Here is a 47,100-nt window from a genome sequence, read left to right as displayed (position 1 = left end):
TCCGTCTGGTTCGGATCGTCCGGGATGACGAAGCCGTAGCCCTTGCCCGCGTCGAACCACTTAACACGCCCGGTGATGCGCAGCGCGATCGCTTGCGCCTCCACCTCATCCAATTCCAAAGCCGCCATCTGCCCCTCGGCCCACTACTTGGCCAAGTATAACACTGTTCTTGTAACTTGAGGGTCGTCAATGGGATTTTGGCGAGAGCAGTAAGGCGCAGGCCCTATGGCGGCGCGGCGCGTGGCAGTCCCTAGGGGAGTCGAACCCCTCTTTTCAGGTTGAAAACCTGACGTCCTAACCGATAGACGAAGGGACCGCGGCGTCGCGAAGGGCGGCTCTATAGACCGCCTTGCCCGGGCCGCGCAAGGCCGCCGCCGGGCGGGTCAGGCGAGCGCGGCGAGCACCTGTGGGACGAGGACGTCGAGGTCTGCTGGACGGCTCGTATCCACGCGGATCAGGACGCCCACGCCGAGCGGGGATTCATAGAGCGCCGCACGGGCCGGTTGCCGTCCTTGCAGACGTAGGTGAGGTCGAGGCGCTCGGCGAGCGCTCTGGCCAGCGTCGACTTCCCCGCGGCCGGATAGCCCGACATCACCACGATGCGCCCCATCCCGCCTCCGCGAGCTGATCGAGGGTTTCGTGACAGTCAGACTGTCATCCGCTCAGCGAGGCTGTCAAAGCCGCCGGGGATCGGCGACGTCCTCGATCTCGAGCTGGACGCTCTCGCGGCCCTGCCAGTCGTCGGGCTTGAGGCGTCCCACCACGTGCACCGCGCCGCCCTCCTGCAGCAGCCGGCGGCCGGCTTCGGTCTCCTCCACGCGCCAGGCGACGGCCTTCACGCGGCCGCCGGAACCGTCGGCCAGGGTGCAGCGGACATGGCCGCCCCTGAGCGCCGCCGGCCGCTCGATGCGCGCGTTGGCGCAGGCGAACAGCGGCTCGGGATTGCCCGGCCCGAACGGCGCCAGGCGCTGGAAGTCAGCCCAGAGCGCCCGGTCGCAGGCCCGGGCGGTCACCAACGCGTCGATGTCCAGACCATCCTCGGCGGCGGCGAGACCGGCCTCATCCGCCAGGCGCTCGCAGAGGAAGGCGCGAAGCTCAGGGATGGCGTCGGGGCGGACCGACAGCCCCGCGGCCATGGCGTGGCCGCCGCCGGCCAGCAGCAGGCCCTCCTCGAACGCCGCCTGCACCGCGCGGCCGAGGTTGACGCCCGGCTGCGAGCGGCCCGAGCCCTTGCCGACGTTGGCGGCGCGATCGATGCCCACGACGAGCGCCGGCTTGCGGTAGCGCTCGCGCAGGCGGCCGGCGACGATGCCGATCACGCCCGGATGCCAGCCGTCCGCGGCGACCAGCAGGCACGGTGCGTCTGCGGCCTGGTTGGACTCCTGCTCGACCATGCGGACGGCGGCCGCGAGCACGTCGGCCTCCACCTCCTTGCGCGAGGCGTTGAGCGCATCGAGCTCGGCGGCGAGGCGGGTGGCGGCCTCCGGATCGTCAGTGGAGAGCAGGCGCGCGCCCAGGTCCGAGCGGCCGATCCGTCCGCCGGCGTTGATCCGCGGCCCGAGGATGAACCCCGCATGGAACACCGAGGCCGGCCCCTTGCCGTTCGCCACATCCATGAGCGCCTTCAGCCCCGGATTGCGCCAAGCGGACATCACCTTCAGCCCCTGGGCCGCGAGCGCGCGGTTGAAGCCGGTGAGGTCGGTGACGTCGCAGATGGCGCCCATGGCGGCGAGGTCGAGCCACTGCCGCAGGTCCGGCTCGGCCCGCTCGCCGAACAGGCCGCGCCGGCGCGCCTCGCGGTTCAGCGCCGCCATCAGCACGAAGGTGACGCCCGCCGCCGCCAGGTTGCCCTGCCCCGAGACGCAGTCGGGCCGGTTCGGATTCACCAGGGCGGCCACTCGCGGGATCTCGCCGCCGCGCATCAGGTGATGATCGATCACCACCACGTCGAGCCCGATCTCGGCGGCGCAGGCCAGCGCGTCGTGCGCGGCGGCCCCGCAGTCCACGGTCACCACCAGCTCCGCGCCCTCGGCCTTCAGCCGGCGGAAGGCGGCCGGCGATGGGCCGTAGCCCTCCGCGACGCGGTCCGGCACGTAGATCGGCAGCTCCGCGCCCAACGCCCGGAACCAGCGGACCAGCTGGGCGGCGGAGGTGGCCCCGTCGACGTCGTAGTCGGCGAAGACCACCATCGGCCGTTTCCGCTCGAGCGCGTCGACCAGTATCTCGGCCGCGCGCTCCATGTCGGCGAAGGCGGAGGGATCGGGGAACAGCGCCCGCAGCGTCGGAGTGAGGTAGCTTTCGCCGGCGGCTTCGCTGACGCCTCGGGCGGCGATCGCGCGCGCCAGGGGCTCGGAGAGGCCGAGGCCGAGCTGGTGGCGCCGGACGAGCTCGGGGTCGGCCGGCCGCTCGCGCCACAGCCGCCCGGACAGCGAGCGGGTGACCCCGAGATAGCCCAGCTGTCCGCCGCCGTCCGCCATGCCCGCTCCCGACCCCGGCTGCACTATCGGCCCGCGACGCGCGAGTCGCCAGCGCCCAGCCTCTAAGCCGCAGGTGCGTCAGGTGCGGACGCAGACCATCACACCGCCCGCTTCATGCGCACTTCGCGGACGGTGCGGGTGGCGGAGTTCATCACCAGGGTATGGGTGTGCACGAAGCCGGCCTCGAAGCGGACGCCGTCAAGCAGCGCGCCCTTGGTCACGCCGGTGGCCGCGAAGATGGCGTCGGCGCGGACCATCTCGTGCAGGTCGTACTTCTTGTCGAGGTCGCTGATGCCGACCCGGGCGGCCCTGGCCCGCTCGTCGGCGTTGCGGAACACCAGGCGGCCCTGGAACTGTCCGCCGACGCACTTCAGCGCGGCGCAGGCGAGCACCCCTTCGGGCGCCCCGCCCTGCCCCACGTACATGTCGACGCCGGTGGTCGGATCGGCGGTGTTGATCACGCCGGCGACATCGCCGTCGGTGATCAGGTGAATGCGGGCGCCCACGGCGCGCAGGCTGGCGATGATCTCGGCGTGGCGCGGCCGGTCGAGCACGCAGACCGTGACCTCCGAAGCCTCGACGCCCTTGGCCTTGGCGATCGCCTTGACGTTGTCGGCGGGGCTGCGGTCAAGGTCGATGACGCCCTTCGGAAAGCCCGGACCGCAGGCGATCTTGTCCATATAGGTGTCGGGTGCGTTGAGCAGGGTGCCTTTGGGCGCCCAGGCCATCACCGCCAGCGCGTTGGCCATGGCCTTGGCGGTGAGCGTGGTGCCCTCCAGCGGATCGAGGGCGATGTCGATCTTCATCTTGCCGGTGCGCTTGCCGACCTTCTCGCCGATGTAGAGCATCGGCGCCTCGTCGCGCTCGCCCTCGCCGATGACGATCTCGCCGTCGATGTCCAGGCCGTTGAGCGCGGTGCGCATGGCGTCGACGGCGGCCTGGTCGGCGGCCTTCTCGTCGCCGCGGCCCGCCAGCTTCCAGGCGGCGATGGCGGCGATCTCGGTCACGCGGACCGCGTCCAGCACGAGGCTGCGATCGAGGACCTGGCTGCGTTCGAGAACTTCACTCATCCTACGCGTCTCCTCGAGCGCCATCCGGGCGCGGTGTGGGCTTCCCGTGGCTCAGATGCGCGCGATGCGCAACAGCCGCGGCCGGTCGATCACCGCCGGCAGGCCCGCGATCCGCCCGATGGCCGCCTTCAGCACCGACTCGGCCACCGCATGGGTGGTGAGCACGATGGGCACACCGCCCGCATCCTCCACAGGCTTCTGCAGGAAGCTCTCGATACTAACTCCCGCCTCGGCCAAGGTTTCCGAGACCGCGGCGATCACGCCGGGCTCGTCCTTGACCAGGAAGCGCAGGTAGGCGCGGCCGACGCTCTTCGAGGGATCCACCGGCGTGAACGGCGCAAGCGTCCGTGCCGGCGCCTGGAACACCGGCCGGACCGCCCCGGTCGCCACGTCGGCGATGTCGGCGGCGACGGCGGCGGCGGTGGGGCCCGCGCCTGCGCCCGGCCCCTGCAGGAAGATCCGGCCGATGCGGGCGCCCTCGATGAACAGCGCGTTCAGCGCCCCCCCGGCCTGCGCCAGCGGATGGTTCAGCGGGGCCAGCGACGGATGCACCCGGACCAGCACGCCGTCCGGCGAGCGGTCGGCGGAGGCCACCAGCTTGATGCGATAGCCAAGGTCGCGCGCGAGCCGGATGTCCAGGAGGTCGACCTGATCGATCCCCTCGATTTCGGCGGCGGCGAAATTGGGTGCGCAGCCGAAGGCGAGCGCCGCCAGGATGGAGATCTTGTGGGCCGCATCGAAACCGCCCACGTCCATGGTCGGATCGGCCTCGGCGTAGCCCAGCCGCTGGGCCTCGCCCAGCACCTCGGCGAACGAGCGGCCGGTCGCCTCCATCTCGGTCAGGATGTAGTTGCAGGTGCCGTTGAGGATGCCGGCGACCGACTTGATCTCGTCGCCGACCATGGCCTCGCGCAGCATCTTGACCGCCGGCGTGCCGCCCATCACCGCGGCCTCGAACAGCAGCGGCGCGCCCGCTTCCTCGGCGAGCGCCGCGAGCTCGGCGCCGTGCTCGGCGATCAGCGCCTTGTTGGCGGTGACCACGGGCTTGCCGGCCCGGAGCGCCGCCTCGACCGCCGCCTTGGCGGGCCCGTCAGAGCCGCCGATCAATTCGACGAACAGGTCGATCGCGGGCGAGGTGGCGAGCGCCACCGGATCGTCGAACCACGGCAGGTTGGCGATGTCGAACGGCCTGGGCCGCGAGCGCGAGCGCGCCGAGACGCCGCCGATCGCCACGCGCCCGCCGGCCGGCGCGAACTGCGGCCGCTCGGAGAGCAGATTGAGCAGCCCCGCGCCCACGGTCCCCAGCCCCGCGATCCCGATGCGCCAGGTCTTGGCGGCCGCCTTCGCCATCACTGCGCGGCCAGGGCGTTGTGGGCGCGGCCGAGGATCTCGTCGGCGTTGGCGAGGAAGCGCTTCACGTTGCGCGCCGCCTGACGGATGCGCTGCTCGTTCTCGACCAGGCCGATGCGCACGTAGCCTTCGCCGTATTCGCCGAACCCGGAGCCCGGGGCGACCGCCACGCCGGCTTCTTCCACCAGCAGCTTGGAGAACAGCATCGAGCCCGCCGCGCGGAACGGCTCGGGCAGCGGCGCCCAGGCGAACATCGAGGCCGGCGGGGCGGGAATGTCCCAGCCGGCGCGGCGCATCGAGTCGACCAGGCAGTCGCGGCGACGCCGGTAGGTGGCGCGGATCTCCGCGACGCAATCCTGCGGGCCGTTGAGCGCCGCAGCGGCGGCCACCTGGATCGGGGTGTAGGCGCCGTAATCGAGGTAGGATTTCACCCGGGCCAGGGCCGCGCACATCCGCTCGTTGCCGACCACCATGCCCACCCGCCAGCCCGCCATGGCGTAGGTCTTGGAGAGCGAGTTGACCTCCACGGCGATGTCGCGCGCGCCCTCCACCTGCAGGATCGAGGGCGGCGGATTGTCCTCGAAGTAGATCTCCGAATAGGCGACGTCGGAGAGCACCAGCATGTCGTGCTTCTTCGCGAGCGCGACGACCTCCTTGTAGAAGTCGAGGTCGACCCATTGGGCGGTGGGGTTCGAGGGATAGCTCACCACCAGCACGCTGGGCGGCGGCGCCGAATGCTTGACGGCGCGGGCGACGCCGGAAAGGTACGCCTCGGGCGAGAGCGCCGGCACGTGGCGGATCACCCCGCCGGCCATGATGAAGCCGTAGGCGTGGATCGGATAGGCAGGGTTCGGGCAGACGATGACGTCGCCCGGCGCGGTCAGCGCCTGGGCGAGGTTGGCGAAGCCCTCCTTCGAGCCGAGGGTGGCGACGACCTCGGTCTCCGGGTTCAACGCCACGCCGAACCGACGGGCGTAGTAGCCGGCCATCGCCTTCCGTAGCCCGAGGATTCCCTTGGAGGCGGAGTAGCGGCCGGCCTTCGGATCGCGGGCGGTCTCGATCAGCTTGTCGACGATATGCTTCGGCGTCGGCATGTCGGGATTGCCCATGCCGAAGTCGATGATGTCCACGCCGTCGGCGCGCAGACGCGCCTTGATGCGGTTCACCTCCTCGAACACGTAGGGCGGGAGGCGTCGGATGCGGTGGAATTCCGGAGTCATCGGAGAAAGCTCTAGCGCCGCATGTATTGAGGGCCCGTTGCGGCTGATGGGAGCTGAGGCGAGGCATGGATAGCCCGCGGACCCGGGGCAGCCAAGCCGAGAGCGAAATATCTTGCCTCCGCAGGCCCTAGCGACGGGGCGGCGGAGGCGGTGTAGCTCGCGCCCGCGCCGAGCGGGCGAAGGCGCCGGTGTCGTCCGAGGCCGTCGGCGCGGGTTCGGACCCGGCGGCGGCGCGGGCCTGCGCGGCGAAGGCGTCGGTGCCGGTGAGCGACCATGTGTCGGGCGCGGTCGCGGCTTCCAGATCCGCGGCGGCCTGCTCGATCGTCTTCGCGGCCTGGCCGTATTGACCCGGCGGGCGTACGTCCTTGGGCGAGGCGGGAATGTCGGAAAACGTCGGATAGGCGCGGTTGACGCTCGCCACCCTGGCCACCTCCGCCGCGACCGGCGAGTCGGGATCGACCTTGGCGTCGGCGAACGGATTGCCGACGCAGCCGCTGATCACGGCGCAGGCGCCCGCACAGCCGGACAGCCGCAGCGCCAGCCGCGCACAGCCGCGAATCGCAAAATGGCGAGCGAGGGCATACATTTCGGCCACGGTCTTATGCGATGATCGCCGCCGTTGAAAGGGCGCGCGCCGTCGCTCCCTTGCGAAAGGCGCGTGATGAGCGAGCAGACCTCAGGGCCGCAGAACCCCGCTCCCCTCCGGCGCGACAAGGATGATCCGGCCGCCGCGCCGAAAGCTGCGGCCCGGGCGGAGGCGCCGAGCTTCACGCCCGAGCAGCGCACCCAGATCGAGACGCTTTCGATCAACCTGGCGCGGGCGGCGATGACCGCCCAGGGCGCGATCGCCGAGATGGCGCTGAAGAACGCCGAACGGCCGGCGGCGCTGACCCCTGATCCCTTCCACGTCGCCCCGGCGCTCACCGAGGTGATGGGCCGCCTCGCGGCTCAGCCGGACAAGCTGATGCGCGCCCAGGCCGACCTGTACAGCCGCTACCTCGATCTGTGGCAGACGGCGGCGCGGCGGATGTCGGGCGAGGCGCCGCAGCCGGCGGCCAGCCCGGCCCGTGGCGACAAGCGCTTCGCGAGCCCCGACTGGAGCGACAACCCGATCTTCGACGTCATCAAGCAGTCCTACCTGATCACCTCCGGTTGGCTGAACGAGCTCGTCGCGGGGGTCGAGGGCGTCGAGCCGATGACCAAGCGGCGCGTGGAATTCTTCACGAAGATGCTCACTGACGCGCTCTCGCCCTCGAACTTCCTGATGTCGAATCCGGAAGCCCTGAAGGCGCTGGCCGACAGCGGCGGCGAGAGCCTGGTGAAGGGCATGGAGAACTTCGCCGCCGACCTGGAGCGCGGCGGCGGCCAGCTCGCCATCGCCCAGACCGACTACCAGATGTTCCGGATCGGCGAGAACGTCGCCACCGCGCCCGGCAAGGTCGTGTTCCGGAACGAACTCATCGAGTTGATCCAGTATTCTCCCACAACGGATCAGGTGTGCGAGATCCCGCTGGTGATCTTCCCGCCGTGGATCAACAAGTTCTACATACTGGACCTCAGGCCCGAGAACTCGATGATCCGCTGGCTGGCGGCCCAGGGCTTCACCGTCTTCGTGGCGTCGTGGGTGAACCCCGACCCGCGGCTCGCGGAGAAGACCTTCGAGGACTACATGCGCGACGGCATCTATGCCGGCGTCGCCGCGGCCATGGACCAGTGCGGCGTCAAGCAGGTCAACACGGTCGGCTACTGCATCGGCGGCACCCTGCTCTCGGCGACGCTGGCCCACATGGCGGCCAAGGGCGTGGCGCCGATCGGCTCGGCGACCTTCTTCGCGGCGCAGCAGGACTTCTCCGAGGCCGGCGACCTCCTGCTGTTCACCAGCGAGGACTGGCTGGCCGACCTCGAGAAGAAGATGGACGAAGGCGGCGGCGTGCTCTCGGGCCAGACCATGGCCGACACCTTCAACGCCCTTCGCGCCAACGACCTGATCTGGTCGTTCTTCGTGAACAACTACCTGCTGGGCAAGGAGCCCAAGCCGTTCGACCTGCTGTTCTGGAACTCCGACCAGACGCGGATGCCCCGGACGCTGCACCTCTTCTACCTGCGGAAGTTCTACGGCGAGAACGCCCTGGCGAGCGGCGAGCTGGAACTCGACGGGGTGAAGCTGGACCTGAAGTCGGTGAAGACGCCGATCTATGTGCAGTCCTCGAAGGAGGACCACATCGCCCCGGCGCGATCGGTCTACAAGGGCGCCCAGCTGTTCGGCGGCCCGGTCACCTTCACGCTGGCGGGCTCGGGCCACATCGCCGGCGTCATCAACGCCCCGGCGGCCAACAAATACCAGCACTGGACGAACGAGGCCCTGCCGCCCACGCTCGAGGCATGGCAGGCGGGCGCGACGGAGCACGCCGGTTCCTGGTGGCCGCACTGGGCCGCATGGCTGAAGCAGCGTTCCGGCGATCTCGTGCCGGCCCGCGACCCCTCCGGCGGCAGGCTCGCGCCGCTCGGCGATGCGCCAGGCGAGTACGTGAAGGTGAAGAGCTAGGGCAGCTCCAGGCCGACCTGCGCCAGCAGATGGCGGCGGGTCGCCTCCTCGAAGACGCTCGGCCACTGCGCTCCGACACGTTCGGCCAGGCGGCGGGCGCGCGGCAGGAAGACCGCGGCGATCTCCTGGTTGGCGACGAAAAGGCGGTCGCGGTCGGCGCCGGCCGGAGCGAGGCCCTCCAGCGCCGCCCTCTGCTCGAGAGTCAGGAACGGATTGCGCCGCAGCGCGCCGCCGCGCTCGGCCGGCCCGACGCCGTTCTCCTCCAGCATCAAATCCACCGTCAGCCGGCGCAGGATCTCCAGGCCGGAGAGGGCGAGGATCCACTCCTGGCGCCCGACCGCGACCGGCAGCAGCCCCGCCACCCGGAGGAACTCGTTGATCAGCGGCAGGACGCTCTCGGCCGTGGCGCGATAGGGTTGCGGCTCACGCGAAGGCGGGGCCCGGCGGCCCCGGTTGAACAGCGGCTGCAGCTTCGCAGAATCGTAGCGCGCGAGATCGCCCGCCTCGACGAAGCTCAGGTCGAAGCGCCGCCAGTCGGTGGTGACGACGTTCACGATCCGACAGCCGTAGAGCGGGTTGACCAACGCCGGCTCGGCGATCGCCGAGAGATCGGCGGCATAGCGGAGGCCGACCTCCGCGGCAGAACGGTCGGCGACCAGGATCAGCACGTCGACGTCGCTGAAGGCGTCGCCCTCACCGCGTCCGAGGCTGCCGGCCAGCCACGCCGCCTCGATCTCGGCGTCGCGCGCGAGGACGGCGGTGATCGCATCGGTCAACGCCTGCTGGTCCGCCGTGAGCGCCAAGGCCGCCTCCCGGTCCGAGCCTACCGCAGCGGTCCAAAGCCAGCTACCGGGCTCGGGTTACTAACGTTTAATGCGTACTACCTTGCATAGACCACTACCTTGCGGTACCGAAATGGCAGGCAAGGAGGCGCGCGGCCGTGCCCGAGGGCATCGAGATCCAGCTGAAGAAAGGGGTCCTGGACCTGTGCGTCCTGGCGCTGCTCTCCGATCATGACAGCTACGCCTACGAGATCGCCCAGCGCCTAGCCGACCTGATCGGCATGGGCGAAGGGACCATCTATCCGCTGATGCGCCGGCTGCAGACCGAGGGCCTGGTCGAGACCTATCTCCAGGAGAGCCCCGCCGGGCCGTCGCGCAAATACTACCGGCTCACCCAAGCCGGGCGGGCGAGCTTCGCCTCGCAGAAGGCGGCCTGGGCGTCCTTCGCCCGCGCCGTCGAGACCATTGTTGGAGGGGCTGCATGACACGTCAGGCCTTCATGGCCCGGCTCCGGGAGGGTCTGCGCGGGCTGCCCGCCCAGACCCAAGCCGAGATCCTGGCCGACTACGAGACGCATTTCGCGGAGGCCGGGAACGCGGGCCGTCCCGAAGCCGAGGTCGCCGACGCGCTGGGCGATCCCGACCGGCTGGCGCGGGAACTGCGCGCCGAGGCCGGCCTGAAGCGCTGGGAGGAGGCGCGCACCCCCTCCTCCGCCGGCGCGGCGGTGTTCGCGGTGCTGGGCCTCGGCGCGCTCGACCTGATCTTCCTGCTGCCGATCCTGATGGGCGTCGCCGGGGTGATCATCGGCATCGGGGTCGCGGTGGTCGCGGTGTTCCTCGCGGGCGTGGCGGTGTTCGCCGCCGGCCCGTTCGTGGGCGTCCCGGGCGGCGCGGGCGCAGCCCTGCTGGGCGGCCTGGGCGTGATGGCCGCGGCCGCCTCGGCGGGCGCGGTGCTGACCATCGTCACCATCGGCCTCGTCAACCTGCTCGTCTGGTACGGCCGCCTGCACTACCGGCTGCTCAAGCCGGCGCTGGAGCCGCAAGCGCAAGGGAGCGTCGCATGATCCGGGTCCTGTCCATGATCGCCCTCGCCGGCTTCTTCCTGTCGGTGGTCTGTCTCTCGGCCGCGGTCGCGCTGGGCGGCCCGGACCTCATCACCTCCGCCGCCTGGGGCTGGTCGGACCGCGGCGTGAACGTCCACTGGACCCATACCGGCCCCTACACCGGACCCGAGACCACCCGCGAGCTCCCCTGGAAGGGCGGCGAGACCCTGGTCGTGCAGATTCCGGCCGACGTGACCTTCACCCAGGCCGACGGTCCGCCGCGGCTGGTGGTGCGCGGACCCAAGGAGGCGCTCGACGGCCTGGTGCTCGACCAATCCATGATCGCGCCGAGGGACATCGGCGACGGCCAGGACGGGCGCACCGTCTATGACGACGCGGCGATCACGATCGAGCTCACCGCGCCGAAGGTGACCACCTTCCAGGCTTACGACTCCGGCAAGCTGGAGATCCGCAACTATCACCAGGACCGACTGCATATCGGCACGTTCGGGAGTCGCGACGTGACGGTCGAGGGCGCCGCCAGGCGGCTCGACCTGATCATGAACGGCGCCGACCAGGTGGACCTGTCGCATCTGGCGCTCGACGAGGCGGCGGTGAACCTGCAGGGCTCGGGCCAGGCGACGCTCGCGCCGAAGAGCTGGGCCAAGCTCGACGTCTCGGGCTCCGGCGAGTTGACCCTGACCCGCAAGCCGAAGCAGCTTCAGACCAATGTGACGGGCTCAGGCCGCATCATCCTGCCGGAGGCGGACGCGGGCGCCTCGGAAACGGACTCCGGGAAGCCGAGCTAGGCCGGGACGAATTTCAGGGCCACGCCGTTGTTGCAGTAGCGCAGACCCGTGGGCTTGGGGCCGTCGTTGAAGATGTGCCCCTGGTGACCCAGGCACTGGGCGCAGTGGTACTCGGTGCGCGTCTCGATGGCGAGCAGGTGGTCCACCTTGGTGCCGAAGGAGCCCGGGATCGCGGTGTAGAAGCTCGGCCAGCCGGTGCCGCTCTCGAACTTCCACGCCGACTTGAAGAGCGGAAGCCCGCAGCCCAGGCAGACGAAGGTCCCCTTGCGGTGCTCGCCGAGCAGCGGACTGGAGCCCGCCCGCTCGGTGTCCTCATGCCGCAGCACCTCGTAGGACTCCGGCGGAAGCCGCTTTTTCCAGTCGGAGTCGGTGAGCTTGCGCCACGGAGACTTCGCGAAGCGGTCGGCCGCAACCGCCAGGCGCGGGACGGCCAGGAACAGGGTGGTGGCCAGGAGGAAATCCCGGCGGGCAAAGGGCATGGTCATGACCCCTGATACGTACGCAGCCGAGGCCCGGATGCAAGGCCTTCAGGCGACCGCTTGATCGTCTTGCGATCGATTCTCGGCGAACAGCCGGGCAATCGCGGTCATCAGGGTGTCGGGCGTGAAGGGCTTGGCCAGGAAGTCGGTCATGCCGGCGGCCAGGCACGCTTCGCGATCGCTCATCCGCGCGTTGGCGGTCATCGCCAGGATCGGCGCCCCTGCGGAGGGCCCGCCCCCGGCCCGGATGCGCCGCGTGGCCTCCAGCCCATCCATCTCCGGCATCTGCACGTCCATCAGGATCAAGTCGAAGCCGCCTGCCTCCGCCGCCTCGACCGCCTCCAGGCCGTTGACGACCGACGTCACCTCCAGGCCCATCTGCTCCAGGATGGTGCGTGCGAGCAGCGTGTTGATCTCGTTGTCTTCCGCCAGCAGCACTCGACCGGCCGCGGACTCTGCGGCGGGCTCGGCGATCGCGATCTCCTCGGTCGGCTCGTCCGCGGGCGCATCCGACAGCAGGCGGCCCAGACAACCGAGCAGCATCTTCAGCCGCACCGGCTTGGTGACGAAGGCGTCGACGCCCGGCCGCACCGCCCCTTCGCTCGGCTCGCCGATCGAGGAGGCGATGACGATCTTGAGGTGGTCGTCCGGACAGGCGGCTCGGATCTCGGCGACAGCGGTCTCGCCGGACATCTCCGGCATCATCTGATCCATCAGCACGAGCCGGAACGGCGCGCCGCCGGCGTGGGCCTGCCGCACCGCGGCGATGGCCGCCGACCCGCTCTGCGCCTCCGCCACGATCGCGCCCTCGTCCTCCAGCTGCCGGCGAAAGATGCGGCGGTTGAGCTCGATGTCGTCGACCACCAGGATGCGCGCGCCGCGCAGGTGGGCCGCCCGCGGCCGCAGCAGGCTGGTTCCGGTCTCCAGCTCGAGCTCGAACCAGAAGACCGCGCCCCCGGCGTCGCTGTCGCGCACGCCGATCTCGCCGCCCATCAGCCCCACCAGCTGCCGGCAGATCGAAAGCCCCAGGCCGGTGCCGCCGTACTTGCGGGTGATCGAGCCGTCGGCCTGCTCGAACTTATGGAAGAGCTTGGCCTTGGCCTTGTCGCTCAGGCCGATGCCGGTGTCCTCGACCTCGATGCGCACACGCACCGGGCCATCGCCCTGCCGCAGCGCGCTGACCTCGACCGCGATGTGGCCCTCGTCGGTGAACTTCACGGCGTTGGAGAGCAGGTTGAGCAGCACCTGCCGCACGCGGGTGGGGTCGCCGCGGAAGGCGCCGCGGGCGGCCTCGTCCACATAGGCGGCGAGCTCGATCCCCTTCTCGCTGGCCCGAGGCGACAGCAACTCGACGGCGTCCTCGACGACCTCGGTGAGGCTGAAGTCGATCGCCTCCAGATCGACCTTGCCCGCCTCGAGCTTCGAGATCTCCAGGATGTCGTTGATGATGCCCATCAGGGCGTCGGCCGAGACGCGTACGGATTCGGCGTACTTGCGCTGCTCGGGCGTGAGCGAGGTGCGCAGCAGGAGCCCGTTCATCCCGATCACGCCGTTCATCGGCGTGCGGATCTCATGGCTCATGTTGGCGAGGAACTCGCTCTTGGCCTGGTTGGCGGCCTCAGCGGCCTTGCGCGCCTCCACGAGCGCCAGCTCCGCCTGCTTGCGCGCGGTGATATCGGAGAGCACGCCGAAGTTGACCTCCGGCTGGCCGTCGGCGTCCACACGCCGGGCCGAAGCGGAGGAAACCCACACTTCGCGGTCGGGCAAATTCAGGCGGTACTCGGAGACGAACGGCGTTTCGCCGCCGGGGTGGGCCGCGAACTCGGCGAGGACCCGCTCGCGATCGTCGGGATGCACATTGGCCCACGGATCGGCGCGGAAGTCGCTGAACCCGACGGTGCTTGCGCCGCGGGTCACGTCGGCCCCGCTCAGGCCCCACATCTCCTCGGTGCGGTAGTCCATCTCCCAGACCTGGATGCCGGCCAGCCGGATCGCCGACTCCAGGCGGCGCTGCAGGCGCTGGGCCTCGTAGGATCCGGCCTCCTGCTCAGCCGATTCCCGCAACATCGAGAACACGCCGGCGACCGCGCCCTCGCCATCGCGCCACGGCGCCATGACGATGTCCGCGGTCATCACCGAACCGTCGAAACGGCGGATTCGCACCTTGTCGCCGCTCATGGTGTCGCCCGCGAGGACCGCGTCGAACATCGGCTTCCAGAACACCGCCTTGGGATCGAGGTCGTAGAGCCGGCGGCCGACCGCCTCGTCGGCGGCCATCCGCATCTCGAACTCCCAGCGCTCGTTGACGTGGACGATCGTGAGGTCGCGGTCATAGACGACCATGGCGACGGGCGCGCTGCGGGCCACCGCGCCGAGCGTCTCCAGGACCGCCGCCCGGACGGTCTCAGGATCAACACCTCGCTTCTCGGTTCCGCTCTTGCGACCGGACTTGGCCATGACCCCGCCCCGCTTCTCCCCAGGCTGGACCATGTCGCAAATCGGTTAACAGGGTATTGGACCACCCAATTTGTGCGGCGCTTTCAGCCGCTTAGCCGCCACGACTCGCCGCCGCTCAGGCCGCCGCTCGGCGCGGCTTCAGAGGCCGGCGCTCTCCTCGAGCCCGAGCATCAGGTTGAGGTTCTGGACGCAGGCGCCCGAGGCGCCCTTGCCCAGGTTGTCGAGCAGCGCCACCAGCCTCGCCTGACCGCGCTGGCGGTTGCCGAACACGAAGAGCCGCATACGGTTCTCACCGTTCAGCGCCTCCGGATCGAGACCGGGCACATAGCCTGCCGCTCCGGCCCGGGCCGCAGCGAGTTCGGCGCATTCCGCCTCGGAGGCGACCTCGATGAACCGCTCGCCCTCGTACCAGGCGGCGAGCGCGCGGCGCAGGTCCTCCGGGTCCGGCCCGCCCGGCAGCGCCCAAAGCTGCAGCGGAACCTCGACGATCATCCCCTGGGCGTAGCGGCCGACCGATGGCGCGAACAGCGGCGGATGCTCCAGGCCGGTGCGCAGCTGCATCTCCGGCACGTGCTTGTGCGCCAGCGTCAGGCCGTAAGTCCGGTAGACGTCGGACGCGCCGACGGGCGGCTCAGCCTCCATCTCGGCGATCAGCGCCTTGCCGCCGCCGGTGTAGCCGGAGATCGCGTTGCAGGTGAGCGGCCAGTCCGGCGGGATCAATCCCGCCTCGACCAGCGGCCGAACCAGCGCGATGAATCCCGTCGAGTAGCAGCCGGGATTGCTCACCCGCTTGGAGGCGGCGATCGCCTCGCGCTGCCCCCTGCAGAGCTCGGGGAAGCCGAACACCCAGTCCGGCGCGACCCGGTGGGCCGTCGAGGGGTCCACCACGCGCACGCTGTTGGAGGTGATCAGGTCCACCGCCTGGCGCGCCGCCTCGTCCGGCAGGCAGAGCACGACGGCGTCGACGCCGTTAAGCAGCTCGGCCCGGGCCTCGGCGTCCTTCCGCCGGGCCGGATCGATCGACACCAGCTCCAGGTCGGGCCGGCCCGCCAGGCGCTGGCGGATCTGCAGGCCTGTGGTTCCGGCTTCGCCATCGATGAAGACTGTGTGGGGCATCGCGAAATTCCAGTCCGAACAGAGAAGGGGCGCTGCGGTCTCCCGAAGCGCCCCCGGACCCGTACGCGAGATCGCTCGCGCGGCTCAGCGCTTCGAGAACTGGAAGCTGCGTCGGGCCTTGGCCTTGCCGTACTTCTTGCGCTCCACGACGCGCGGGTCGCGGGTCAGAAGGCCATGCGGCTTGAGGACCGCGCGCAGCGCGGGCTCGTAGTAGGTCAGCGCCTTGGAGATGCCGTGGCGCACCGCGCCGGCCTGGCCGGAGAGCCCGGAGCCCTCCACCGTGGCGATGACGTCGAACTGGCCGGCGCGATCGGCGAGCTGCAGCGGCTGGGCGATCATCATCCGCAGCACCGGGCGCGCGAAGTAGACCTCCTGGTCGCGGCCGTTGATGGTGATCTTGCCCTTGCCCGGCTTGATCCACACGCGGGCGATGGCGTTCTTGCGCTTGCCGGTGGCGTAGGCGCGGCCCTGGGCGTCGATCTTCGGCTCGCGGACGACCTCTTCGGCCTGCGTGCCCATGCCCTTCAGGGCGTCGAAGCCGGTGGCTTCCGTGGCGGGGGTTTCCGACATCGCTCTTATGCGCTCCGCACGTTCTTGGCGTTCAGCTCGGCGAACGCGATGGTCTCGGGGTTCTGGGCGGCGTGGGGATGCTCGGCGCCGCGGTAGATCCGCAGGTGGGTCATCTGCTTGCGGGCCAGCGGGCTTTCCTTGGGCAGCATGCGCTCGACGGCCTTCTCCAGCACCCGCTCGGGATGCTTGCCGCCGAGGATCTGGCCGGCGGTGCGCTGCTTCACCCCGCCCGGGTGGCCGGTGTGCCAGTAGAACACCTTGTCGGTCAGCTTCTTGCCGGTGAGCTTCACCTTCTCGGCGTTGACGATCACGACCATGTCGCCGCAATCCACGTGCGGGGTGTAGTCGGGCCGGTGCTTGCCGCGAAGGCGATTGGCGACGAACGACGCCAGGCGGCCGACCACGGCGTCCTGGGCGTCGATCACGATCCACTTCTTCTCGACCTCGGCGGGCTTCAGCGAAGCCGTGGTCTTCATCATGGGAACCGGTCCGTGGGCTAGGGTCGGGACGCGACGCCGCCCCGAGATGAGCGGCGCATATGCCGATCCCCGGCGCGACTGTCAACTCGCGATCTACACGCGAGCGTCAGTGCATTGTTTTCACTGATCGTTTTCTAGGGCGGTATTATTTTACCGCCATCTCGTCCTTCAGGTAGTTGGCGCTGAGCGTCTGCTTCTCCCGGGCGAGCGGAAGCAGCGTCGGATAGAACTGCACGAAGGTGGTGTCCACCGCCGCGTGGGCCTCGTGGCAGGCGATGCAGCCGGCGTTCGCGGGGATCATCTTGGCGGGCGCCTCCCCCGCTTCCTCGAAGCCGAAGAACGCCCAGCCGCCGGTCGCCTTGAAGCGCGCCTCGTCCTTCACGTGGACCTCCCGCGCCAAAACCTCGGCCTGGAACTGGCCGCGCTTGTTGATCGAGCCCTTCTGGATCGCGCGGCGCGCCTCGAGGATCATCACCGTCTTGTCGGGCCAGTGGCCGGTGCGCTGGAAAGCCTGATAGGCGCCGCGGTTCACGAACACGTTGTCCAGCACGTGCAGGTCGGGATCGCCGCCCTTGTCGACGTAGGACATGTCCATGCCTGTCGAGAGGTAGACCCAGGTGCGGTAGTCGTTGGGGAACTCCAGACGCCCGTCGGGCGTGAAGCGCGGCGCCTCGCCTGGCGCGGCCGCCCGCGACGCCGCCCCCAATCCGAGGACCACAGCCGCCGCACCGGCGATGAGCGTTCCCAATCCCAACCGCATGGCCCCCTCCTGGCGGATTGCGGGGCAATTTGCCGCGGCGCCCGTTGCGGCTGCAATGACGGTTTTCCCTCGTTTCTGGACGGTTCAGACCCGCCGCACCCGCCAGGCGAAGGCGACCGCGAGCGAGAAGGTGATCGCCGCCATGAGCTGATGGGCGACGCCGAGCGCGATCGGCACCGCGGTCACCAGGGTCGCGATCCCGAGCAGGACCTGCAGCAGCACCGCGGCCGCGACCGCCAACCCCAGGCGCTTCGCGTCCGGGGCGAGATCGCCTGCGCGCCACGCCGCCCCGCCAAGCGCGAGCGCGGCGATCAGCGCGATGTAGGCGACCAGACGATGGTGCGACTGCACCGCACCCTGGCTGTGGGCGAGCGTCGCCCAGAGACTCGGGCCGGCATAGGGGTGCGGCCAGAGGCGACCGGCGAACAGCGGCCAGTCGTTGAACACCAGTCCCGCGTGGTTGCCGGCCACCAGCGCGCCGAGCAGGACCTGGAAATAGAGCAGACCCGCAAAGGCGAGCGCGCGGCCGCCCCAGGGGCTCGGCAGGGTCTGCCGCGCCAGGCCGGCCGCGGCGTCGAGCGCGGTCCAGACCAGGGCCGCCAGCAAGACGAAGGCGAGCCCAAGATGGAGCATCAGCCGCTCGGGCGCGACATAAACCCGGTTCTGCAGGCCGCTGGACACCATCCACCAGCCGACCGCGCCCTGCAGGCCGCCCAGCAGGAAGATCGCCGCGAGCCGCCACATCAGCCGGCCGGACAGCTGGCGCCGGATCGCGAACCACAGGAACGGGACCAGGAACACCACGCCAAGCAGGCGGCCGAGCAGCCGGTGCGACCACTCCCACCAGTAGATGAACCTGAACTGGTCGAGGCTCATGCCGCGGTTCAGCAGCTGGTACTGCGGGATGTGCCGGTAGCGGGCGAACTCGGCCTGCCAGGCGGCCTGATCGAGCGGCGGGATCACGCCGGTGACCGGGGCCCACTCGGTGATCGACAGCCCCGAGCCGGTGAGCCGCGTCGCGCCGCCCAGGATCACCATGCCGGTGACCACCGCCGCCACCACGATCAGCCAGACGGCCACCGCGCGCGAGCGGTCAGAGCGCAGGAACGAGGTCATGGATCGCCCGCTAGCGCCAATCGGCGCCTGCGTCCATGCTTCCGCCCCGTCGCCGGGATCGCTAAGAGCGGACGATGAGCGCCCGCCTGCGCAAACTGATCGGCATGCTCGCGATCCTGGCCTTCCTCGCCGCCTACGTGGTCGCGGTGGCGACGCTGGGCGACCGGGTGCCGAGGATCTGGTGGGCGCAGGTCATCTACTTCGGCGTCGCCGGCGTCATCTGGGGCGTGCCGCTGTTCCCGCTGATCGCTTGGATGAACCGGGGGCGGTGACGTCCGCAATTAAGCGCTTGCGGGGGCGGCCGAAGCCGTTAGAAGAGCGCCCTCGCCGCAGGGCCTCGGAGCGTAGCGCAGTCTGGTAGCGCACTTGACTGGGGGTCAAGGGGTCGCAGGTTCAAATCCTGTCGCTCCGACCATCGGCCCGGCGGCGGCGCCTGTTCCGACTCAGGCCCCGAGCTTTACCGGAATCGCGAGCGCACCGTCGCCGAGGCCGAGCGCCTGGGCGAGGTCGGCGTCCCAGCCGTAGGCGTCCTTGGCGAACCGCACCTCGCCGTCGTCGACGTAGGCGGTGAGATAGAGCAGCCGCACCGGCACGTCGGCGTCCAGGCTCACCGAGGCGGTTTCCCCGGAGGCCAGGCGGTCGTCGAACTGATCGGCGGCGCCGAACTGCTCGGCCACCAGGTGCGCGAAGCCCACCGCGTCCTCGACCCGCACGCAGCCGTGGCTCAGGTGCCGGTCGGCGCGCTCGAAGGCGGCCTGCTCGGGCGTGTCGTGCAGGTAGATGTCCTGGTCGTCATCGAGATCGAACTTCACCGCGCCCAGCGACGAGTCGGGTCCCGCCTCCTGGATGACGCGGCCGTCGACGATCCGCATGTCGTGGCGGGCGAGGTAGCGGCGGCCCTTCGGCAGGATCTCCTTGGCGGCGATCTTCTGCGGCACGATCCACGGCGGATTGACGACGATGCGGCGGAAGCTGGCCTGCAGCAGCGGCGTCTCGTGGCCGCGGGCGCCGGCCACCACCTTGCGGCTGTCCAGCACCGCCCCGTCCACGAGGAACCACAGCCGGGCGGCGGCGACGTTGACGTCGATGCGCGTAGGGGGCGGACTGCGGTCGAGCCAGCGCAGCCGTTCGAGGTTGAGCGCCAGGGTGCGGGCGCGGGCCCGCAGGCCGGCGTTGCCGGGGTGCGCGCGGCTCGCCACCCGAGCCCCCAGATAGGCTTGCGACAGGGCGCGGTAGGTCTCGTCATGGGGCGGCAGGGACGCGAGCCACGCGCCGAGCCGGCGCTCCGCCAGCGCCGCGTGAAGCTCGCCGGCCAGGTCGCCGCGGTTGGTCTGCAGACTGAAGGTCTCGTGGACGCGCTTCGGATCGACCACGCCGAACGCGAGCGCGCGGGCGTACGCCAGCGCCACGGCGGTGAGCCGGCCGGGATCGCCCGGCCCGGCGGCATCGAGCGCATGGGCCAGCACGGAGGCGTCGAGTCCTTGGGCGTGGGCGCTGCGGAGCGAGGCCTCGAGCGCAGCGGTCGCCTCGGGCGTCCAGGCATCGGCTTGCTCGACGGCCGCCGCGGATTGGCCCGCCTGGGCGTGCTGGGCCAGGGCGGGCCGGGCGAACGCGGCCAACAGCACGCTCGCCGCAAGACTTACGCCTAAGCTATGGTCACGCCTCGATTTTCCCGCAACCCTTCGCATTGCGGGCGGGAAACTCCCGTCGCGCCCGTCGGATGCATGGCGCGGGATGACTTGGGCGTGATTTCTTCGCCGGTGGCGCTAAAGCCGCACGCTCGCCGTCCGGCCGCCGCGGATGGTGACCCGGCGCATCAGCGCCATCTCGCGCCCAGCCACGCCGGCCGGCGGCCGGGCGACGGTGATCACGAACCAGGAGCCATCCGGCAAGCCGGTGAAGGTGAAACGCCCCGCGGCGTCGCAGGTCGTGCGGTGGACGAAGTCCGAGTAGTCCTGGCTGCGCTCGGGCGGCGTGCGGCCCCGCACCTCTTCGGCCGGCTCGGCGGCGGATTGGTCGGAGCGGTAGAGGATCATCATCCGCGCGCGGACCCAGGGCGTCTCAGGCGTCAGCACCACGGGCGCCGAGGCGCAGCTGTAGGGCACGCCGGCGACGCGGTAGGTGAGCTGGCCCTGGATCGCGCCGCCCCCGGCCGCGCGCGACCAGGCGAAGTCCGCCGTCCGGAACTCCACCGTGCCGCGCGGGAGCGCCGCCACGGGTGGGGCGACGCCGCCTCCCCCGCTTTCGCTGGCGCAGGCGCTCACCAGCACAAAGGCCCCAAGAACTGCAGCTTGTCGTACGTACATGGCGTCCCCCTCAAGCTTGATCACAGTCGCATAGCCGCAGCGGCCGGGAAAGCGCCCGGCGCCTCCTAGCCGCCGCGGAACAGCCGACGGCGCACGGCGCCTTCGGTCCAATGATCCTCCTGGGCCTGCTGCAGCCGGATCGCCGCCTTGGCGGCCGCCTGCACCTCCTCCAGCTGGGCGCCTGGGCCGATATCCCGGGCGAGCACGTCGAGCCGCCCCGCCAGCACGCGGCTTCGCTGCGCCTGCTCGCCGAGCGACAGCGTCGCCTCCAACGCCAGGCCGGCCGCTCCGATCGCCGGGACGATGGCGCCGGCGACCGTGACGAGGCCGCCCAGCCAATGCGGCGCCTCCGCGCCCAGGATGCTCATCCCGAACGCGGCCGCCACATAGACCAGGAGCCCGCTCAGGAGGATGGCGAGGCTCGCGTTCTCCACCTGATGCACGCGATGGGCGATGCGCCCGTTGATGACCGATTGCCCGCGGTGGTAGTGCGCCTGACCCGCGATCAGCTCGTCGACCGCCCAAGCGCCCCAGGCGCCGACCCGTTCGGCCCCAAAGGCCCCGTTCGGCAGTCCCGCAAGCCGCCGGACGTGGCGCGCCGGCTTGACGCTGGAGAGCCCGATGCCGTGCGGCACGGTGCTGACGCCGATCGCCCAGGCGACGCGCTCGCGCCGCAGGTCTTCCGCCAGGCGGCGGGCGTGGCCCCAGCGCTCGTTGCGCCGACCGCGCTCGGCATCCGCCCAGAGCAGCAGCGCAAAGACCGCCAGCATCAGCTCGGCCGTCACGCTCGCCAGCTTGATCTCGGGCCAGAGCGCCGAGGCCGAGCCCACGAACGCCATCAGGATCGCCACCGCGAGCAGGATCACCTGGTGGGAGCGGTGCACCGAGCCCAGGGCGCTGGCCCTCGCGTCGGCGGCGGCGTAGGCCTCCGTGAGGCGCGCGAAACCGGGCTGCGCCAGCAGGTCAGCGGGCGGCTGAGCGCCCGCGAACGGCGTCGATCGGCCGCCCAGCCAGCGGCGAAACAGCCGATACACGTTGGAGTGCGGTTCGCGGCGGCCGGAGGCGGGCAGGTCGATCTCGTCGTGAACGTCGCCCAGGCCGAGATCGGCGAGCGCGTCGTGCAGCGCCTTCGGATTGGCCGCGCGCACCAGCGGCTCGCGCGCGAACTGCAGCTCATCCAGGAACTCGAGGAAGCCGAAGTCCTCGTCGAGGTGTTCGGGGCGGATGATCCTGAGGGTCGTGCGCTCCCCCGGCTGCGCCCACAACACCGGGATCCCATGCTCGAGCGCCAGGCGGACCGCATCTGCCGTGCCGCCCGCGCCGCGCGCGTGCTCGCCTGTCCACACCACCACCAGGAGGTCCGCGGCGCCGATCAGCCAGCGCGTCTGGGACAGGTGCGGGTTGCGGCCCAGCGACTCCGAGGTGCGTCCATCCAGCCAGGTGGCCGACTCGATGAGCGCCTCCGAGCCCGGCTCGAACGGCGTGTCGAGGAAGGGGAACACCGCATGGATCGGGCCCAGCCCCTCGTCGCGCCAGGCGCGCGCCGCCAGAAGGTCGGCGCCGGGGGCGAGCCCGGTCACCAGCCGCGCCTCGCTCACGCCCGCTTCCGAGAGCATGGCGAAGGCGCTCCGCAGGCTCGCCAGCGCGGCGACCGGATCGCCGAGGTCCTCGGGCCGGTTGTGGCCCGCGAAGGCGACCTGGGTGAAGTGCAGCCGCGGTCGCGGCGGCTGCGCAGTCGGCGTGGGCTCGGCTGCGGCGGCCTTGACGACTTTCGAGCGCGCTCTGGAAGGCGAACTGGCGACTGACACGCGCTCCCCCGCCCGCGGCCTCAGTAGGGAACGTAGTTGTCCGCCGTCCGCGCGGCGTGCTCCGACTTCTTCTTCCGCGCGGCGTGCGGCTCGGCAACCGGCGCCTCCGGTCCCGGCGCGGCGGCCGCTGCGACCGGCGGCGCGGGCGGCGGCGGAACGAGAGCCGGATCGGGCGCGACCTGGATGGAGACCTGCTGCAGGCCCGTGGGCGCAGCCGGATGCACGGCCGCCATGATGCGCGGGCCAGGCGCGGCCGGCTTGTGGCGAAGCACGCCCGGCATGATCAGGCCCGCCGCCAGCGCCACGGCCGCAGCGGCCGACAAGGCGATGTACAGGGGTGCGCGCGAGCGCTTGACCACCTCCACACTGTCCGGCGGCGGCGCGGCGGCCGAACGCGCGGACCGGGGCGCGGCGGGCGGACGCGCGGGCCGGGGCGGGGCGGCCGGAACCGGCTCTTCAGGCGCCGGCGGCGCCGCGGCGGCGACCTCGGGGCGCTCCACGCCCGGATCGGCCGGCTCGACGGTTGCCGGGGCGCCCTGCGCCTCCCGCGTCGCCGCCGATATCCGCTGGGAGAGCTGCTGGATCGCGAACTCCCAGTCGGCGAAGAAGTCGATCCACTGCCGCGTGGCGAATTCGTAGGCGAAGGCGTCGTTCGGCGTGACGTCCTCGATGCGCAGGGGCACAACGATCAGCTTGCTCTGGCTGGCCAGCGCCAGCTCCTTGTTCATCTCGTCGGAATTGTTCGAGTTCGACGTGAACACCAGGAGCATGATCTTCGCCTGGCGGATGGCGCGCACGATGGCCGACTGGAAGTTCTCGCCGGGCTGGATGTCGCGCGCCGAGATCCAGCACTTGAATCCACGGCTTTCCAGCGCCGAGCACAGGGTCATCGCGACCTTGTGGTCCTGCGACGCGAAGCTGATGAAGATGTTGGCGTCCATGATTCCCCGACGCGCAAAGCCGCCGCACTCGGCCCTTGGTAACTAGCGGGTTCGCCCGGCGGGCCGCAACCAATAACTGATCGCCGTTCGCCTGCGCATGGCCAGGCGTCAGCCGCTGCCCGAGCCTTGCAGGAGGGCGTCCAGCCGCCGCTTGGCGGCCTCCAGCTCTTCGAGCATTTCGCTCAGGCGCGCGCCGCCGCCGAGCTCCGCCGCGGCTGCGGAGGCCGCCGAACTCGATCCGGCCAGGTCGCCCTGCCCTGCCGCCACCAGCCGGCGCAGGCCCTGCTCGCGATGCAGCCGCTGGACGCCTTTGATGGTGTAGCCCTCGTCGTGCAGCAGGCGGCGCACGCCCCGCAGGACGGCGATGTCGCTCGGCCGGTAGAAGCGTCGTCCGCCCGCGCGCTTCATCGGCTTGATGAAGGCGAACTTGGTTTCCCAGAAGCGCAGCACGTGCTGCGGCACGTTCAGCTCGTCGGCCGCCTCGGAAATGGTCCGAAAGGCTTCCGGGCCCTTCGCCACCTGGCTAGCGGATCCTCACCGCGACAGCGCCCGGTCGACCCGCGCCTTCATCACCTGCGAGGCGCGGAAGCCGATCACTCGCCGCGGATCGATGGCGGCGGGCGCGCCGGTCTTTGGATTGCGGCCCATCCGGGCGCGCTTTGCGCGCACCTGGAACACGCCGAAGCCGGACAGCTTGACCTGCTCGCCGCGCTCCAGCGCCTTGGCCATCAGCTCCAGCACGCGCTCGACGAGCTCCCCGCAATCCTGACGGGTGAGCCCCACTTCCTCGTGAACCGCCTCGCAAAGGTCGGCTCTCGTCACCGTGTCGCCTTTCATGCTCGCCCGTTCCCCCGAAGCGATAAGATGAGCCTGCCCTGATTGTCTCATGACGTCAAAGACTTCAAGCAGCGGTTTGGAGAATGTGCTTGAGCCGTCACAGGCGAAGCACGCAGGCGCCCCAGGTGAGCCCGCCGCCCATCGCCTCAAGAAGCAGCAGCTGGCCAGGCTTCACGCGCCCGTCGCGCACGCCCGCGTCGAGGGCCAAGGGGATGGAGGCGGCCGAGGTGTTGGCGTGCTGGGCGACGGTCGAGATCACCTTGGCTTCGTCGATCCCGACCCGGCGGGCGACGCCTTCCAGGATGCGCTGGTTGGCCTGGTGCGGGATGAACCAGTCGACGCTGTCGACGGCGATGCCGGCGTCATCCGCGGCGGCGTGGATCGCCTCGGAGATGTTCACCACGGCGTGCCGGAACACCTGGTTGCCCTGCATGCGCAGGTGGCCGATCTGGCCGTTGCTCGACACCCCGCCGTCCACATAGAGCAGGTCCTGCTTGGCGCCGTCAGCGCGCAGGGCGAAGCCGAGCAGGCCGCGGTCGGCGGTGCTCCCCTCCCCGACGCGCGGCTCGAGCACGACCGCCCCGGCCCCGTCGCCGAATAGCACGCAGGTGCCGCGATCGGTCCAGTCCATCAGCCGGGTCATCGTCTCGGCGCCGATCACCAGGGCGCATTTCGAGCGCCCGCGGCCGACGAAGCCGTCCGCGACCGAGAGCGCATAGACGAAGCCTGAACAGACCGCCTGGACGTCGAAGGCGACGCCGACCGGACAGCCCAGCTTGCGCTGCACGATGGCCGCCGTGGCCGGAAAGGTGAGGTCGGGCGTGGTCGTCGCCACCACGATCAGGTCCACGTCGGCGGGCGTGCGGCCGGCGGCGGCCAGCGCCCGGGTCGCAGCGGCGACGGCGAGATCGGAAGCCGCCTGGTCGGGTGCGGCCTTGCGCCGCTCCTGAATGCCGGTGCGTTCGCGGATCCATTGGTCGGAGGTGTCGACCACCTTGGACAGGTCGGCGTTGGTCACGACCCGGTCGGGCAGGTAGCTGCCGACGCCGGTCACCACGCTACGCAGGACGCTGGTCAATCAGTGCGCTCCATCGGCCGCGGTCGGGCCCGTCTCCGCGAGGGCGGCCGGGAGCCTCCTCATATTGCGTTCGATCTCCCCCGCGAAGCCGCTTTGCGCCAGGTCGACCGCGACACGAAGCGCCTGGGCGAAGTCGCGGCCGGTGGCCCCGCCGTGCACCTTCAGCACGAGGCCGTTCAGGCCGAGCAGAGGCGCGGCCGGCGGCGGGTTCATCTTCTCGCGGAACCTGCCGAGCGCGCTACGGGCCAGCAGCGCGCCAGCCAAAGCCAGCGGCCCGGAGCTGAGCGCGCCGCGCAGCTCGCCGACGACGAAGCGGCCCACGCCCTCCATGGCCTTCAGGGCCACGTTGCCGGTGAAGCCGTCGGTGACCACCACGTCGATGCCGCCGCGGGTGATGTCGTCGCCCTCGACGAACCCACGGTAGTCGAGCTCGAAGCCGCCCTCGCGGAGCACGCGGTTGGCCTCGCGCACCTCCTGGTGCCCCTTCATCTCCTCCGAGCCGACATTGAGCAGGGCCACGGTGGGCCTGGCCTTGCCGTAGGCGGCGCGGTGGTAGGCCTCGCCCATAATGGCGAACTCCACCAGCCGCTCGGCGTCGCAGTCGACGTTCGCGCCCACGTCGAGGAAGGTGGTCGTCCCCCTGGGCGTCGGCACGCCGACGACCAGGGCGGGGCGCTCCAGGTCGGCGCTCATCCGCAGGATCAGCTTGGAGATCGCCATCAGCGCCCCGGTATTGCCGGCCGACACCGCCGCGGCGGCCTCGCCGGCGCGCACGGACTCGACGGCGTTCCACATCGACGAGCCCTTGCCGCGCCGCAGCGCCTGCGCGGGCTTCTCGTCCATGCCGATGACCTTCTCGGCATGGCGGATGATCACCCGCCCCGCCGCGCCGGCGTGCTGCGCCACCCGCGGCGCGAGCAGCGCCTCGTCGCCGTGCAGCAGGAAGCAGACCTGGGTCGGGGCTTCGGCGAGCGCGCGCGCAACCGCCGGGATCACCACGGACGGTCCGTGGTCCCCGCCCATGGCGTCGATGGAGATAACCAGCGATTGGGTCAAGGCGGCGCTGTCGTCCCTCAAGCGGCCAAGCCCGCGGAATCGCCGCGACGATACGCCGGGCGCACGCGGCCATGCAAACCGCCGCTCAAGCTCACGGCTTGCGCGCCTTCAGCGCCTCCAGCGCGGCGAATGGGGAGTCCGTCGCGGCCTGGGGCGAGAACTCGAACTCGGCCCCCGGCCGGCGCGGGAAAGGATCGATCTCCAGGGCCAGGTGCTCGAGCACGATGGCGGCGAGATCGAGATCATGGCCGGCCAGCACGTCGGGCGGGTCCGGGGCGTCGGGATCGTATTCCACCTCGCCGCCCTGCGCGGCGGGGCCATTGGGGCTGCCCGCGGGCACGAGGCGGACCTCGATCTCGCCCGCGAGCGGCTGCTCGAACGGGTCCAGCGTGAGCGAGCAGAGCTGCTCGACCACGGCCGCGAACCGGCCGGTCACCTCGGCGCCGTCGAGCCAGGGGCGGACGGTGAGCTCGGCGGTCAGCGACGGCAGGCTCTCCAGGCCGAGGTCGTGGGCGGCCTTGGATCGTTCGGCGGCGTCGGGCTCGAGCCGCACGTGCAGCGGCGCATGGCCGAGTTCGTGCAGGCGGAGCGGCGCGCGCCAGCTGCGGATCACCGGCTCGCCCATGTCACCTCGCCCGCGAGCAGCGCCGCGAGCGGTTGGGCGGCGAGCGCCGTCCGCTGGGCGAGCACGTAGCCGACCAGCGCCGGCGCCTTGGCGGCGTCTGCGCCGTCATAGACGGTGCGACCGAGCAGCGCAGTCAACGGCGCCTGGTCCGGCAGCGCGGCGATGGCGGCCAGGTACGACTTCACCCGCCCATAGAAGGCCTCGCCCAACCGGCGCATCTTCTTGCCGACCGACAGGTCGCCGACCCCCAGCTCGCGCAAGGCGTCGTCGAGGGCGCTGAGATAGGCGTCGAACAGCGCCTGGCCGGTTTCAGCGGCGGGGTCTTCCACGCCCTGCAGGCGCTCCAGGAGGAGCACGAGGTGCAGGGTGTAGATTTCGAAGCGGCCTTCCACCGTGTCCGGCGCGCCCAGCGCCGCATAGAGCTCCGCCTTGCGCGACTGCTCGACCACGCGGGCGTAGAGCGCACGGCCCGCGGCGTGCGCGGCCCTGGGCCGGAACAGACGATCGATGAGCATGCAAGCCTCGATTTCGTCCAAGGTCGGGACTAAAGGCGGCATTGAACTAAGCGGCGAGCGACGATAGGTCAAAGCCTCTTGCCGCCAGAACGGGCTGGTCCATTGCCGATGTTTCGCCGTATCGCCTTCGCCGCGCTCGCCGCGGGCCTCGTCGCCGCCACGAGCGCCTGCTCGCCCATCGCAAGCTATTCGGGGTTCCAGGCCATCGAGGCCAATCCGAAGGACGTCAAGGTGGGTGTCGACACCAAGTCCACGGTGCGCGGCAAGCTCGGCTCGCCCTCGACCACCTCGACCTTCGATCCGAACATCTGGTTCTACATGAACCAGGTGAAGCATCGGGTCGCGTTCCGCCGTCCGCAGGTGGTGGCCCGCAACATCACCGCCATAGCCTTCAACAAGGACACCGAGATGGTGGAGAGCGTGCACAACTACACGCTGAAGGACGGCAAGGTGATCGCCTACAATGACCGTGAGACGCCGACCCGCGGGCGGGAGATCACCATCCTCGAGCAGATGATCGGCTCAGTGGGCCACTCGATCCTGCCGCCGAACGACGACGAGGGCGTCCCAGGCAACCGCCCCGGCGACCGCCGCGGCCCGTAACGGTCCTTAAGCCGGCGCGAAAAACGCCCCGGAGGTCGCGCTCCGGGGCGTCTTCGTTTCAGCCGGAAGCCGCGCTTAGTGGATCACGCCGTGGAACAGCATGGCGAGCAGCAGCAGGGCCACGATGTTGGTGATCTTGATCATCGGGTTCACGGCCGGGCCGGCCGTGTCCTTGTAGGGATCGCCGACGGTGTCGCCGGTGACCGCGGCCTTGTGGGCGTCGGAGCCCTTGCCCCCGTAGTTGCCCTCCTCGATCAGCTTCTTGGCGTTGTCCCAGGCGCCGCCGCCGGAGGTCATCGAGATGGCGACGAACAAGCCGGTGACGATCACGCCCATCAGCATGGCGCCCAGCGAGGCGAAGGCGTTCACCTTCCCGCCGATCACCCGCATCACGTAGAACAGCACGATCGGCGAGGCGACCGGCAGCAGGGACGGCACGATCATCTCGCGGATCGCCGCCCGCGTCAGGATGTCCACGGCGCGACCGTACTCCGGCTTCACCTCGCCGGTCATGATGCCCGGGTTCTCCCTGAACTGGCGACGCACCTCGGCGACGACGGACTCGGCCGCCCGGCCGACCGCCGTCATGGAGAGCCCGCCGAACAGGAACGGCAGCAGGCCCCCCAGCAGCAGGCCCACGACCACATAGGGATTCGAGAGGTCGAAACGGACCTCGCCGAGGCCGTCGAACACCGAGCCCGCCGGGGCGTTGGCCGCGAAGAACTTGAGGTCGGAGGTGTAGCACGCGAACAGCACCAGGGCGCCCAGCCCCGCCGAGCCGATCGCATAGCCCTTGGTCACCGCCTTGGTGGTGTTGCCGACCGCATCGAGCGCGTCGGTGGAGACCCGGACCTCGGGCGGCAGGCCGGCCATCTCGGCGATGCCGCCGGCGTTGTCGGTCACCGGCCCGAAGGCGTCGAGCGCCACGATGAAGCCGGCCAGCGACAGCATCGCGGTGGTGGCGATGGCGATGCCGAACAGGCCCGCCAGGCTGTAGGCGATCAGGATTCCGACCACGATGGTGAGCGCCGGAAGCGCTGTGGACTCCAGCGATATCGCCAGGCCCTGGATGACGTTGGTGCCGTGGCCCGAGACCGAGGCCTTGGCCACCGACTTCACCGGCCGGAAGCCGGTGCCGGTGTAGTACTCGGTGATGACCACGATGGCCGCGGTGACGCCCAGGCCCACCACGCCGCACCAGAACAGGCTCATGGCGTCGAACGTGAGGTCGCCCACCGTGACAGGGGCGGTGACCAGCCGGTTGGTGACGAACCACAGGGCGATGATCGACAGCACGCCGGTGACGATCAGGCCGCGGTAGAGGGCGCCCATGATGTTCCTCGAGCGGCCGAGGCGGACGAAGAAGGTGCCGATGATCGAGGTCACGATGCAGACGCCGCATATCGCCAGCGGCAGCAGCATCATGTCGCCGACCACCGGCTGGCCGCGGAAGAAGATCGCCGCCAGCACCATGGTGGCGACCGTGGTCACGGCATAGGTCTCGAACAGGTCGGCGGCCATGCCCGCGCAGTCCCCGACGTTGTCGCCCACGTTGTCGGCGATGGTCGCGGCGTTGCGGGGATCGTCCTCCGGAATGCCGGCTTCGACCTTGCCCACCATGTCGCCGCCGACGTCGGCGCCCTTGGTGAAGATGCCGCCGCCGAGGCGGGCGAAGATGGAGATCAGCGAGGCGCCGAAGCCCAGCGCCACCAGGCTGTCGATCACGTCGCGGCTGGTCGGATCATAGCCCAGGGCGCCGGTCAGGACGGTGTAGTAGACCGACACGCCCAGCAGCGCGAAACCCGCCACCAGCATGCCGGTGACGGCCCCGGAGCGGAACGCCATCGAGAGCCCCTTCTCGAGGCCCTCGGAGGCCGCTTGCGCGGTCCGCACGTTGGCGCGCACGCTGATCAGCATGCCGGCGAAGCCGGCCGCGCCGGACAGGACCGCCCCGATGAAGAAGCCGGCGGCCGCCAACGGACCGATCAGCGCTGCGACGATGATCAGGATGACGACGCCGACGATGCCGATCGTGGTGTATTGCCGCCGCAGGTAGGCTTGCGCCCCTTCCTGGATCGCGGCCGCGATCTCCTGCATCCGGGCCGTGCCGGCGGAGGCCCGAAGCAGCGCGCTCGACTGAACGGCGCCATAGAGCACCGCCAGCACCCCGGCTGCGATCACCAATGTCAGCGTAAGACCCATATCGTGCGCTTCCCTCTCCGCGCGGAAGGCGAACCGCGGGCGCGAAACGCGTCCCCCGGTCCTGTCCCAGCCCAAGTTTCCCGAATTCAGGGGCGCGAAGGACCGCGCCCCGAAAAGCGGCGCGATTAGTGCCAAAGTTGATCCGCGGGCGCAACCGGCGGGGGATAAGCTTCGTCAGGTTCTGACGATTTTCAGGATCGGGGGTTCGCCAGCCGGTGCTGCGGAGCCTGCGACGTGACCACCACCGACCGCACCACGCCCGGTCCCACGATGGCCGCGGCCTCTCGCATCATCGCCGCGCAGAGCCGCGAATCGTCGATGCGGTTCACGTCGCCCGGCACGGAGAACGGGCTGCGGTGGGCGCTGCGCACCAGGGCGTCGCGGAAGTAGGGCTCCTTCTCCCTGAGCCGCAGGGCGTCGGCGTTGGGCGCGAGGTTCAGGCGCAGATAGACGAACACGTAGTTCACCAGCTGCCCATGCGAGACGACCGGCAGACCCACGGGCAGGATGTCGACGTATTGGCCGACCTCGGCGGGCGCGGCGGCGGCGGGCGCGGCGAGGGTCAGGGACAGGGCGGCGGCGATCGCGATTCGTCGGAGCATGCGGCCAGTTTCGCGCCCGCGGGTTTCCGCAAGGTTGAAGTGCGTCCGCGGGGGCGACGCGCTTGGAACGGTGCTATGCTTGCGCCAACGCAGACGTGAGAGCAGCGGGGATGCTTCTCGATCGACGCCAGGCTGGCCTTGGGCTGCTCAGCGCTGCGGGGATGCTCGCGCCTGGCCTCGCCTGGGGCCAGACGGGCCAGCCACCGGCCGCGCCGGCGACGCCGGATGACCAGCCCACCCAGCTGCAGACCGAGCCCGATCCGTTCAAGCACCTGCTCGCGCCGGTCAGGATCAACAAGCAGGGCCCGTTCCAATTCCTGATCGACACCGGCGCCAACGTGAGCTGCATCTCGCACGCGGTGGCCGAGACCCTTGCGCTGCCGCCGGATCAGCCGACCCCGGTGCATACGCCGGTCGGCGTGCGCGTGCGGCCAAGCGTCCTGATCGAGCGGCTGGACGTCGGCGCGCGGACGCGGCGGCGGGTGCGGACCCCGATCTTCCCCGGGCTGGGAAAAGGCATCGACGGCGTGCTCGGCGTCGACTGGCTGGGCGGCCAGAGGCTGGCGCTGGACTTCAAGGCCAACCGCCTGGAGATCACGCGCTCCCGGGACGAGGTCCCCCTGCTGAACCGGGTGATCGTGCCGGCCCGACGCCGGCTTGGCCAGCTCACCATCGTCGACGCCGACCTCGGCGGTCATCGGATCAGCGCGATGATCGACTCCGGCTCGCAGGCGACGATCTGCAACACGCCGCTGCGCGATCTCGTGACTGCGATGGAAAGCGGCCGGCCCGACCACCAGCCGCACTATCAGGTCAAGCTCGAGACGTTGGCCGGCGAGCCGTTCAGCGGCGAAATGTTCTACCTGCCGTTCCTCAAGCTCGGAGGCCTGCAGCTCGGCAACGTTCCGACGGTCCATGCCGAGACGCACATCTTCGAGCTTTGGGGCCTGAAGACGACGCCGGCCGTGGTGCTGGGGATGGACCTGCTCACCCAGTTCCAGGCGGTGGCGCTGGACTATGGCCGTTCGCGGGTGCGCTTCGACCTGGTCTGAGTTCGGCCGCGGGGGTCCGGGATGCGGCCAGGGCGCGGCCCTCGGCGCGGATCCGTATGACCAGCACGCCGGCGTTGAGCGCCGAGAACACAGCGGCATAGATCGGCAGGTGGAAGACCAGCGGCAGCACGGCGATCTCGCCCACCACCACGGCGTAGTTGGGATGCGGGAACAGGCGATACGGTCCGCGCCGCACCAGGGGCTCGCCGGGCAGGCTGATGATCCGGGTTGTCCACCGCGCGCCCAGGCTGAGCAGCGTCCAGGCGCGCAGGGCCTGCAGGACCAGGTACGCCGCGAGCCAGCCGAGGTCGGCCGCACGGTCCCACGCCAACAGCCACAGTCCGGCCAGCCAGGCGGCGTGCAGCGCGACGATCAGCGGATAGTGCCGGGCGCCCACTTCGACGCCGCCGCGCGCCAGCAACCGGGCCGTGTTGCGCCGGGCGATCGCCAGCTCGCCGAGGCGTTGCAGGCTCACCAGCGCGAGGATCGCGACGGAGAGCGTCATGCCGCAAGCAGCGTCACCGTGCTGGCCGTGAACCCCGGCCCCAGGGCCGACAACGCCGAGCGGCGAGGCAAGCCCTTCTGGCGCATGCGGTCGAGGATGAAGAGCACGGTCGGCGCCGACATGTTGCCGTGCTCGGCTAGGATCTCGCGTTCGACGTCGAGCGCGCCCTGGCCGAGGTCCAGCGCCCCCTCGAGCGCCTCGATCACCTTCGCCCCCCCGGGATGGCAGATGAAGCGATCGATATCTTCCATCGCCAGGCCCTGCGCCTGCAGCATGGCTTGCATCGCCGGCCGCAGCATCTTCTGCACGAACGACGGCACGCTCTGGCTGAGGACCACGCCCAGGCCGAGATCGTCCATCCGCCAGCCCATGATGTCGAGACTGTCCGGCCAGGTGTGCTCGGCGAATCCCGCCACCTGCAGGAAGCCGCTGTCGCCGGTCCGCAGCACGCAGGCCGCCGCGCCGTCGCCGAACAGGGCGGTGGCGACGATGTCGGTGGCGTTCACCACGTCGTTGCGGAAGGCGAGCGTGCAAAGCTCGACCGTCACGAACAGCACGGTCGCGCCAGGCTGGGCGGCCGCCAGCCGGGCGGCGAGCGCCAGGCCGGTCGCCCCACCGGCGCAGCCCACCCCGAACAGCGGCACCCGCGCGGCGTCCGGCCGGAAGCCCAGGCGGTTCATCGCGCGGGCCTCCAGCGAGGGGGTGGCGACGCCGGTCGTGGAGGCGGTGACGATGATGTCGACATCGGCCCCGCCCAGACCCGCACCCGCGAGCGCCTTCTCGGCGGCCTGGCTGAACAGCTCGAGCGCGCCTTCGAGATAGGTGGCGCTGCGCTCCGGCAGGCTGCGGGGCTGCAGGTACCACTCGATCGGCCGCACGGCCTGGCGACGCCGCACGCCGGCGTTGTCGAACACCGTGGCCAGCCGCTCGACCAGCGGAAAGCGCTCACGGAACTCTTCGACGACGATGTCGCGCACCTCGTCCTGGATGAGCTCGTGGGCCGGCGAGGCGGTTGCGAGCGAAATCAGCCCGACGGATGGCGGCATGGAGGGCTCCGCTGGAAGGCTTGGCCGCAGCGGAACCCCCGGCCACCGCCGTTGTTCCGCTTCAACCTAGAGGTGGCGCCAACCTCCGGCGCCCGGATCGACGGTTCGCGCCCCCACCCTAACTTCGACGCCTGACGCTGTCGTGACGTTTCCGATCCGGGTGAAGCCGGGCATCTCCGCTCCCGCCGGCGCGGTGCAGACGATCTCGTAATCGTCGCCGCCGGTCGCCAGGCGCAGGCGCGCGGCGGCGCGGTCCGGCTGCCGGCGCAGCCATGCGCGGGCGGCCCCGGAGAGCGGCGCCAGGTCGAGGTCCAGCACCAGCCCCACGCCGCTCGCCTGCGCGATGTGGGCCGCGTCGGCGACCAGGCCGTCGGAAACGTCGGCCGCCGCGGTGGCGTGGGCCCACAGCACGTCGCGCAGGTCCAGCCGCGGCCTCGGACGCCGGTAGCGTTCGATGAGCTCTCCGCTTGCATCGTCGAGATCGCCCTTGGCGACCGCGAGGCCCAGCGCGCCGTCGCCGATGGTCCCGCTGACCCAGACGGCCTCGCCCGCCCGCGCGCCGGCGCGGCGCAGCATCCGGCCCTCGGGAACCCAGCCCATGGCCGTCAGGCTGGCCCAGAACGGTCCGGGCGTGACCACCGTGTCGCCGCCCAGCAGATCGAGCCCGAAAGTCTGCAGATCCTCCCCCAGCCCCGCGGCGAAGGCCGCCCGTTCGCCGGACCCGAAGCGGCTCGACCAGGCGACGGCGAGAAACGCGGCGAATGGCTCGGCGGCCTTGGCGGCGAGGTCGGAAAGGTTCACCCGCACCAGCTTCTGCGCCAGCAGCGCGGGCGCCTCTCCCGCCGGCGCGTGCACCCCCTCGACGATCGCGTCCTTGGTGACCACCAGGTCGAAACCCGGCCGGCCCGCCACGACAGCGGCGTCGTCGAGCAGGTCGAAGGCGCCGGCCGCGCCGCGGCTCAGCGGACGGAACAGCCGCGCGATCTCGCCGAATTCATCCGTGGCGGACATCCTGGGCCACCGCATCCAGCGCGCCGTTGACGAAGCCGGGCTCGGGCCCCTCGAAGAATGACTTGGCGAGCTCGACATATTCGTCGATGGCCACCTCGGTCGGCACATCCGGACGGTGCGCGAGCTCATAGGCGCCCCCGCGCAGCATGGCGCGAACCGTGGCGTCGATGCGATCCAGGCGCCAGCCGGCCGCAAGGCGCCGGGCGATGGCGGCGTCGATCTCGCCCTGGTGGGCGACCACGCCACGAACGACGTCGGCGAAGAACGCCTCGTCGGCCGAGGCGAGCGTCGCGCCTTCGGCGGCGTCCGGCAGGTCGCGGTCGAAGCGATGCTCGTTGAACTCGCGGATCACCGTCTCCGCGCCGGCGCCGGAGACCTCCATCTGATAAAGCGCCTGGACCGCGGCGAGCCGGGCCACCGAGCGCGCCTGCTTGCCCGGCGCGCTCATCGCCGGCCGCCCCCGAGCAGCTGCTGTTTCAGCGCGACCATCGCCAGGGCGGCGCGGGCCGCCCCGCCGCCCTTGTCGCCCTCCGAAGGTTGCGCCCGGGCGAGCGCCTGGGCCTCGTCCTCGACGGTCAGGATGCCGTTGCCGATCGCCAGCCGGCGGCCGACCGCGAGATCCATGACCCCGCGCGCGCTCTCGTTCGAGACGAGCTCGAAATGGTATGTCTCGCCGCGGATCACCGTGCCGAGCGCCACATAGCCGTCGTAGCGCGCACCGCCCGCCGGCCGGTGGCCGCCCTCTTCGGCGAAGGCGATGGCGGCGGGGATTTCCAGCGCGCCGGGGACGGTGACCACGTCATATTCCGCGCCGAAGGCGTCCAGCACCGACTTGGCGCCGGTCAGCAGCAGGTCGGCGAGGTGGTCGTAGAAGCGGGCCTCCACGATCAGGATGCGGATCTTGTCGTCGCTCATCGCGGCTTCGTCCTCGCGCGGCCAGGCGGCGATCCGCTTTAGGCTGTTTCGCGCCAGCGGGCGAGATAGCGCGCCAGCATGTCGATCTCCAGGTTGACCCGGGCGCCGGCAGTCAGTTCGCCCAGCGTCGTGACGTCCCAGGTGTGCGGGATCAGGTTCACCCCGAACACGTCGTCGGCAACGTCGTTGACCGTCAGCGACACGCCCTCGATGGTGATCGAGCCCTTCGGCGCGATGAAGCGGTGCAGCGGCCTTGGCGCGCGGATCCGCACCCGGTGCGAGCCGCCTTCGCTCTCGACCGACAGCACCTCGCCGATCCCGTCCACATGGCCGGAGACGATATGGCCGCCGAGCTCGTCGCCAACCCTGGCGGCGCGCTCCAGGTTGACGCGGCGCCCCTCGGTCCAGGCGCCGAGGGTCGAAACCGCCAGCGTCTCGCCCGACACCTCCACGGCGAACCAGCTCTCGCCTTTCTCCACCACGGTCAGGCAGCAGCCTGCGTGATTGATCGAGGCGCCGATCGCCACGTCCGCCAGATGGAAGCTGGTCTCGATCTCGAAGCGGCGGTCGCGGTTGGTGTCGCGCACCGCCCGCACGCGGCCCACATCGGTGACGATGCCGGTGAACATCAGGCCTTCTCGTAACGCTCCCAGAGGTCGGGACCGAGCTCGCGAACCTCCACCCGCCGGAAATGGGGCGCGCTCGCCAGCGCCGCAATGGCGAGCGCGCCGACGCCCGGGCGCCCCTCGCCGCCGATCACCACCGGCGCACGGAACCACTCGAGCGCGTCCACCAGGCTGCCGCGCAGGAAGCTCGCCGCCACCTGGCCCCCGCCCTCGACGAACAGGCGCGCCAGGCCCTCGGCGGCAAGCGCGGCCACCACCGTCTTCAGCTCGGGGCGGTCCTCGCCCACCGCACGGACCTGCAGGACGCGCACGCCGGCCGCCGTGAGATGCGCCTCGGGCGACGTGGTCGTGACCACGTAGGTGGGGACCTCGCGGGCGGCGGCGACCAGCTTGCACTCGGGGCGGAGCCTCTGACGGCTGTCCAGGACCACGCGCGCCGGCTGACGGCCGTTGTAGCCGGCCAGCCGAACGGTGAGCTCCGGATCGTCCGCCAGCGCCGTCTCGACGCCCACCACCACCGCATCGTGCGCCGCGCGCAGGCGGTGGACCTGCTCCCGCGCCGACGCGCCGGTGATCCAGCGGCTCTCCCCCGAGCCGGTCGCGATGCGCCCGTCGAGCGAGGTGGCGAGCTTGAGGGTGATCATCTTCCTTCCCTTAATCGGGGGGGAAGGGCCGCGCCAGCGGCGAGGGTGCGGAGGAGTCAGCGCTCGTCGGCCGCCGCCAAGCCTTCTTCGCCCAGGAACTTGGCGAAGTCCTGCGTCTCGCGGAAGTCGCGGTAGACGGAGGCGTAGCGAACATAGGCCACGTCATCCAGCTGCTTGAGGTGCTTCATGACGAGCTCGCCCACCGCCGAGGACGGCAGCTCCGTCTCGCCCATGCTTTCCAGCTGGCGGACGATCGCCGAGATCATCCGCTCGACCTGCTCGGGGTCCACAGGGCGCTTGCGGATGGCGATGGCGACCGAGCGCGCCAGCTTGTCGCGATCGAACGGCGTGCGCCGGCCCGAACGCTTGACGATGGTCAGCTCGCGCAGCTGGACGCGCTCGAAGGTGGTGAAGCGGCCGCCGCACTCGGGACAGAGCCGGCGGCGGCGAATGGCGGCCCCGTCCTCGGACGGACGGCTGTCCTTGACCTGGCTTTCGGCGTGGCCGCAGAACGGGCAGCGCATGATTTAGCCCCCCTCGCGGCACTAAACGCTATTAGGTGTAGATGGGGAAGCGCTTCGTGAGTTGAAGGACTTCGCCGCGGACCTTCGCCTCGACGCCGGCGTTGTCGCCGCCGGCCTTCAGGCCGTCCAGCACCTCGCCGATCCACTTGCCGATCTGGCGGAATTCCGCGGGTCCGAAGCCGCGGGTCGTGCCGGCGGGCGAGCCCACCCTCAGGCCCGAGGTCTGCACCGGCGGCAGCGGGTCGAAGGGGATGCCGTTCTTGTTGGTGGTGATGCCGGCCCGCTCCAGCGCCACCTCGGCCTCTGCGCCGGTGACCCCTTTCGGAGTCAGGTCGACCAGCAACAGGTGGCTGTCGGTGCCGTTCGAGACGATCTTGAAGCCCGCCGACTGCAGGCTATCGGCGAGCGCGCGGGCGTTGTCGATCACCGCCTGGGCGTAGAGCTTGAACTCCGGCTTCAGCGCCTCGGCGAACGCCGCGGCCTTGGCGGCGATGACGTGCATCAGCGGGCCGCCCTGCAGCCCGGGGAACACCGCGCTGTCGATCTTCCTGGCGAGCTTCTTGTCATTGGTCAGGATCATGCCGCCGCGCGGTCCGCGCAGGGTCTTGTGCGTGGTCGTCGTCACGATCTGGGCGTGCGGGAACGGGTTCGGATAGACGCCCGCCGCCACCAGGCCCGCATAGTGGGCGATGTCGGCCATCACGATCGCGCCCACCTTGTCGGCGATCTCCCGGAAGCGGGCGAAGTCGATGTGCCGCGAATAGGCGCTGCCGCCGGCGATGATGACCAGCGGGCGCTCGGCCAGCGCCACTTCCTCCGCCTGGTCGTAGTCGATCAGATGGTCCTGGGGGCGGACCCCGTAGTGCACCGGCCGGAACCACTTGCCCGACTGGTTGATGTTCTTGCCGTGGGTGAGGTGGCCGCCGGCCGCCAGGTCCATGCCCATGAAGGTGTCGCCTGGGACCATGGTGGCCATGAACACCGCCTGGTTCGCCTGGCTGCCGGAGTGCGGCTGCACATTGGCGAACTCGCAGCCGAACAGCCGCTTGGCCCGCGCCTGCGCCAGCCGTTCGGCCTCGTCGACCACCTCGCAGCCGCCGTAGTAGCGCTTGCCCGGATAGCCCTCGGCGTACTTGTTGGTGAGCACCGAGCCCTGCGCCTGCAGCACAGCCTTGGAGACGATGTTCTCCGAGGCGATCAGCTCGATCTGGTCCTGCTGGCGCTTGAGCTCCGCGTCGAGCACGCCGGCGAGCTCCGCATCGCTCCGCTCGATGCCGTCGGCGAAGAAGTCGTGGGTGTCGGGCTGGGCTTGCACGTGCAGGGTCAAGGTGGGCCTCTCGGCAGGCGTTGAGTCTCTTCGGCGAGGAGAGCGCTGTTTACCCTTATCCGCCACGGCTTCCAACGCCGCGCGGGAACGAACGCCGAAGTGTCGCGTTCCTCGGCTAGCCCGGGGTGTAAGCGAAAGCGTGCGCCGTGGTGCGGCGTGCAAAACGAAGATGGGGCTGCAGATGAGCGTTGGACCCGGACCCGAAGGCCATTCGGGCGAGGAGCTGCTACGACTGGGAGCCGAGATCGTCGCCGCTTACGTCAGCCGCAATTCGGTGGCGGCCGAGGCCGTTCCAGACATCATCCGCACCGTCCACCAGACGCTGGAGAGCATCACCCGCGGCGCCCCTGCGCCGAGCGACGAGCGGCCTAAGCCGGCGGTGCCGGTCGGCAAGTCCGTGCAGCACGACTATATCGTTTGCCTCGAGGACGGAAAGCGGCTGAAGATGCTCAAGCGCTATCTTCGGTCCCGCTACAACATGAGCCCCGACGAATACCGCCGTCGCTGGAACCTGCCGCCGGACTATCCGATGGTGGCGCCGGCCTATGCGGCCCGGCGCTCGGCGTTCGCCAAGCAGATCGGCCTGGGGCGCGGCGTGCGCAGGCGCAAGGCATGAGCGTGCTGCATCCGGACGGGGCCCTGCGGCCATTCAACAAGTCGGGCTACGAGATCCTCGACGACGGGGTGGAGCGCGGCGAACTGGTCATCTGGTCGGTGAACCCTGTCCAGCCCAGAGTCGGCGACACCTTGCTGATCGAGAGCGGCGGCCTTCCCTACGACGCGGCGGTAGATGAGGTGCGCTCCTTCAAGGGCGGCTGGAGCGCCACCTGCAGCGTCGAGCCGCTGGCCGATTAGGCGGCGACGCCGCCCACCCGCTTGATGTTGCAGCGGACCCAGAGCGCCTCGAGGGCGGCGGTCAGCTCATCCATCATCTCGTCGGTGTGCGCCGGAGACGGCGTGAAGCGCAGCCGCTCGGTGCCGCGCGGCACGGTGGGGTAGTTGATCGGCTGCACGTAGATCCCGTGATCCGCCAGCAAGATGTCGGAGACCATCTTGCAGTGGACCGGATCGCCCACCAGCACCGGCACGATGTGGCTGACCGACGGCATGACCGGAAGGCCGGCCTTGGCGAGCTTCGCCTTCAACGCCGCGGCGCGCGCCTGGTGGATGACGCGCACCTCATCGTGTTCCTTGAGCCAGCGGATCGAGGCGGCCGCTCCCGCGGCCAGGGCCGGCGGGATGGAGGTCGTGAAGATGAAGCCGTCGGCGTAGCAGCGGATCGCATCGACGATCACCGCATCGGCGGCGATGTAGCCGCCCATCACGCCGAACGCCTTGCCGAGCGTGCCTTCGACGATGTCGATCTCGGCCATCACGCCGTCGCGCTCGGCCACGCCGGCGCCGCGCGGGCCGTACATGCCGACCGCATGCACCTCGTCGAGGTAGGTCATCGCGCCGTACCTCTTGGCCAGCGCCACGGTGCCGGCCATGTCGGCGATGTCGCCGTCCATGGAATAGACGCTCTCGAAGGCGACCACCTTGGGCGCATCGGCCGGCGCGGCGGCCAGCAGTTCCTCCAGGTGCGCCAGGTCGTTGTGGCGAAACACATGGCGCTCGCAGCGCGCGCCGCGGATGCCGGAGATCATCGAATTGTGATTCAGCGCGTCGGAGAAGATGATCACGCCCGGCAGGATCTTCGACAGCGTCGAGAGCGTCGCCTCGTTGGAGACGTAGCCGGAGGTGAAGAGCAGCGCCGCCTCCTTCTGGTGCAGGTCGGCGAGCTCGCGCTCGAGCTCCACATGGTAGCGTGTGGTGCCGGAGATGTTGCGGGTGCCGCCCGAGCCTGAGCCCGCCTCCTCGATCGCCTCACGCATGGCGTCGAGCACGACGGGGTTCTGGCCCTGGCCGAGGTAGTCGTTGGAACACCACACCACCACGTCCTGCTGGCGCCCGTCAGGGCGGGTCCAGGTGGCGTGCGGAAACTCTCCCCGATGCCGCTTCAGATCGGCGAAGACGCGGTAGCGGCCCTCGGCTCGGACCTTCTCGAGGGCGGCGCGGAACGCGGAACGATAATCCATCGACCTCACTGCCGCCCGGACGGTCGACGATCTCGCGCCCGAAGCGGTTCCCCTGTGACGACGGGCTTTTTGGCGCCGCACGCCGCACATGTCTACCTGACCGCGCCGCGTGGGCGGCTTGATCCTGCTCAATATGGTCCTGACGCGATCGGTTCGGAAGCCAGGAAAACGACCGCGTGCGCGAGATTACGTCCGCAATGCGTGATCGGAAGCGAGGCGGCCCCGGAACAGTTCGAGGATGGCGGAGAAGTCCTTGCCGCCGTATCCGAGGCGATCGAACAGGGCGTAGAGCCCCTCGGCCGTGGCGCCCAAGGGCGCCGCGGCGCCCGAACGGGCGGCGGCCTCCTGCGCGAGCTTCAGGTCCTTCAGCATCATCGCGGTGGCGAAGCCGCCTTCATAGCCGCGGTTGGAGGGCGCGGCGGGAACCGGGCCCGGCCAGGGGCAGTAGCTCGTCAGGCTCCAGCACTGGCCGGAGGACTGCGAGGAGATCTCGAAGAATTTCAGCGGATCCAGGCCCAGCCTCTCGGCGAGCGCGAGCGCTTCGCAGACGCCGATCATCGAGACGCCGAGCACCATGTTGTTGCAGATCTTGGCGGCCTGTCCGGCGCCGTGATCGCCGGCGCGGACCGTCACCCGGCTCATCGGCTTCAGGGCTTCCTCGATCGCCGGGAAATCTGGCTCGTCGCAGCCCACCATGAAGGCGAGCGTTCCGGCGTCGGCGGCCGCCGTCCCGCCCGAGACCGGCGCGTCGGCGAAGCGGAACCCGCTCGCCTTGGCCTGGGCGGCGACCGCACGAGCGCTCTCGACGTCGATGGTCGAGCAGTCGATCAGCAGCGCCGACCTGGGCGCCTGCGGCAGCACCTCCTCCGCATAGACCTGCCGCACGTGCGATCCGGCCGGCAGCATGGTGATGACGGCTTCAGCCTCGGCGACCGCCTCGGCCACCGACCCCACCGCCTCGCAGCCGGCGGCGGCGGCCCTCTCGATCGCCGGCTTCGAGAGGTCGTAGGCCATGACCCGCCGCTGCGCCTTGGCCTGGTTTGCGGCCATTCCGCCGCCCATGTTGCCCAGGCCAATGAACGCGATGCGGGTCATGGCAAACTCCTAAGCGAATACACTGACCTGTTACGGTTTACGGAACTTGTAGATGAACTGATCCGTGTGGTGGCGGATCGAGGGATCGAAGACGTTCTTGTCGTGCGGATCGGCGGGGTTCGCCAGGATTTTGCTCTCGCGTTGGAACTTGAAACCCGCGGCCTCGACCTCCTTGCGCACGACCGCCGGGTCGATCCGGTGCAAGGTGTGGGTGACGTTCGGATCGCCGGGCAGCGCCACGTGATCGAGCACGATATACTCGCCGCCGGGCTTCAGCGCGTTGAAGACGCTCTTGTTGAACGCCGCCATGTCGAAGTTCGGGATGTTGTGCAGGTCGTGATAGTTCTGCGCCGTGAACACGATGTCGGCCGGGTTCGGCACGGCAAGCGCCGCCGGCGAGGCCTTGATCGGTTTTACGTTGGAATAGGCCGGCTCAGCCGCCAGCTTCTCGATCGCGGGGGTCGGCGTCGGCTTGGCGGGATCGCTCGACGGCCGCGGCGGCGGATAGACCGCGTACACCGTCCCCTTCGGCCCCACCGCCTTGGAGAGCAGGCGGGTGAAGTAACCGCCGCCGGGGATGAGTTCGACGACGGTCATGCCAGGCTTCACGCCCACGAAGTCGAGCGTCTCGGCGGGCTTGCGCGCCGCATCGAGGGCGGTGTCGGCCGCCGGGCGGCCCTTGTCGGCGACGGCGGCGGTGATGTTGGCGGCGGGCTTGGCCATCACCGCGCCTGCGGAGAGCGCCGCGGCCACGACGGCCGTCAGCAGGAGCTTGGATTTCATCGCGATGTTCCTCCCAGGGCGATCCTTTGAAGTCGCCCTGCGGTCAAGGTAGGGGCGACCAGGCCTGACCGGAAGCCAGGCTTGCGAAAATGCCGTCGACGGCCGCCTCGCTCACGTCCTCCAGGCGGGCCGGCGCCCAGTTCGGCGCATTGTCCTTCTCGACGATGACCGCGCGCACGCCTTCCAGGAAATCGTGACCCACCGTCAGACGGTGGGCGATGCGATACTCCATCTCCATCACCTCGGCGAAGCTGGTCGCCTTGGCGCCGAGCTGCAGCTGGCGGAAGGCGACCTTCAGGCTGAGCGGCGACTTGGCGGCGATCGCGCCCGCTTGCTCGCGCGCCCAGTCGCTGTCGGCGCCCTGCAGCGCGCGCACGATCGCTTCGACGCTGTCGCCGGCGAACAGCTGAGAGATCTCGTCCTGGTGCGCGGCGAGCGCCGGCCGGCCGGCGTCGGCCTCGAACTCGGTGAGCAGGGTCTCCAGCGCCGCGGGATCGGCGATGATGGCCGTCTTCAGCGCCTCCAGCTTGGCCGCCTCCACATAGTCGGTGATCACGCCCAGCAGCTCGCAGTCGGCCGCTCGGATGCGCGCCCCGGTGAGCGCCAGCCACAGGCCGATGTGGTCGGGCATCCGCGCGAGATACCAGCTGCCGCCGACGTCCGGAAACAGGCCGATGCCGGTCTCCGGCATGGCGAAGACGGTCCGCTCGGTCCCGACCCGGAACCTGACCGGGCGCGCCACGCCGACGCCGCCGCCCATCACCACCCCGTCCATGAAGGCCACGACGTGCTTCGGATAATGGAACAGCAGGTGGTCGAGCCGGTACTCGGTGAAGAAGAACTCCCGCGCGGCGATCCCGTCGCCGGCGCCGCTCTCGGCCAGCGTGCGGATGTCGCCGCCGGCGCAGAAGCCGCGCTCGCCCGAATGATCGAGCATCACGATCGCGACGGCCGGATCGATCCGCCAGGCGGTGAGCGCTGCGATCATCTCGCGGCACATGGTCGTGGTGAGGGCGTTGAGGGCCTGCGGCCGGTTCAGCGTCAGCCGCCCGACCTCGCCCTCGACCCGGACGATGACCTCCGGGCCTTCGCTCATCGGTAAAGCTCCCGGGCGATGATCACGCGCATGATCTCGTTGGTGCCTTCCAGGATCTGGTGGACGCGAAGGTCGCGCACGATCCGCTCCAGGGGGAAGTCCTTCAGGTAGCCGTAACCGCCGTGCAGCTGCAGGGCCTGGTTGGCGATCTCGAAACCGGCGTCGGTGGCGAACCGCTTGGCCATGGCGCAGTACTGCGTGGCCTTGGGGTTCTGCAGATCGAGGGCGTGAGCCGCCCGGCGCACCATCAGGCGCGAGGCGTCGAGGTCGGTCGCCATGTCCGCGAGCCGCCACTGCAGCCCCTGGAACTCCCTGAGCGGCCGGCCGAACTGTCTGCGGCTGTCGAGATAGGCCTTCGCCGTCTCCAGGGCGAACCCTGCGCCGCCCAGCGAGCAGGAGGCGATGTTGATCCGCCCGCCGTCCAGGCCGGCCATTGCGAACTTGAAGCCCTCCCCCTCGTCGCCGATGCGATTGGCCGCCGGCGCCCGGCAGCCGTCAAAATTCACCTGAGCGGTGGGCTGGGCGTTCCAGCCCATCTTGCGTTCCTGCGCCCCGAAGGAGAGCCCCGGCCAACCCTTCTCGACGACGAAGGCCGAGACGCCGCCGGCCCCCTCTCCGCCCGTGCGCGCCATCACGACGTAGATGTCCGAGACGCCTCCGCCGGAGATGAACGCCTTCGCGCCGTTCAGCACATAGTCGTCGCCGTCCCTCCTCGCGGTGGTCGTCAGCGCCGCGGCGTCCGACCCGGAGCCCGGCTCGGTCAGACAGTAGGAGGCGATCAGCTCCATCCGCGTCAGCCGCGGGAGGTAGCGCCGGCGAAGCTCGTCCGCACCGAACCGGTCGATCATCCACGACGCCATGTTGTGGATCGAGATGAACGCCGCCGTGGTGACGTCGCCATATGCGAGCTGCTCGAAGACGATCGAGGCATCGAGGCGGGAGAGCGCCGAGCCGCCGACATCCTCGCGCACATAGAGCCCCGCGAAGCCCAATTCGGCCGCCTTGCGCAGCACGTCGGCGGGAAAGTGCTTCTCCTCGTCCCAGCGGGCGGAATTCGGCGCGAGCTCGGCTTCGGCGAAGGCGCGAGCCGCGTCCTCGATCGCCCGCTGATCGTCCGTCAGGCTGAAGTCCATGGCCGTCGCCCGTGCCTCCGCCGCGCGGCCAAGTCAATCGTCGACCTTGCGCCGCGGGCCGCGATGCGCGACAGGCGCTGGCATGACCAGGGCGCCGCTCGCCAGCTATCCAGCGCTCCGTCTGCGGCGCCTTCGCCAGGCCGACTGGATTCGGCGGCTGGTGCGCGAGACGGTGCTGACGCCTGCCGACCTGATCTGGTCGATGGTGATCCACGAGGGCGAGGGACAGGTCCCGGTCGGCTCGATGCCCGGGATCGCGCGGCTGTCGGTCAAGGAGGCCGCCGCCGCCGCCAGGCAGGCGAAGGCCCTGGGAATTCCGGCCATCGCCGTCTTCCCGCACATCGACGGCGCCAAGAAGGATGCTCAGGGCACCGTCGCGCTCGATCCCGATGGATTGGTCGCCCGGGCGGTCAAGGCGATGAAGGACGCAGCCCCCGAGGTCGGGATCATGTGCGACGTCGCGCTCGATCCCTTCACCGAGCATGGCCACGACGGAATCGTCCAGTCCGGACGGATCGACAACGACGCCACCGTCGAGCAGCTGGTCGCGCAGGGCTTGATGCAGGCGCGGGCCGGCTGCGACATCCTCGCGCCCTCGGACATGATGGACGGCCGTTGCGGCGCGCTGCGCCAGGCGCTCGAGACAGAGGGGCTGCAGGACGTGATGATCATGTCCTACGCGGCCAAGTACGCCTCGGCCTTTTACGGGCCCTACCGCGAGGCGATCGGCTCGGGAACGCTCGGCACGGGCTCGATCGAGAACCCGGCGGACAAGAAGACCTACCAGATGGATCCGGCCAATTCCGACGAGGCGCTCCGCGAGGTGGCCCTCGACATCGCCGAGGGCGCCGACATGATCATGGTCAAGCCTGGCCTGCCCTATCTGGACATCGTGCGCCGCGTCGTCGAGGCGTTCGCGCTGCCCACCTTCGCCTTCCAGGTCTCGGGCGAGTACGCCATGCTGATCGCGGCGGCCCAGAACGGCTGGCTCGACGAGGAGCGGGCCATCCTCGAATCCCTGGGCGCGTTCAAGCGCGCCGGGGCGGCCGGCGTGATCACCTACTTCGCGCCGCGCGCGGCGCGGATGCTGGGCGCATAAGCCCGATTTTCCGCTCGCCGAGCGCGCAGCCTAGCTAGGCTTCGCGACATGCCTCTCCGCCGGCTCGCCGCCCCCCTGCTCGCCCTGCAGCAGGACATGCTGGCCGTCATGCTGCCGGACCTGTTCATCCGATTCGGCGAGAAGGCGAAGGCGGCCGAGGCGAAGCGGAGCCAGCCTTAGCCCGCGTCTCCGCCGGCGCCGCGAGCGGCCGGAAAAAGCAACTCTGCTTCGCCTTGACCAGCTTGCTGCAGGCGTCTTCGGCCGCCTGGGCGCTCGCCAGACCCTCCAGGCGCGCGGTGAATCGCTTCCTTCCGCTGATGTCGGTCATGTCCAGCCGCACCGTCAGGCCCTCGGCCAGGGGGCCGAGCGTCTCGCGGGCCTTGTCCAGAGCCTTGCGGGCGGCGGCTTCGGAAGGGCCACGGGTGATCTGCAGGAAATAGCGCTCGCCCGGCTTGGCTGCGGCCACGGCCCCAGGCGGAGACGCCGACGGCGCCGCGGCCTCCGGAGCGATGTCGACGACCTGCTGGATGGGCGCAGCCTTGTCGTCGGCCTTGTCGTCGGTCTTGGCGTCGGGCTTGTCGGACTTCGCGGCCGCCTTTTCGGCTGGCGGCGGCAGCGGCGGCAGCTCGACGACCCGCGGCAGCGGCGATGCGGCCGCAACGTCCGTGGACTTATGGGGGCTGGACACCTTCGCCGGCAGGGGCGCGCCCCGCAGCGGCCAGGCGAACGCCGCGTCGCAGGCCGCCGCGACCAGCCTGGAGTCCGGCTCCGACGGCTTGGGCGTGCTCCAGTCGGCGTCCGGCGATCCCACGACGGGGCGCCCTTGCCGGTTGCGGTCCGGGTAGCTGGCGCTGCGGATCACCTTCAGGCGGCTGCGCTTGCAGTCGACGAGCAGGTTCGCCTCCCAGGACTGGAAGCCGTGCGCCCGGCCCCAGCCGTTGTCGTACGCCTCGGTCCGGACCAGGACGATGACCTCGCCGGTGGGCGAGGGCGGACCGAGCGGCTCGAGGCTGTAGACGTTTTCCGGGCCCACGACCGCGATCTGGGACGGCATAAGATCGGTCGTCTGCGACACCCATGCCGCGAGCGCCGAGCCGGCCGGCGGACCGGCGAGAGCCGCACCAGGGAACAGGGCGGCGAGCAGCGCCCCCTCGAGTCTGTACAGGAGCTTGGCCATGCGAACCTGCTAACCGAGGTTCGCTAAGGTCCGCTTAACCAGCCCTGGCCATCGCGCGCCTCAGGTCGTGAAATAGGCGCTCGCCTCGGCGTGGCCCGGCAGGTTGATCATCTGGACGAAGCGCAGCCCGATCTTCTCCAGCAC

51 protein-coding genes and 2 tRNA genes are annotated in these 47,100 nt (G+C 70.4%); 11 read left to right on the top strand and 42 right to left on the bottom strand.

Going from position 1 to position 47,100, the window contains the following annotated elements:
• Positions 1 to 241 precede the first annotated feature (241 nt).
• From Q0W60_RS08005 to Q0W60_RS07975, 7 genes are all read right to left on the bottom strand, one after another.
• Positions 242 to 316 (bottom strand) — tRNA-Glu (locus Q0W60_RS08005).
• A gap of 138 nt (positions 317 to 454) precedes the next feature.
• Complete coding sequence (locus Q0W60_RS08000) at positions 455 to 610, bottom strand: hypothetical protein (RefSeq protein ID WP_297694334.1); 156 nt, start codon at positions 608 to 610, stop codon at positions 455 to 457.
• 64 nt (positions 611 to 674) lie between these two features.
• Positions 675 to 2,477, bottom strand: coding sequence for a single-stranded-DNA-specific exonuclease RecJ (recJ, locus tag Q0W60_RS07995; protein ID WP_297694332.1), 1,803 nt, complete (start codon positions 2,475 to 2,477; stop codon positions 675 to 677).
• Positions 2,478 to 2,575: 98 nt separating this feature from the next.
• Positions 2,576 to 3,547, bottom strand: coding sequence for a class II fructose-bisphosphatase (gene glpX, locus Q0W60_RS07990; RefSeq protein WP_297694330.1), 972 nt, complete (start codon positions 3,545 to 3,547; stop codon positions 2,576 to 2,578).
• A gap of 51 nt (positions 3,548 to 3,598) precedes the next feature.
• On the bottom strand, positions 3,599 to 4,897 hold the full coding sequence (locus Q0W60_RS07985) for a homoserine dehydrogenase (protein WP_297694328.1): 1,299 nt from the start codon (positions 4,895 to 4,897) through the stop codon (positions 3,599 to 3,601).
• Positions 4,897 to 6,117, bottom strand: a complete 1,221-nt coding sequence (locus Q0W60_RS07980) for an LL-diaminopimelate aminotransferase (RefSeq protein WP_297694326.1) — start codon at positions 6,115 to 6,117, stop codon at positions 4,897 to 4,899. The genes Q0W60_RS07985 and Q0W60_RS07980 overlap by 1 nt, the downstream gene beginning before the upstream one ends.
• Before the next feature lie 127 nt (positions 6,118 to 6,244).
• Positions 6,245 to 6,703, bottom strand: a complete 459-nt coding sequence (locus Q0W60_RS07975; protein WP_297694324.1) for a hypothetical protein — start codon at positions 6,701 to 6,703, stop codon at positions 6,245 to 6,247.
• Positions 6,704 to 6,943: 240 nt separating this feature from the next.
• Between Q0W60_RS07975 and phaC the strand changes: the two genes are divergently transcribed.
• Positions 6,944 to 8,662, top strand: a complete 1,719-nt coding sequence (phaC, locus tag Q0W60_RS07970; protein ID WP_297694338.1) for a class I poly(R)-hydroxyalkanoic acid synthase — start codon at positions 6,944 to 6,946, stop codon at positions 8,660 to 8,662.
• On the opposite strand, the gene Q0W60_RS07965 is transcribed toward phaC, so the two are convergent.
• Positions 8,659 to 9,465 carry a nucleotidyltransferase domain-containing protein gene (locus Q0W60_RS07965; protein ID WP_297694322.1) on the bottom strand — a complete coding sequence of 269 codons (807 nt, stop codon included), beginning with the start codon at positions 9,463 to 9,465 and terminating at the stop codon, positions 8,659 to 8,661. The two genes, phaC and Q0W60_RS07965, sit on opposite strands and share 4 nt — an antisense overlap.
• 137 nt (positions 9,466 to 9,602) lie before the next feature.
• On the opposite strand from Q0W60_RS07965, the gene Q0W60_RS07960 reads away from it, so the two are divergent.
• From Q0W60_RS07960 to Q0W60_RS07950, 3 genes are read left to right on the top strand one after another with little or no spacing between them, the layout of a single operon-like run.
• Positions 9,603 to 9,929 carry a PadR family transcriptional regulator gene (locus Q0W60_RS07960; protein ID WP_297694320.1) on the top strand — a complete coding sequence of 109 codons (327 nt, stop codon included), beginning with the start codon at positions 9,603 to 9,605 and terminating at the stop codon, positions 9,927 to 9,929.
• The gene (locus tag Q0W60_RS07955) at positions 9,926 to 10,507 is read left to right on the top strand and encodes a DUF1700 domain-containing protein (protein ID WP_297694318.1); all 582 of its coding nucleotides are present in this window, start codon (positions 9,926 to 9,928) and stop codon (positions 10,505 to 10,507) included. Before Q0W60_RS07960 ends, Q0W60_RS07955 begins: the two co-directional genes overlap by 4 nt.
• The gene (locus Q0W60_RS07950) at positions 10,504 to 11,295 is read left to right on the top strand and encodes a DUF2807 domain-containing protein (protein ID WP_297694316.1); all 792 of its coding nucleotides are present in this window, start codon (positions 10,504 to 10,506) and stop codon (positions 11,293 to 11,295) included. The genes Q0W60_RS07955 and Q0W60_RS07950 overlap by 4 nt, the downstream gene beginning before the upstream one ends.
• On the opposite strand, the gene msrB is transcribed toward Q0W60_RS07950, so the two are convergent.
• The 7 genes from msrB to Q0W60_RS07915 form a co-directional block, all read right to left on the bottom strand.
• Entirely contained in the window at positions 11,292 to 11,780 is a 489-nt protein-coding gene (msrB, locus tag Q0W60_RS07945; RefSeq protein WP_297694314.1) for a peptide-methionine (R)-S-oxide reductase MsrB, read from the bottom strand. The two genes, Q0W60_RS07950 and msrB, sit on opposite strands and share 4 nt — an antisense overlap.
• 42 nt (positions 11,781 to 11,822) lie before the next feature.
• The gene (locus tag Q0W60_RS07940; RefSeq protein WP_297694312.1) at positions 11,823 to 14,231 is read right to left on the bottom strand and encodes a PAS domain-containing hybrid sensor histidine kinase/response regulator; all 2,409 of its coding nucleotides are present in this window, start codon (positions 14,229 to 14,231) and stop codon (positions 11,823 to 11,825) included.
• Positions 14,232 to 14,369: 138 nt separating this feature from the next.
• Positions 14,370 to 15,347, bottom strand: coding sequence for an N-acetyl-gamma-glutamyl-phosphate reductase (argC, locus tag Q0W60_RS07935; protein ID WP_297694310.1), 978 nt, complete (start codon positions 15,345 to 15,347; stop codon positions 14,370 to 14,372).
• Positions 15,348 to 15,431: 84 nt separating this feature from the next.
• Positions 15,432 to 15,917 carry a 30S ribosomal protein S9 gene (gene rpsI, locus Q0W60_RS07930; protein WP_297694308.1) on the bottom strand — a complete coding sequence of 162 codons (486 nt, stop codon included), beginning with the start codon at positions 15,915 to 15,917 and terminating at the stop codon, positions 15,432 to 15,434.
• Between the two features lie 5 nt (positions 15,918 to 15,922).
• On the bottom strand, positions 15,923 to 16,396 hold the full coding sequence (gene rplM, locus Q0W60_RS07925; RefSeq protein ID WP_297694306.1) for a 50S ribosomal protein L13: 474 nt from the start codon (positions 16,394 to 16,396) through the stop codon (positions 15,923 to 15,925).
• Positions 16,397 to 16,541: 145 nt separating this feature from the next.
• The gene (locus tag Q0W60_RS07920; RefSeq protein ID WP_297694304.1) at positions 16,542 to 17,156 is read right to left on the bottom strand and encodes a cytochrome P460 family protein; all 615 of its coding nucleotides are present in this window, start codon (positions 17,154 to 17,156) and stop codon (positions 16,542 to 16,544) included.
• An 84-nt stretch (positions 17,157 to 17,240) separates the two neighbouring features.
• Positions 17,241 to 18,272, bottom strand: a complete 1,032-nt coding sequence (locus tag Q0W60_RS07915; protein WP_297694302.1) for a COX15/CtaA family protein — start codon at positions 18,270 to 18,272, stop codon at positions 17,241 to 17,243.
• 74 nt (positions 18,273 to 18,346) lie between these two features.
• Between Q0W60_RS07915 and Q0W60_RS07910 the strand changes: the two genes are divergently transcribed.
• Together Q0W60_RS07910 and Q0W60_RS07905 are read left to right on the top strand one after the other, a co-directional pair.
• Complete coding sequence (locus Q0W60_RS07910) at positions 18,347 to 18,544, top strand: DUF2842 domain-containing protein (protein WP_297694300.1); 198 nt, start codon at positions 18,347 to 18,349, stop codon at positions 18,542 to 18,544.
• Between the two features lie 66 nt (positions 18,545 to 18,610).
• Positions 18,611 to 18,687 (top strand) — tRNA-Pro (locus Q0W60_RS07905).
• A gap of 28 nt (positions 18,688 to 18,715) precedes the next feature.
• On the opposite strand, the gene Q0W60_RS07900 is transcribed toward Q0W60_RS07905, so the two are convergent.
• From Q0W60_RS07900 to Q0W60_RS07855, 10 genes are all read right to left on the bottom strand, one after another.
• On the bottom strand, positions 18,716 to 19,897 hold the full coding sequence (locus Q0W60_RS07900; RefSeq protein ID WP_297694298.1) for a L,D-transpeptidase family protein: 1,182 nt from the start codon (positions 19,895 to 19,897) through the stop codon (positions 18,716 to 18,718).
• Positions 19,898 to 20,038: 141 nt separating this feature from the next.
• Positions 20,039 to 20,578: a hypothetical protein gene (locus Q0W60_RS07895; protein ID WP_297694296.1), complete on the bottom strand. Its 540-nt coding sequence runs from the start codon at positions 20,576 to 20,578 to the stop codon at positions 20,039 to 20,041.
• A 65-nt stretch (positions 20,579 to 20,643) separates the two neighbouring features.
• Complete coding sequence (locus Q0W60_RS07890; RefSeq protein ID WP_297694294.1) at positions 20,644 to 22,386, bottom strand: hypothetical protein; 1,743 nt, start codon at positions 22,384 to 22,386, stop codon at positions 20,644 to 20,646.
• Positions 22,387 to 22,406: 20 nt separating this feature from the next.
• Positions 22,407 to 23,327 (bottom strand): toll/interleukin-1 receptor domain-containing protein, encoded by a 921-nt coding sequence (locus Q0W60_RS07885; protein ID WP_297694292.1) that lies wholly within the window; start codon positions 23,325 to 23,327, stop codon positions 22,407 to 22,409.
• A 108-nt stretch (positions 23,328 to 23,435) separates the two neighbouring features.
• A complete protein-coding gene (locus Q0W60_RS07880; protein WP_297694290.1) occupies positions 23,436 to 23,846 on the bottom strand; it encodes a MerR family transcriptional regulator in 411 nt (136 codons plus the stop codon).
• 15 nt (positions 23,847 to 23,861) lie between these two features.
• Entirely contained in the window at positions 23,862 to 24,164 is a 303-nt protein-coding gene (locus Q0W60_RS07875; protein ID WP_297694288.1) for an integration host factor subunit alpha, read from the bottom strand.
• Positions 24,165 to 24,261: 97 nt separating this feature from the next.
• The gene (locus Q0W60_RS07870; protein ID WP_297694286.1) at positions 24,262 to 25,242 is read right to left on the bottom strand and encodes a beta-ketoacyl-ACP synthase III; all 981 of its coding nucleotides are present in this window, start codon (positions 25,240 to 25,242) and stop codon (positions 24,262 to 24,264) included.
• Complete coding sequence (gene plsX / locus Q0W60_RS07865; protein WP_297694284.1) at positions 25,243 to 26,298, bottom strand: phosphate acyltransferase PlsX; 1,056 nt, start codon at positions 26,296 to 26,298, stop codon at positions 25,243 to 25,245. It abuts the gene before it with no gap.
• Positions 26,299 to 26,389: 91 nt separating this feature from the next.
• On the bottom strand, positions 26,390 to 26,923 hold the full coding sequence (locus Q0W60_RS07860) for a DUF177 domain-containing protein (protein ID WP_297694281.1): 534 nt from the start codon (positions 26,921 to 26,923) through the stop codon (positions 26,390 to 26,392).
• Positions 26,908 to 27,438 (bottom strand): ubiquinol-cytochrome C chaperone family protein, encoded by a 531-nt coding sequence (locus tag Q0W60_RS07855; protein WP_297694280.1) that lies wholly within the window; start codon positions 27,436 to 27,438, stop codon positions 26,908 to 26,910. Before Q0W60_RS07855 ends, Q0W60_RS07860 begins: the two co-directional genes overlap by 16 nt.
• Positions 27,439 to 27,546: 108 nt before the next feature.
• Between Q0W60_RS07855 and bamE the strand changes: the two genes are divergently transcribed.
• Entirely contained in the window at positions 27,547 to 28,041 is a 495-nt protein-coding gene (gene bamE / locus Q0W60_RS07850; RefSeq protein ID WP_297694278.1) for an outer membrane protein assembly factor BamE, read from the top strand.
• Between the two features lie 75 nt (positions 28,042 to 28,116).
• On the opposite strand, the gene Q0W60_RS07845 is transcribed toward bamE, so the two are convergent.
• Both Q0W60_RS07845 and Q0W60_RS07840 read right to left on the bottom strand, forming a co-directional pair.
• On the bottom strand, positions 28,117 to 30,243 hold the full coding sequence (locus Q0W60_RS07845; RefSeq protein WP_297694277.1) for a sodium-translocating pyrophosphatase: 2,127 nt from the start codon (positions 30,241 to 30,243) through the stop codon (positions 28,117 to 28,119).
• A 191-nt stretch (positions 30,244 to 30,434) separates the two neighbouring features.
• A complete protein-coding gene (locus Q0W60_RS07840) occupies positions 30,435 to 30,845 on the bottom strand; it encodes a hypothetical protein (RefSeq protein ID WP_297694275.1) in 411 nt (136 codons plus the stop codon).
• A 110-nt stretch (positions 30,846 to 30,955) separates the two neighbouring features.
• Here Q0W60_RS07840 and Q0W60_RS07835 point away from each other — a divergent pair, with 110 nt between their 5' ends.
• Positions 30,956 to 31,897, top strand: coding sequence for a retroviral-like aspartic protease family protein (locus Q0W60_RS07835; protein ID WP_297694273.1), 942 nt, complete (start codon positions 30,956 to 30,958; stop codon positions 31,895 to 31,897).
• On the opposite strand, the gene Q0W60_RS07830 is transcribed toward Q0W60_RS07835, so the two are convergent.
• The 9 genes from Q0W60_RS07830 to glyA all read right to left on the bottom strand — a co-directional run bounded on the left by Q0W60_RS07830 (position 31,833) and on the right by glyA (position 38,441).
• A complete protein-coding gene (locus Q0W60_RS07830) occupies positions 31,833 to 32,402 on the bottom strand; it encodes an isoprenylcysteine carboxylmethyltransferase family protein (protein ID WP_297694271.1) in 570 nt (189 codons plus the stop codon). The genes Q0W60_RS07835 and Q0W60_RS07830 overlap by 65 nt on opposite strands.
• Positions 32,399 to 33,448 (bottom strand): 3-oxoacyl-[acyl-carrier-protein] synthase III C-terminal domain-containing protein, encoded by a 1,050-nt coding sequence (locus Q0W60_RS07825; protein WP_297694269.1) that lies wholly within the window; start codon positions 33,446 to 33,448, stop codon positions 32,399 to 32,401. The genes Q0W60_RS07830 and Q0W60_RS07825 overlap by 4 nt, the downstream gene beginning before the upstream one ends.
• Positions 33,449 to 33,514: 66 nt before the next feature.
• Positions 33,515 to 34,459, bottom strand: coding sequence for a thiamine-phosphate kinase (gene thiL, locus Q0W60_RS07820; protein ID WP_297694267.1), 945 nt, complete (start codon positions 34,457 to 34,459; stop codon positions 33,515 to 33,517).
• A complete protein-coding gene (nusB, locus tag Q0W60_RS07815; protein ID WP_297694265.1) occupies positions 34,443 to 34,907 on the bottom strand; it encodes a transcription antitermination factor NusB in 465 nt (154 codons plus the stop codon). The genes thiL and nusB overlap by 17 nt, the downstream gene beginning before the upstream one ends.
• Positions 34,904 to 35,374: a 6,7-dimethyl-8-ribityllumazine synthase gene (gene ribH, locus Q0W60_RS07810; protein ID WP_297694263.1), complete on the bottom strand. Its 471-nt coding sequence runs from the start codon at positions 35,372 to 35,374 to the stop codon at positions 34,904 to 34,906. Before ribH ends, nusB begins: the two co-directional genes overlap by 4 nt.
• Positions 35,375 to 35,412: 38 nt before the next feature.
• Complete coding sequence (locus Q0W60_RS07805) at positions 35,413 to 36,003, bottom strand: riboflavin synthase (RefSeq protein ID WP_297694261.1); 591 nt, start codon at positions 36,001 to 36,003, stop codon at positions 35,413 to 35,415.
• On the bottom strand, positions 36,003 to 36,644 hold the full coding sequence (locus tag Q0W60_RS07800; protein ID WP_297694259.1) for a RibD family protein: 642 nt from the start codon (positions 36,642 to 36,644) through the stop codon (positions 36,003 to 36,005). The genes Q0W60_RS07805 and Q0W60_RS07800 overlap by 1 nt, the downstream gene beginning before the upstream one ends.
• A 56-nt stretch (positions 36,645 to 36,700) precedes the next feature.
• Complete coding sequence (gene nrdR, locus Q0W60_RS07795; RefSeq protein WP_297694257.1) at positions 36,701 to 37,168, bottom strand: transcriptional regulator NrdR; 468 nt, start codon at positions 37,166 to 37,168, stop codon at positions 36,701 to 36,703.
• A gap of 31 nt (positions 37,169 to 37,199) precedes the next feature.
• Entirely contained in the window at positions 37,200 to 38,441 is a 1,242-nt protein-coding gene (glyA, locus tag Q0W60_RS07790) for a serine hydroxymethyltransferase (protein WP_297694336.1), read from the bottom strand.
• A gap of 235 nt (positions 38,442 to 38,676) precedes the next feature.
• On the opposite strand from glyA, the gene Q0W60_RS07785 reads away from it, so the two are divergent.
• Both Q0W60_RS07785 and Q0W60_RS07780 read left to right on the top strand, forming a co-directional pair.
• Positions 38,677 to 39,111 (top strand): MucR family transcriptional regulator, encoded by a 435-nt coding sequence (locus Q0W60_RS07785; protein ID WP_297694255.1) that lies wholly within the window; start codon positions 38,677 to 38,679, stop codon positions 39,109 to 39,111.
• On the top strand, positions 39,108 to 39,350 hold the full coding sequence (locus tag Q0W60_RS07780; protein ID WP_297694253.1) for a hypothetical protein: 243 nt from the start codon (positions 39,108 to 39,110) through the stop codon (positions 39,348 to 39,350). The genes Q0W60_RS07785 and Q0W60_RS07780 overlap by 4 nt, the downstream gene beginning before the upstream one ends.
• Here the strand turns inward: Q0W60_RS07780 and hemA are convergent.
• The 5 genes from hemA to Q0W60_RS07755 form a co-directional block, all read right to left on the bottom strand.
• The gene (gene hemA / locus Q0W60_RS07775; RefSeq protein ID WP_297694251.1) at positions 39,347 to 40,573 is read right to left on the bottom strand and encodes a 5-aminolevulinate synthase; all 1,227 of its coding nucleotides are present in this window, start codon (positions 40,571 to 40,573) and stop codon (positions 39,347 to 39,349) included. The genes Q0W60_RS07780 and hemA overlap by 4 nt on opposite strands.
• A 186-nt stretch (positions 40,574 to 40,759) precedes the next feature.
• Positions 40,760 to 41,668, bottom strand: a complete 909-nt coding sequence (gene mmsB / locus Q0W60_RS07770; RefSeq protein ID WP_297694249.1) for a 3-hydroxyisobutyrate dehydrogenase — start codon at positions 41,666 to 41,668, stop codon at positions 40,760 to 40,762.
• 30 nt (positions 41,669 to 41,698) lie between these two features.
• Complete coding sequence (locus Q0W60_RS07765; RefSeq protein ID WP_297694247.1) at positions 41,699 to 42,451, bottom strand: methyltransferase; 753 nt, start codon at positions 42,449 to 42,451, stop codon at positions 41,699 to 41,701.
• 43 nt (positions 42,452 to 42,494) lie between these two features.
• On the bottom strand, positions 42,495 to 43,547 hold the full coding sequence (locus Q0W60_RS07760; RefSeq protein ID WP_297694245.1) for an enoyl-CoA hydratase/isomerase family protein: 1,053 nt from the start codon (positions 43,545 to 43,547) through the stop codon (positions 42,495 to 42,497).
• A complete protein-coding gene (locus Q0W60_RS07755; RefSeq protein ID WP_297694243.1) occupies positions 43,544 to 44,680 on the bottom strand; it encodes an isobutyryl-CoA dehydrogenase in 1,137 nt (378 codons plus the stop codon). Before Q0W60_RS07755 ends, Q0W60_RS07760 begins: the two co-directional genes overlap by 4 nt.
• An 82-nt stretch (positions 44,681 to 44,762) precedes the next feature.
• Here Q0W60_RS07755 and hemB point away from each other — a divergent pair, with 82 nt between their 5' ends.
• Positions 44,763 to 45,779 carry a porphobilinogen synthase gene (hemB, locus tag Q0W60_RS07750; protein ID WP_297694242.1) on the top strand — a complete coding sequence of 339 codons (1,017 nt, stop codon included), beginning with the start codon at positions 44,763 to 44,765 and terminating at the stop codon, positions 45,777 to 45,779.
• A 124-nt stretch (positions 45,780 to 45,903) separates the two neighbouring features.
• On the opposite strand, the gene Q0W60_RS07745 is transcribed toward hemB, so the two are convergent.
• Complete coding sequence (locus Q0W60_RS07745; RefSeq protein WP_297694240.1) at positions 45,904 to 46,956, bottom strand: SPOR domain-containing protein; 1,053 nt, start codon at positions 46,954 to 46,956, stop codon at positions 45,904 to 45,906.
• Positions 46,957 to 47,100: the final 144 nt, after the last annotated feature.

Source organism: Phenylobacterium sp. (assembly GCF_025934275.1).
In the GTDB taxonomy this organism is placed as follows: domain Bacteria; phylum Pseudomonadota; class Alphaproteobacteria; order Caulobacterales; family Caulobacteraceae; genus Phenylobacterium.
The sequence above is the reverse complement of the archived record's forward strand: the minus strand, read 5'-3'. Positions and strand labels throughout refer to the sequence as shown.

Bases quoted from the DNA above. Each gene is read 5' to 3' on its own strand.
- Q0W60_RS07745 (WP_297694240.1), bottom strand. From the start codon at position 46,956: ATGGCCAAGCTCCTGTACAGACTCGAGGGGGCGCTGCTCGCCGCCCTG.
- Q0W60_RS07755 (WP_297694243.1), bottom strand. From the start codon at position 44,680: ATGGACTTCAGCCTGACGGACGATCAGCGGGCGATCGAGGACGCGGCT.
- Q0W60_RS07785 (WP_297694255.1), top strand. From the start codon at position 38,677: ATGAGCGTTGGACCCGGACCCGAAGGCCATTCGGGCGAGGAGCTGCTA.
- bamE (WP_297694278.1), top strand. From the start codon at position 27,547: ATGTTTCGCCGTATCGCCTTCGCCGCGCTCGCCGCGGGCCTCGTCGCC.
- Q0W60_RS07940 (WP_297694312.1), bottom strand. From the start codon at position 14,231: ATGGCCAAGTCCGGTCGCAAGAGCGGAACCGAGAAGCGAGGTGTTGAT.
- Q0W60_RS07760 (WP_297694245.1), bottom strand. From the start codon at position 43,547: ATGAGCGAAGGCCCGGAGGTCATCGTCCGGGTCGAGGGCGAGGTCGGG.
- Q0W60_RS07920 (WP_297694304.1), bottom strand. From the start codon at position 17,156: ATGCGGTTGGGATTGGGAACGCTCATCGCCGGTGCGGCGGCTGTGGTC.
- Q0W60_RS07855 (WP_297694280.1), bottom strand. From the start codon at position 27,438: ATGCTCATCGATCGTCTGTTCCGGCCCAGGGCCGCGCACGCCGCGGGC.
- Q0W60_RS07825 (WP_297694269.1), bottom strand. From the start codon at position 33,448: ATGCCGCCATCCGTCGGGCTGATTTCGCTCGCAACCGCCTCGCCGGCC.
- Q0W60_RS07840 (WP_297694275.1), bottom strand. From the start codon at position 30,845: ATGCTCCGACGAATCGCGATCGCCGCCGCCCTGTCCCTGACCCTCGCC.
- ribH (WP_297694263.1), bottom strand. From the start codon at position 35,374: ATGAGCGACGACAAGATCCGCATCCTGATCGTGGAGGCCCGCTTCTAC.
- thiL (WP_297694267.1), bottom strand. From the start codon at position 34,459: ATGTCCGCCACGGATGAATTCGGCGAGATCGCGCGGCTGTTCCGTCCG.
- mmsB (WP_297694249.1), bottom strand. From the start codon at position 41,668: ATGACCCGCATCGCGTTCATTGGCCTGGGCAACATGGGCGGCGGAATG.
- Q0W60_RS07800 (WP_297694259.1), bottom strand. From the start codon at position 36,644: ATGATCACCCTCAAGCTCGCCACCTCGCTCGACGGGCGCATCGCGACC.
- Q0W60_RS07835 (WP_297694273.1), top strand. From the start codon at position 30,956: ATGCTTCTCGATCGACGCCAGGCTGGCCTTGGGCTGCTCAGCGCTGCG.
- Q0W60_RS07985 (WP_297694328.1), bottom strand. From the start codon at position 4,897: ATGGCGAAGGCGGCCGCCAAGACCTGGCGCATCGGGATCGCGGGGCTG.
- Q0W60_RS07910 (WP_297694300.1), top strand. From the start codon at position 18,347: ATGAGCGCCCGCCTGCGCAAACTGATCGGCATGCTCGCGATCCTGGCC.
- Q0W60_RS07885 (WP_297694292.1), bottom strand. From the start codon at position 23,327: ATGGACGCCAACATCTTCATCAGCTTCGCGTCGCAGGACCACAAGGTC.
- Q0W60_RS07975 (WP_297694324.1), bottom strand. From the start codon at position 6,703: ATGTATGCCCTCGCTCGCCATTTTGCGATTCGCGGCTGTGCGCGGCTG.
- Q0W60_RS07845 (WP_297694277.1), bottom strand. From the start codon at position 30,243: ATGGGTCTTACGCTGACATTGGTGATCGCAGCCGGGGTGCTGGCGGTG.
- Q0W60_RS07950 (WP_297694316.1), top strand. From the start codon at position 10,504: ATGATCCGGGTCCTGTCCATGATCGCCCTCGCCGGCTTCTTCCTGTCG.
- glpX (WP_297694330.1), bottom strand. From the start codon at position 3,547: ATGAGTGAAGTTCTCGAACGCAGCCAGGTCCTCGATCGCAGCCTCGTG.
- Q0W60_RS07895 (WP_297694296.1), bottom strand. From the start codon at position 20,578: ATGTACGTACGACAAGCTGCAGTTCTTGGGGCCTTTGTGCTGGTGAGC.
- recJ (WP_297694332.1), bottom strand. From the start codon at position 2,477: ATGGCGGACGGCGGCGGACAGCTGGGCTATCTCGGGGTCACCCGCTCG.
- Q0W60_RS07860 (WP_297694281.1), bottom strand. From the start codon at position 26,923: ATGGGCGAGCCGGTGATCCGCAGCTGGCGCGCGCCGCTCCGCCTGCAC.
- Q0W60_RS07875 (WP_297694288.1), bottom strand. From the start codon at position 24,164: ATGAAAGGCGACACGGTGACGAGAGCCGACCTTTGCGAGGCGGTTCAC.
- Q0W60_RS07780 (WP_297694253.1), top strand. From the start codon at position 39,108: ATGAGCGTGCTGCATCCGGACGGGGCCCTGCGGCCATTCAACAAGTCG.
- Q0W60_RS08000 (WP_297694334.1), bottom strand. From the start codon at position 610: ATGGGGCGCATCGTGGTGATGTCGGGCTATCCGGCCGCGGGGAAGTCG.
- rpsI (WP_297694308.1), bottom strand. From the start codon at position 15,917: ATGTCGGAAACCCCCGCCACGGAAGCCACCGGCTTCGACGCCCTGAAG.
- msrB (WP_297694314.1), bottom strand. From the start codon at position 11,780: ATGACCATGCCCTTTGCCCGCCGGGATTTCCTCCTGGCCACCACCCTG.
- argC (WP_297694310.1), bottom strand. From the start codon at position 15,347: ATGCCCCACACAGTCTTCATCGATGGCGAAGCCGGAACCACAGGCCTG.
- rplM (WP_297694306.1), bottom strand. From the start codon at position 16,396: ATGATGAAGACCACGGCTTCGCTGAAGCCCGCCGAGGTCGAGAAGAAG.
- Q0W60_RS07765 (WP_297694247.1), bottom strand. From the start codon at position 42,451: ATGAAATCCAAGCTCCTGCTGACGGCCGTCGTGGCCGCGGCGCTCTCC.
- hemA (WP_297694251.1), bottom strand. From the start codon at position 40,573: ATGGATTATCGTTCCGCGTTCCGCGCCGCCCTCGAGAAGGTCCGAGCC.
- Q0W60_RS07915 (WP_297694302.1), bottom strand. From the start codon at position 18,272: ATGACCTCGTTCCTGCGCTCTGACCGCTCGCGCGCGGTGGCCGTCTGG.
- Q0W60_RS07805 (WP_297694261.1), bottom strand. From the start codon at position 36,003: ATGTTCACCGGCATCGTCACCGATGTGGGCCGCGTGCGGGCGGTGCGC.
- hemB (WP_297694242.1), top strand. From the start codon at position 44,763: ATGACCAGGGCGCCGCTCGCCAGCTATCCAGCGCTCCGTCTGCGGCGC.
- Q0W60_RS07980 (WP_297694326.1), bottom strand. From the start codon at position 6,117: ATGACTCCGGAATTCCACCGCATCCGACGCCTCCCGCCCTACGTGTTC.
- nrdR (WP_297694257.1), bottom strand. From the start codon at position 37,168: ATGCGCTGCCCGTTCTGCGGCCACGCCGAAAGCCAGGTCAAGGACAGC.
- Q0W60_RS07955 (WP_297694318.1), top strand. From the start codon at position 9,926: ATGACACGTCAGGCCTTCATGGCCCGGCTCCGGGAGGGTCTGCGCGGG.
- phaC (WP_297694338.1), top strand. From the start codon at position 6,944: ATGACCGCCCAGGGCGCGATCGCCGAGATGGCGCTGAAGAACGCCGAA.
- Q0W60_RS07830 (WP_297694271.1), bottom strand. From the start codon at position 32,402: ATGACGCTCTCCGTCGCGATCCTCGCGCTGGTGAGCCTGCAACGCCTC.
- nusB (WP_297694265.1), bottom strand. From the start codon at position 34,907: ATGAGCGCGCCGGGCAAGCAGGCGCGCTCGGTGGCCCGGCTCGCCGCG.